Genomic DNA, 56669 nt, shown 5'->3' with positions numbered 1-56669 from the left:
CGGCACGTACTGGAGCACCAGGTAGTGCTGCAGGGCCTTGCGGTCCAACTCCTCGGCGACACCCAGCGTGCCGGACAGCTCCAGCAGGCTCTTCTTTTCACTGGAGAACGCGATCCCGCCCGAGCCTGCCGAGTAGAACAGCGGTTTGATGCCGAACGGGTCCCGCGCGCCGAAGACGAGCTTCTTCTCGGAGTCCCAGATCATGAAGGCGAACATGCCGCGCAGCTTCTTGACCGCGTCCGCGCCGAGGTAGTGGTACGCCGCGACGATCGCTTCGCCGTCGCCTTCGGTGTTGAACTTCGCGCCGAACTCGGCGGTGAGCGATTCCCGCAGCTCCAGGTAGTTGTAGATCTCGCCGTTGAAGTTCATCGTGTACCGCGTCGGCGATTCCGGCGGGCCCCAGGTCAGCGGCTGGTGCGAGTGGGCGAGGTCGATCAGCGCCAGCCGGTTGAAGCCGTAGACGACCTCGGCGTCGGCCCAGGTGTCCGTCTCGTCCGGACCGCGGTGGCGCTGGCAGTGCAGCGCGGCGGCGACCGCCTTGCGCGCGTTGGCCGCGTCCGCGTCGGTGGCGCAGATAAGTCCAAGAAGGCCGCACACGTGTACTCACACCTCTCGTTTGTGGCCGGGATCGAAGCCCCAAGTATGCCGCGACCGCCGTTCGGCCGTGCTCGGCGGGCCGCCAACGGCCAGGCGCGCCAACAACTCACCCCTTGGTCAGCGCGAACGGATAACTCGGCTAGGCTCCGCGTGTCACAAAGATCAGTCGAGGAGGCTCTGGGTGAAAGGGCGAGGCGCAGTGGTAAATCCAGAGCGCACCCCGGCGGGTAAGCCGGCTAAGTCCAGGTTCGGCCGTGCCGGTCGGATCGCCGTGCTGGCGGCCCTCGTGGCCGTCACCGCTACCGGCTGTTCCGGTGACGAGGTCCTGCGCTTCGGCTGGCCGGTGGGGGTCACCCCGCAGGCGCTCGAGATGCAGCACCTGTGGACGTACACGGTCATCGCCGCGCTCGCGGTCGGCGTCGTCGTCTGGGCCCTCATCTTCTGGGTCGCGGTTTTCCACCGCAAGAAGAAGGGCGTTCCCGGCGAGCCTGAGGAGCTGCCGCGTCAGTTCCAGTACAACGTGCCGCTGGAGATCTTCACCGTCGTCACGCCGCTGATCATGGTCTGTGTGCTGTTCTTCTTCACCGCCACGACCGAGAGCGACGTCCTCGACAAGAAGCCGAACCCTGACGTCACGGTCAACGTGGTGGCCTTCCAGTGGAACTGGGAGTTCGACTACCCGAGTGAGCCGAAGACGGCCAACGGTGACATCGTCCGCACGATCGGCAGCTCCGGTGAGATCCCGCTGCTGGTCCTCCCGACGAACCGGACGATCCAGTACAACCTGCGGTCCACCGACGTCATCCATTCCTTCTGGGTCCCGGAGTTCCACTTCAAGCGGGACGTCTTCCCGTTCCCGGAGAAGAACAACCAGGACATGTCGTTCCAGAACTCGATCGACCAGACCGGCTCCTTCGTCGGCCGGTGCGCCGAACTCTGCGGCACCTACCACTCGGTGATGAACTTCGAGGTCCGTGCGCTCACCCCGGACCTGTATGCCCAGTACATCAGGCTGCGCGGCCAGATCAACGCGAAGACCAACCAGCTCTACACCGCGTCCGAGGCGCTGACCACGATGAACTGTGGTGAACTGTGCACCTCGCACGCTGTCACCACGCAGCCGTTCAACACCGACCGCACCGCGCGGACCGCGTCCGGCTGAGCAGAACGGCTCCGCCCGTTCGAAGCAGCTTCAGTGCGCATGAGTCAGGAGTGAGGACAGGTCCATGAAGACCGAAGCGCGGATCTTCGAAATTGTCACCATCTTCGCCTTCCTTGCGGCGGCGATCTACGGGGTGTCCACCGGGTTGTGGAGTGGCTACGGCGTGGAGCCGGTCGGCCTGGTGGCGTTGATCCTGACCGGTGGGCTGGCCCTGCTGGCCGGTAGCTACCTGCGCTTCGTCGCCCGCCGGATCGAGGACCGCCCGGAGGACCGAGAAGACGCCGAGGTCAGCGATGGCTCCGGCGAGATCGGGTTCTTCAGCCCCGGCAGCTACTGGCCGATCGGCCTGGCCGCCTCGGCCGCCACAATCGGTCTGTCGCTTGCGTTCTTCCACATCTGGATGCTGGTCATCGCGGCGTTCATGTTGCTCATCACCATCGGTGGCCTGGTGTTCGAGTACCACACCGGCCCCAACCACGAATAGCTTTCACCCGCGCTGAAGGGGATGTCCTGCTTCCAGGACATCCCCTTCAACGCGTCCCACATCCGGCTCCGCCAGCACCGCAACTCGACGGCGACTTGCGAGCGACGCGTGGGCACTTTTGTACTTTTGTGCCCTCGTTGAAGTCTCAAGCAGAGCGCAAAAGTACAAAAGTGGTTCTTGTGTCGTATGTGTGGGTCCGCGACGCCTCGGTGGTGTCGGTGTGGCTGGTGAGGTTCTTGAGGTCAGTGGGTGTGGTCGGCTGTCAGTGAATGTGGGACTCGTCGGTGTGAACGTGGGACTCGCCGGGCTGGAGTGTGGGACTCGCCGATGTGCTGTGCGAGTCCCACGTTCAGGGAGGGTGAGTCCCACAGTCAGAGGGCGTGTCCCACACCCAGCTCCGGACACCGGCATTCGCCGTACACCGACCCGGCCCTTGCTGCGGTAAAACGCAGCCAGTCCACAGCAACCAGCACCCACACACGACCGAAGAGCCACAAAAGTGCCCTTTTGGGCGAGGACGGGTCAGGCGTCCTTGGCGGGCTTGAGGATCTGGATGTCCAGCGGGCCGGCGAGCAGGGGCGTCATGTCGGCGACCAGAGCCTGGAAGTGCGGGCTCTTGTTGTGCGTGGCGATCGCGTCGTTGTCCGCCCAGGTTTCGACCATCACCAGGTCGGTGGGGTCGTCCGGGTTGAGGTAGAGCTGGTAGGACTCGCAACCGGCCTCTTCGCGGCTGGGGATCGCGACCGCCTTCAGGGCCGTGACCAGCTGGTCGACGCCTTCCGGCTTTGCCTTGATCTTCGCGACGATGGTCAGTGCCATGGGGTTGTGCTCCGTTCGGGTCGGGTCATTTCGCGGCGGCGGAGAACTCCGCCCACCGGGTCAGCAGGTTCGCCGCGGCGCCGGAGTCGATGGCCTGGGTGGCCGACTGGATGCCGGCGGCCAGATCTTCGGTCAGCGAGCCCGTGAAGCCGTTGAACGCGGCCAGTGCGCCTGCCGCGTTGAGCACGACGGCGTCACGGACGGGTCCGATCTTTCCACCGACGAGCTGGCGTACGACTTCGGCGTTATAGCCGACTTCTCCGCCCCGCAGCTGTTCGGGCGTCGCGAGTGGAATGTCCAGTGTGGAGGGATCGAACGTCTCCCGCCGGATCTCGCCGCCCGAAATCACCCAGACCGACGACGTGGTCGTCGTGGTGAGCTCGTCGAGTCCGTCGTCACCGCGGACGAGCAGGACGCTCGCGTCGCGGCGCGAGAACACTTCCGCCAGTACCTCGGTCTTGTCCTGGTACGCGCAGCCGATCAGCGACGCCGGCGGCTGAGCCGGGTTGGTCAACGGGCCCAGCAGGTTGAACGTCGTCGGCACGCCAAGCTGGCTGCGCGTGGCGCCGGCGTGGCGCAGCGCGGGGTGGAAGAGCGGCGCGAAGCAGAAGCCGATCCCGACCTCCGCGACCGAGCGCTCGACGGTGTCAGGCGGCAGGTCCAGCGCGATGCCGAGGGCTTCGAGCACATCCGCGGCGCCCGTCTGCGAAGACGCCGACCGGCTGCCGTGTTTGACCACGGGAGCCCCGGCCGCGGCGACCACGATCGACGCCATGGTCGAGATGTTCACCGAATTGGAGTGGTCGCCGCCGGTGCCGACGACGTCCACCGCACGCCCGTCGACGCGCACCCGGCGCGCGTGCCGGAGCATCATCGCGGCCATGCCGGAAAGCTCCGACGCCGTCTCGCCCTTGGCTCGCAGGCCGATGGCGAACCCGCCGATCTGGGCTGGGGTAGCCACGCCGGACATGATCTGGTCCATCGCCCACGCCGTGTCCTCTTCGGACAGGTCGGTCCTGGCGATGAGCTGGTTGAGCAGCGCCGGCCAGCTGTTCGGCATCGCCGGCTCAGCCGTTGGTCGGTACCGCCGGGACGCGCCGGGCGCGAAGCACCCCGGCGACGGTCTCGGCGGCGGTGAGCGGGTCCAGCGGGTGGACCAGCACGGCGTCGGCCTGGGACCAGGTGGCGAGCCAGCGATCATCCTTGCGCCGGACGGCGACGACGATCGGCGGGCAGTCGGTGATCTCGTTTTTCAGCTGCCGGGTCAGCCCGATGCCGCCGGTCGGCTGCGCTTCCCCGTCGAGGATGGCGAGATCGACGGTGCCGGCGTCCATTTCGGAGAGCACGTCGGCGATCCCGGAGACCTCGACGAAGGTCACCTTGGCCAGGTCGGTGGCGGGTTTGCGGCCGATCGCGTTGACGATCGACTCCCGTACTCCCGGCTTGTGGCTGAACACCAGGATCCTCAGCGACTCGTCGCCCATCTTGTGCGCCTCCGGCTTGTCACGGGTGGATATGCCGATGCTATCGGCCATGGCCTTCATCACGTAGGGGCAGGGGTTGAAGCGCGTCCCAGCCGAGCGAGTCGCCGCCGAGACGCTGGGCCAGCCCGGCCATCCTGGCGCGTTCCTGGGCGCAGTGCAGCGCGTCCAGCCGCTGTACACGCAGCGCGTGCGTGACGACGCGTCCGTCCACTTCGCGCACTTCACGCAGTTCCCAGCCGTCCTGGGCCAAAATCGCGGCCGCGTCGGGAATCCGATCGGCGGGCAGCGCGAGGTGGTGGCGCAGCACGGCCGGGTTTTCCGCTACCCAAGCGGGTGATCTCGCGAGCACTGAAGAGTCCGCTTCAACGGCGTCGAACGCCTCCGCGACGATCTCCAATCCTTCGTCGTCGACGCCCAGAGCAGGCACTTTGGGCTTTCTCAGCAGGTCACGAACACGATCGGCCAAACTCACCGGTAGCCCTCCTTCTCGCTTGGTCCCAGTGTGATCAAGTCCGGGTGCGACGCGCCGTGGACCCGGACGGCGGCATCCTGCCGCGAGAGGACATAATGCGAGTCGTGACAACGGCAGCCCCCTCCCTCAGTCAGCGGGTGCACTCGCTGAACCGGCCGAACATGGTCAGTGTCGGCACGATCGTGTGGCTGTCCAGCGAGCTGATGTTCTTCGCTGGACTGTTCGCGATGTACTTCACTGTCAAGGCCCAGAACTCGACCGGCTCCTGGCCGCCGATTCTGGCGTCGACCGGTGATCCGATCCATCTGGACGTGCCTTACGCGCTCGTCAACACGATCATCCTGGTGGCCTCTTCGGTGACCTGTCAGTTGGGTGTCTTCGCCGCGGAAAAGGGCGACGTCTTCCTCCTGCGGCGTTGGTACCTGGTCACGTTGGTGATGGGCACTGTGTTCGTCCTCGGCCAGGCCAACGAGTACCGCAGCCTGATCGGTGAGGGTGTCACCATCCCGTCCGGCGCCTTCGGGACGGTCTTCTACCTGACCACCGGGTTCCACGGTTTGCACGTCATCGGCGGGCTGGTCGCCTTCATCTTCCTGCTGATCCGTACCCGGTTGAGCAAGTTCAGCCCGGCGCAGGCGACGTCGGCCATCGTCGTTTCGTACTACTGGCACTTCGTCGACGTTGTGTGGATCGGCCTGTTCTCGGTCATCTACCTCCTTCCTTGACTTTCCAGGCCGGCCACCACAAGCCAGCCGGCACCTTCCACATCGGCCCGAACTGACAGCAAGGGTTGCCGCAGAGATGACCACCAGCAAGAAATCCTCGGAGCGTCGCTTCCGCGCGCGGTCGAAGCTGCGCAGGCGGTTCGCCGGCGTGCTCGCACTCGGTGTGGCACTGGTCGGCGTGGGCGCGGCGTACGCCGTGTTCGCTCCGGTGCCGCAGACCGCGCAGGCGCAGGGTGACCCGGCGCTGCTGCGCAAGGGCGAGCAGATTTACGACAACACCTGCATCGCCTGCCACGGCGCGAACCTCGAAGGCGTCCAGGACCGCGGTCCCAGCCTCATCGGTGTGGGCGACGCTGCCGTGTACTTCCAGACCTCGAGCGGCCGGATGCCGGCCGCCCGCCAGGAGGCGCAGGCCGAGCGCAAACCGCCGAAGCTGACCCCGGACGAGATCGACGCCGTCGGCGCGTTCGTCCAGCAGCACGGCGGCGGCGCGCAGGTGCCCACCGAGACCGGTGCCGCGCTGCGCGGCACCGACTCCGCCCGTGGTGGCGAGCTGTTCCGGCTCAACTGCGCTTCGTGCCACAACTTCACCGGCCGTGGCGGGGCGCTGTCGGCCGGCAAGTTCGCGCCGAACCTGGACCCGGCCAGCGAAGAGCAGATCTACACGGCGATGCTCAGCGGCCCGCAGAACATGCCCAAGTTCTCCGACCGGCAGCTCAGCCCGGAAGAGAAGAAGGACATCATCGCGTACGTGAAGTCGGTTTCCGACGGGAACAACAACCCGGGTGGTAACGGACTCGGCGGTGTCGGCCCGGCTTCGGAGGGCCTGATCACCTTTATCGTCGGAATCGCCGCACTCATCGGCGTCACGCTGTGGATTGGATCGAAGGCATGAGCGGCGAGGAGCCGAATTCGCCCACTGAGGCGGAGTTGGCCGAAATGAATCGTGACCAGCTGGTCACGCTGGGTAATGCGCTCGACGGCGTCGAGCTGGTCGACTACCCGACGCCTTGGCCCGTGCCGGGCACCCGGGCGGAGAAGCGGGCCGAACGGCTCGTCGCGGTGTGGTTCCTTATTTCCGGGATCGCCGGGCTGGCCTTCGTCGTCGCGATGATCTGGTGGCCGTGGCAGTACCAGACGCCGGACTCGTCCAAGGCGTTCGCGTACAGCCTGTACACCCCGATCCTGGGTGTGACGCTGGGTATCGCGATCCTGGGCCTCGGCATCGGCGCGCTGCTGTACACGAAAAAGTTCATCCCGGCGGAGACCGCGATCCAGGAGCGCGGCGACAACGCCGGTGCGGGGTCGAAGGAAATCGACCGGCAGACCATCCTCGCGGAGCTGGCCGACGCCGGCACCCGGACGACGATCGGCCGCCGGTCGCTGATCAAGCGCAGCGCCGGCCTCGGGGCCGGGATGCTCGGGCTCGCCACCGCCGCGCTTCCGCTGGCGTCCTTCATCAAGGACCCGTGGAAGGACACCAACAACCAGGACTCGCTGTGGCACACCGGCTGGCAGCCGCAGTCCCCCGGTGAAGTGGTGTACATGCGCCGCAACACCGGCAAGCTCGAAGACGAGGACGGCAAGCTCCTGCCGGTCTCGCTGGTCAAGGTCGAGGACCTCGACGCGGGCGGTATGGAAACGGTCTTCCCGTACCGCAAGTCCGAAGCGGGCGACCACGAGAAGCTCGCCGCCGCACTCGTCCGGTCGGACAACCCGGTCATGCTCATCCGGCTTCGCCCGGCGGACGCGGCACGCGTCGTCAAGCGCGAGAACCAGACCGACTTCAACTTCGGCGACTACTACGCGTACACGAAGGTCTGCAGTCACGTCGGCTGCCCGACCTCGCTGTACGAGCAGCGGACCAACCGGATCCTGTGCCCGTGTCACCAGTCGCAGTTCGACGCGTTGCACTACGCGAAGCCGATTTTCGGTCCGGCGACCCGTCCATTGGCCCAATTACCCATTACTGTGGACGCGGACGGCTATCTGATAGCTCGGGGCGACTTCATCGAGGCTGTCGGCCCGGCCTTCTGGGAGCGTAAGTCATGAGTTCACTCACCACGCCCACCAAGGGCACGAACCCCGCGGAGAAGGCGGCCGGGGCGGCGGCCAACTGGGCTGACCAGCGGTACCACCTGGCCAAGGGCATGCGGCACCAGATCAACAAGGTGTTCCCGACCCACTGGTCCTTCCTGCTGGGTGAGATCGCGCTCTACAGCTTCATCATCCTGCTGCTGTCGGGTGTCTACCTGACGTTGTTCTTCGACCCGTCGATGACCGAGGTCGTCTACCACGGCAGCTTCACGAACCTCCAGGGCATCGAGATGTCCAAGGCGTTCGCGAGCACGCTGGACATCTCGTTCAACGTCCGCGGCGGCCTGTTCGTCCGGCAGCTGCACCACTGGGCCGCGCTGATCTTCGTCGCCGCGATGCTGGTGCACATGTTCCGGATCTTCTTCACCGGCGCCTTCCGGCGGCCGCGTGAGGCGAACTGGGTGATCGGCAGCCTCCTGCTGGTGCTGGGCATGTTCGAGGGCTTCTTCGGTTACTCGCTCCCGGACGACCTGCTCTCCGGTACCGGTATCCGGGCGACGCTGTCCGGCATCGTGCTGTCGGTGCCGGTCATCGGTACCTGGATCCACTGGGCGCTGTTCGGCGGCGAGTTCCCGGGCACCGAGATCATCCCGCGGCTCTACACGATCCACATCCTGCTGCTCCCTGGCATCATGCTGGGCCTGATCGGCGCGCACCTCGCGCTGGTCTGGTACCAGAAGCACACGCAGTTCCCGGGCGTGAAGCGCAAGGAAACCAACGTCGTCGGCGTGCGCATCATGCCGGTGTTCGCGGCCAAGGGCGGCGCGTTCTTCGCCATGGTCATCGGGGTCATCGCGCTGATGTCGGGGCTGTTCCAGATCAACCCGATCTGGAATATCGGCCCGTACAACCCGTCTCAGGTGTCCGCGGGTTCACAGCCCGACTGGTACATGGCCTGGGCCGACGGCATGCTGCGAATCTGGCCCGCGTGGGAGGTCTACCTCGGGAACTACACGATTCCCGCGGTGTTCTTCCCCGGCGCGGTCGGGATGCCCCTGCTGATCGGGCTGCTGGTGATGTACCCGTGGATCGAGCGGAAGTTGTCGAAGGACACCGCACACCACAACCTGCTGCAGCGTCCGCGCGACGTCCCGGTGCGGACCGCGCTCGGTGCCATGGCGCTCGGGTTCTTCCTGATCATCATGCTGTCGGGGTTCAACGACATCATCGCCGACCAGTTCGACATCTCGCTGAACGCGACCACCTGGGCAGGCCGGATCGGCGTGCTCGTGGTGCCGCCGCTGGCGTACTTCATCACCTACCGGCTCTGCATCGGCCTGCAGCGGGCCGACCGCGAGGTGCTGGAACACGGTATGGAGACGGGCATCATCAAGCGCCTTCCGCATGGTGAGTTCATCGAGGTCCACCAGCCGCTGGGTCCCGTCGACGGACACGGTCACCCGGTTCCGCTGGAGTACCAGGGCGCCACGGTGCCGAAGAAGATGAACAAGCTGGGCACGGCCGGTCACCCCGTCGCAGGTTCCATCCTGTCGCCCGACCCGGCCGAGGAGACAGTCGCACTCGAGCGGGCCCGCGGCAACGGCCACTCGAATGGCCATTCGAACGGCCACGCCTCCGAAGACGAAAGCGCCACCCCCAAGGAAATCACCACCGGACACTAAGTTCGACTGGACGTGAAGGGCCCCCTTCGCGGCGTAATTCGCCGTGAAGGGGGCCTTCACGTTTTCGGTTCTCCTGCTCTATCCGTGGGTCCGTGATGGTTGAGGGGCTGATTGGAGTGGCTGGTTCCGTTTTACTGCGGCAGGGACCGGGGCGGACGGGGCGCCCGTGGACCGGATCTGAGGGTCTGTCGTGTGGTGTGGCGTGGTCGGCCGTCGGTGAACGTGGGACTCGTCGACCTGAGTGTGGGACTCGCCGAGTCGGAGTGTGGGACTCGCCGACGCGGCTCGCGAGTCCCACGTTCACGGCGCCGAGTCCCACACTCGGCTACCGACAGCGCTTGTGACCGCACGCCGACACGACACGACCGGCCCTCAGATCAGCGAGGGAGCCCCTACTCGCCCCGGTCCTTGCCGCTGTAAACGCCACCAGCACACATCAATCAGCACCCTGGGGACCCACGGATACGACACGAGAGCCACGTTTTCCGAGACCGGTCGGCTAAGCGCCTTCGATGCCGAGTTCGAAGGCCGAGTCGGTGTCGGCGCGGGAGTACGAGCGGAAGGCGATGTGAGTGTCGGTGTTGAGCACCCCGGGCACCTTGCCGATCTTCGCCGGGATCAGGTCCGCCAGGTCCTCGTGGGCCGCGACATGGACCGACGCGATCAGGTCGACGTCGCCCGCGCACGAGTAGACCTCGGTGACCCCCTCGATGTCCGCGATCGCCTGAGCGGCTTCGGGGATGCGGTTCGCCTCCGCGTTGATGAGCACGATCGCGGTGATCAAGGAAACCTCCTGGGGTTCGGTGCGCCTGCGGGGATCGTAGCCGGGGCGGCACCGCGACGACGGGACGTGCCCGCGGCCGGGCTAGGCGGTGTACTCGAGGGAGGTGGCGGTGGTGGCGAGGTCCAGCCAGCCGCGCCAGCTGCCGGCGGCGAGCGCGGGTTCGGCCCACGGGATCGACGTGCGGACCAGTCGGACGCCGGGGCGGTTCAGCCAGCGCACGAGGAGGCCGACTTCCTCGGCAGGCGCGCCGAACAGGGGGCCGGGGCCGGGGACGACGGTTTCGGCGGACGCGACGAGCGCTTCGACGATCGGCATCGGCGGAACGCCCCGGCGCGCGACTCCGGCCGAAGCGAGCTTGCCGTACCTGAGCACGGCGAACTCCCAGCCGCCGGTGCCGTCTGGGCCGGCCGCCACCAGCTCGGGAATCATCGCGAGTGAGGACAGCCGGTGTGCCCGGCCGACGGCGCGGACGAGACCGGCCAGCTCGTCGCGGTGGCGGGCGGCCTGTTCGAAGTGCTGAGCCTCGGCGAGGCGCTCCAGCTGCCGCGCGGCAGCGTGCAGCGGCTCGCCGCCCTGGCCGGCGATGAGCTGCGAGACAGCCAGGACGCCCGGTAGGTAGTCCTCAGTGCTTTGGAGCCCTGCGCACGGCGCTCCACACCGGCCGAGCTCGGCGAGGGCGCAGGGCGAACCTGAGGGCCTCTTCGCCGAGATCCGCTGGGTGCAGGTGCGCAGCCCGGATGCGCCGGCGAGGGTGCCCGCGGCCTCCTGAGCGGCCGACTGGGACCGGAACGGGCCCAACGTGCCGTCCTTGGCGATCCGGATCACCGACAGCCTTGGGAACGCCTCTTCGGTGAGCGCGACCCACCACGCGTTCCGCGGGTTCTTCGAGCGGCGGTTGTACGCGGGTTTGTGCGCGTGCAGCAGCCGCAGTTCCCGGACCTCGGCTTCGAGCGAATGCGAGCATTCGACGGCGTCGACCCGCTCGGCCAGCGCGACCATCTCCCGGATCCGGCCGCGGCTTTCGGAGCCGGTGAAGTACTGGCGCACGCGGCGGCGCAGGTTCGACGACGTGCCGACGTAAAGGACCTCTTCGCTGGGGCCCCGGAACAGGTATACGCCCGGTGAGCTGGGCAGATCCGCGGCCAGGCCGCGTTTGCGCCGTTGTGCCGGGGTGACCTCGGGCAGGTAGTCGAGCAGCTCTTCGAGCGAGTGCACGCCGACCGACCCGACCCGCTCCAGCAGCGCGTGGAGGACGTCGACGGTGGCGCGGGCGTCGTCCAGCGCGCGGTGGTTCGGCGTGGTGCGCGCGCTGAACAGCGCGGCGAGCGCGGACAGCTTGTAGCTCGGCGTCTCGTGCCGGGGGATCACGCGGCGGGCCAGCTTGACCGTGCAGACCACGGCCAGCTTCGGCCACAGGTAGCCGTGTTCCTGGCAGGCCGCGCGCATGAACCCCGTGTCGAAGGCGGAGTTGTGCGCGACGAGCACCGTGCCCGCGATGAACTCGAGGAACGCCGGCAGCACGAACTCGATGCGCGGCGCGTCGTAGACCATCGCGCCGGTGATCCCGGTCAGTGCCACGATCTGCGGCGGGATGGACATTCCGGGGTTGACGAAGGTGGCGAACTCCCCGATCACCTGCCCGCCGCGGACCTTCACCGCGCCGATTTCGGTGATCCCGTCCGGCCCCGGCCGGGTACCGGTGGTCTCCAGGTCGAACACCACGAAGGTGGTGTCCCGCAGCGGGGTGCCGAGTTCGTCGAACGTCAGTTGCACTTCCTCGGATTCGCGCTCGGGCAGTCCTCGGGGATCCATGATCGGCACGATAGGGGCGGGCACCGACAATCTCCGGTCGGCGCGCCCCGGGAGTCCTCCACAGAGCCATCGAGCGCGTGACGGGGCCTTGGGGCCTACGCTGGACCAATGCACCCACAGTCCGTCGAGCCGGAACTCCCCGAGGAAGCCGTGTCCGGCCCCTCGGGAGCCGTGCCACGGGCTGAGCAGGCGCCTCAGGTTCCGCAGGCCGAACCGGTCGAATGGGCCGAGCTGCCCGAACCCGTCCGCGACCGGATCGCCGAGCTCGCCGCCGCCGCGCTCGGCAAGCTGCAGACCGTCGACGTACCGCGCCAGCTGCGGCCGGTGGCGAAGTTCGCCCCGGCCAAACGGGCCAAACTGGGTGGCACCGCGTTGATCGCCACGCTGGGTGAATCGTCCCGGTTCCGGACCGCGGTCCTGGAATGGCTGCGAGACCACCGGCCGGACGCACTGGACCCGAACGCCGTCGACTCGGTCGCCGGCGCCGCCGCGGCGGTACTGCTCGGCGAGTCCAGCGCGAGCTCTCGCGTGCGACTCGTGGCGAAAAACGCCGAAGAGGCCACCCTCCGCGCGGAACGTGATGCCGCGGTCACCCGCAACCAGCGTCTCGAAGCCGAGATCGAGCGGTTGCGGGTCGAGCTCGTCGAAGCCCGGTCGGTGGCTGAGAACGCTCGTGGCGAACGCGAAGCCGACTTGGAGAAGCTTCGTGGCCGGCTCCGTGAGCAGGGCGTGCTGCTGCGCCAGGCGAAGGACGCCGCGGAACAGGCTCGGGGTGACGCCGAGCGTGGTGGCCAAGAGCGTTCAGGCGAGGTCAAGACGTTGCGGGCCGATCTCGAGCGGGAACGCCGGCGCGCGGCGAGCGACCGGGCTCGTGCCGAGCGCGCGGTGGCCGAAGCGGACGTGGCCCGCCAGTCCGCCAGGGAAGCCCGTCAAGCCGACGAAGTGCGCTTGGCGCTGCTCGTGGGCACCATCGACGGCGCTGTCGAAGGGCTGCGGCGGGAGCTTTCGCTCGGTTCGAGCGGGTCCCGGCCGGCGGACACGATCCGCGGAGCCAGTGCCGGCCTCGGTACGGGGTTGCGCATCCAGGACCCCACGTCGCTCGACAGGCTGCTCGCGCTGCCGAACGTGCACCTCATCGTCGACGGTTACAACATCACCAAGACGGGCTACCCGGAGCTGGCGCTGGCCGATCAGCGCGACCGGCTGACCAACCAGATGTCCAGCCTCGCCGCCAGGACGGGCGCGGAGGTGACCGTCGTCTTCGACGGCGCCGGTGTGCTGTCCGTGCCCGCCTCCGTCCCCAGGGGGGTCCGCGTGCTGTTCTCCGACCGCGGGGTCCTCGCCGACGACGTGATCAGGTCGCTGGTCGCGGCCGAACCGCCGGGACGGCCGATGGTGGTGGCGACCTCGGACCGGGCGGTGGCCGACTCGGTCCGGATCGGCGGCGCGCACTCGGTGCCGGCGGCCGTGCTCGTCGCGCGCGTCGGTCGTATCTGACTCGTGAGTGTTCGGGCCGCCTACTGCGCCCTGCGGGACACCCGCACCCGGGCGAGACGGAACGCTCACGAGCCCTGGGCGGGCCGGAAATTGTCGGTGGGTGGTTCTACCTTGCGTTCATGGACATGCATCCGAACGGTGTGGACGTCTCCCTCGACGAGATCTTCGCCCGCAGTGACAACGTGGATTACACATTGGGCCAGGCCGAAGTCCCCGGTGGGCTGACGGTCGACTGCGATCGCTGCCAGGTGCGCGGTGACGCCTGCGCGGACTGCGTCGTCAGTGTGCTCCTCGGCGCGCCGCCCGAAATCGAGTGGGACGACGAGGAGTGCCGCGCGATCGACGCGCTCGCCGAAGCGGGCATGGTGCCGCGGCTCCGGCTGGTGTCTCCCGGGTCGGGAGGGCGGCGCTCGCGCGTTGCACAAAGTCCGGGTAAACGCAGCTTGGCCGGGTGATTTGCCCGAACCGGGTGGAGGCGCCGAAGGGTCGATCGAAACTGATGAACGGTCGGTAATCGATTTATTCCCCAACTGTGGCGCCGGTCACAGATGTTCGTCGTCGCTGGTCCAATGGTGTTTCAGCGCACTACGCAGAGTTTTCAGGTGGACCCCGCTGGACGCGGTGGCCGTCTTTTCGTAACCTTGCCGAGATCTCTCGGGTGGAACGCCGTCGCACCAAGTCGGCTACGAGAGGTTGTCGCCGAGGCAGCTTTGTCGGGGAGCTGTACCGGAATCACCGCGTACCGAACGTTGTTGAGGTAAAACTCGCGCTTGGTACGAGGCGAAAACCGCTGTTGTCCGGTGTGGGCGTTGTGTCCGCGCACGCCGGTGCCCGAGGAGGTCACCCCGCCTCTTCGGACTCTTCGCAGCGGGCCGGTTGGCGGCCGACGAGTAAAGGAGACACGCGCGACGTGCAGTCGCATCCAGTCAAGCGCGTGGTAGCCGGCGCACTGGCAGCCGCGGCCGTGATTACGGCCGTCAGCTTCGCCCAGGTCCCCGCAACCGCTGCCCCAGCCCCCGCCCTTCAAGCCCCCCCGACGAACTCTTCGGACGCCCTCGCGAAGTACCGCGACCTCTCCGCGCAGGCCGAGAAGATCAGCCAGGACTACCTCAAGGCCCAGGACGACCTCACGGCCAAGCAGGGTGTGCTCGACAAGGCCACCCAGGAAGTCACCGCCGCCCAGCAGGCCGGTGTCAAGGCCAGTGCCGATGTCACCCGCTACCGGGTCGACGTCGACAAGTTCGCCGGTGCCTCGTTCACCAGCGGCGTCCAGCTCAACAAGCTCTCCGCGTTGCTCGCCGGCAACTCGGCGCAGGACTTCCTCGACCGCTCGTCCGCGCTGGACGTGCTGGCCACGGAGAAGGACCAGGCGCTCAACAACCTCACCGGTGCCGTTCAGGCGGCGGCGGACGCGCAGAAGAAGGCGACCACCGCTCAGGGCGTCGCGCAGTCCGCCAAGGACGCGGCGGCGAAGCTGACCACCGATATCGCCGCGCAGAAGCAGTCCCTCGATGATCAGCTGGCCCAGATCACCGCCGCGAACGCCGCGCTGAGTGCGGCGGACCGGGCTTCCCGGAAGGACACCGGCGGCAACGCTCCCAACCTGCCGGCACCGACGGCGGCCGCGCAGACCGCGCTGAACGCGGCTTTGAGCAAGCTGGGCAGCGACTACGTCTGGGGCGCGACCGGCCCGAGCACGTTCGACTGCTCCGGTCTGATGCTCTGGGCGTACGCGAAGGCGGGGATCACTCTGCCGCGTACCTCCAGTGAGCAGTCCACCTTCGGCGCAGCGGTTCCCAAGGACCAGCTCCAACCCGGTGACCTGGTGTTCTACTACTCACCCGTTTCGCATGTCGGGATGTACCTCGGCAACAACAAGATGGTGCACGCCCCGGACACGGGCGACGTCGTCAAGATCTCGTCGCTGCAACCTCAGTACGCCGGGGCTCGTCGTCCCACCGCGTAGCTGACGCTCGTTTCACCCCAGCCGGGGCGGTGCCGTGAAAGCGGTACCGCTCCGGCTGTGTTTTGCCGACCAGTAGCCTGCTGGGTGTGCTGCGGACCCTTCTCGTGACCAACGACTTCCCGCCCCGGCCGGGCGGGATCCAGAACTACCTGAACTCGCTCGCGACCAGGCTCCCGGCCGATGACCTCGTCGTCTACGCGCCGTCGTGGGAGGGCAGCTCCGGTTCACACGGCGAGTTCGACGCGGCCGCCCCGTTCGAGGTGGTGCGGCACCCGACTTCGCTGATGGTGCCGACACCGGACGTGTTGCGGCGCGCGAAGCAGATCATGCGCGCACGGGAGTGCGAGGCCGTCTGGTTTGGCGCGGCGGCCCCGCTCGCCCTGCTGGGCCACTCGCTGCGGGCCTCCGGCGCCCGGCGGGTCATCGCGTCCACCCACGGCCACGAAGTCGGCTGGTCGATGCTCCCTGGCGCGCGGCAGGCGCTGCGGCGGATCGGCGAGACCACCGACGTGCTCACCTATGTCAGCAAGTACACGCGGACCCGGTTCGCGGCCGCGTTCGGGCCGATGGCCGGCCTGGAGCTGCTGCCGTCCGGCGTGGACACCGAGCTGTTCAAGCCCGATGCCGGCGCCCGCGAGGAAATCCGGCGGCGGCACGACCTCGGCGACCGGCCGACGGTCGTCTGCGTCTCTCGCCTGGTGCCGCGCAAGGGCCAGGACATGCTCATCCGGACCTTGCCGGAGCTGCGCAAACGCGTGCCCGACGTGGTGCTGCTCCTGGTCGGCGGTGGGCCGTACCGCAAGCACCTGACGCAGCTGGTGGCCGACCTCGGGGTCGGCGAGAACGTGGTCATCACGGGCTCGGTCCCGTGGCAGGAGCTTCCGGCGCACTACGTCGCAGGCGACGTCTTCGCCATGCCTGCCAGGACGAGAGGCAAGGGCCTCGACGTCGAAGCGCTCGGGATCGTCTACCTGGAGGCTTCGGCGTCCGGGCTGCCGGTTGTCGGCGGGAACTCCGGCGGTGCGCCGGAAGCGGTGCTCGACGAGGTCACCGGGCACGTCGTCGACGGCCGTGACGTCGACCAGCTGCGCGAAACGCTCGCTTCGCTCCTGGCCGACCCCGTCCGCGCCCGCCGGATGGGCGAGGCCGGTCGCGAATGGGTCAGCCGGAACTGGCGGTGGGACGTCATGGCCGAGCGCCTCAGCGGCCTGCTGGACGGCGATCCGATTGCCGCGGTGCGCTAGGCCGTGTCCGGCTCGAGCATGGCCGGGTGGTTCGGGTCGTCCATGCGGACGACGACGTCGGCGATCGACGCGGGCGAAACCTCGTTTTCGTACCGTTCGTAGGCGGGCAGTGCCCATTGGGCGTCGGCGGGCACACGACGTCGCACAGCACCTGGTGACAACCACAGGTGCACCGCCAGGTCGATCGCCAATCCCGTGCCGAGCAGCAGTTCGCCGTCCAGTACCAGGACACCGCCCTCGGCCAGCCTGACGCGGTCCAGGCGGGTCGCGCGGTCGGTTTCGGCGTCCCACAGGGCCGGGAGCACGGCTCCCGTGCCGTCGTCGGCAAGCGGGTCGAGCACCTCCCGGCGCAGCGCGCCGACGTCGAGCCAGTCGGTGTAGCGCGAGTCCGGATCCTGCTTTCCGTGCTCGAAACGCAGCGAGGCCGGCTTGAGGAAGTCCTTCGCCGAGACCCGCACCACGTCGCGTCCGTTCACCCGCAGCGGCTCGACCAGCGCGTCCGCGAGTTGTGTGGTGTTGGTCGCAGTGTCCGTGCCGTCGATCGCGACGACGATCCATCGACGGTCGGTGAGGGCGAGGACGCGGTCGGTCAGTTCTTCGACCAGAACGGCCGCGGAAATCGGTCGGTAGCGCACTCCGGAGATCCTGCACCCACACCGGTACCCGAAAGTGTCGGCGTCCGGTGGGAGGATGGGGGGATGGGTAACCAAGTGGGGAAGACCGCCGATTCCGGTTGGGAGATAGGCGTTTCCAAGATCGTGCCGTATCCGGGCGCCGACCTGTGGGAGTTCCTGGTGAGCCGGGAGGGGGTCGAGATCTGGCTCGGCTCCGGCGCCGAGCTACCTCGTGCTCGGGGCGTCTCCTACGAAACGGCGAGCGGCACCACCGGCCAGGTGCGCAGCTTCCGCGAGTTCGATCGGGTGCGGCTCACCTGGCGGCCGAAGGACTGGGACCACGACTCGACCCTGCAGGTCACCGTCAGTGCCGCGGGCACGGGCGCGAAGTCGACCTTGCGGTTCCACCAGGAATGGCTGTCCGACAGTGAAGAGCGCGAACTGCAGCGCGTGTACTGGCAGGACGTGACGGACCGCCTGGTCACCGCCCTCGCCGAGCGCGTGCCGGCCGTCTAGTCTCTCCTGTCCATGAGTCCCGACGAGCTGCTCGCCCTCGACGCCGAACACGTCTGGCATCCGTACGGGCCCATGCCCGGCCGGGTCGAGTCGCTGCTGGTCACCGAGGCGAGCGGGGTGCGGCTCAAGCTGGCGGACGGGCGTGAGCTGGTCGACGGGATGTCCTCGTGGTGGGCGGCGATCCACGGGTACCGCCATCCCGTGCTCGACGCCGCGTTGACCGCGCAGGCCGCCAAGATGAGCCATGTCATGTTCGGTGGGCTCACCCACGAACCGGCCATCACGCTGGCCCGCACGCTGGTCGACCTCACTCCGGAAGGCTTGGCGCACGTGTTCCTCGCCGATTCGGGTTCGGTGTCGGTCGAGGTCGCGATCAAGATGTGCCTGCAGTACTGGCAGTCCGTCGGGCGCGGTGCCAAGCGGCGGTTGATGACCTGGCGTGGCGGGTACCACGGCGACACGTTCCACCCGATGAGCGTGTGCGACCCCGATGGCGGCATGCATTCGCTCTGGCGCGGCACGTTGCCCGAGCAGCTGTTCGTGCCCGAGCCGCCGGCCGGCTTTGATACCGAACCCGACCAGGCCTACCTCGACGTGCTGGCGGCCGCGATCGAGAACCACGCCGACGAGCTGGCCGCGGTCATCGTCGAGCCGGTCGTCCAGGGCGCGGGCGGGATGCGGTTCCACCACCCCGGGTACCTGCGCGCGCTGCGGGAGCTGACCGAGGTACACGGTGTCCTGCTCATCTTCGACGAGATCGCCACCGGGTTCGGGCGCACCGGCCGGCTGTTCGCGGCCGAGCACGCCGGGGTCACTCCGGACGTGCTGTGCCTCGGCAAGGCGCTCACCGGCGGCTACCTCACGATGGCCGCCGCGCTCTGCACCGCCGAGGTCGCGGCCGGTATCTCGCGGGGCGAGGTCCCGGTGCTCGCGCACGGCCCGACGTTCATGGGCAACCCGCTGTCCGCCGCGGTGGCCAACGCGTCGCTCGGGCTGCTGGCCAACGGCGGCTGGGCCGCCGATGTCGCCCGGATCGAGCGCGGTCTGCTGGCCGCGCTGGAACCGGCTCGAGACCTCGGCTCGGTCGTCGACGTCCGGGTGCTCGGCGCGATCGGGGTGATCCAGCTCGACCACCCCGTGGACATGGCGACCGCGACGAGGGTGGTGACCGAGCACGGCGTCTGGCTGCGGCCGTTCCGCGACCTGATCTACACGATGCCGCCGTACATCAGCACCGACGAAGACGTCTCCGTGATCGCCGAGGCGATGCTCGCGGCGGCCGCGAAGGCCTGATCGGCGCGAATTCGCCACAACGGATGCACCGCTCGGGTTCGAGAAGTGGCGCGACTCGGGTGCGGCCGACTTCGTCCCGGCCAGCGGTTCACCCACACGTGTGACTTTTCACCTAACTTCCGCTCATAGCGGACAATCCCGACTTTCTCCGGGAGCCTGGTGATCATGAAGCTCTCGACGACACTTCGGCACGACATCCCGGCTTCGCTCGTGGTGTTCCTGGTCGCCGTCCCGCTTTCCCTCGGTATCGCGCTCGCTTCCGGAGCGCCGATCGTCGCGGGGTTGATCGCCGCGATCGTCGGCGGCGTGGTCGCCGGCGCGCTCGGCGGGTCGGTGATGCAGGTCAGCGGGCCGGCAGCCGGCCTCACCGTGGTGCTGGCCGAAACCATCACCACCTTCGGCTGGGCGGTGACCTGCGCGATCACGGTGGTGGCCGGCGCGCTGCAGGTCGTCCTCGGCCTGAGCCGCGTCGCGCGGCTGGCGCTGGCCATTTCCCCGGCGATCGTCCACGGCATGCTCGCCGGGATCGGCATCACGATCGTGCTGGGCCAGCTCCACGTCGTACTTGGCGGTTCCGCGCAAAGCTCGGCCGTCAACAACCTGCTCGCGCTGCCGGGCCAGGTCATCGGCCACCACCCGGCGGCCACCGCGATCGGGCTGCTCACCCTGGCCGTCCTCCTGGTGTGGCCCAGGCTCCCGGCGGCCGTCCGCAAGGTGCCGGGGCCGCTGGTCGCGATCGTCCTGGCCACCACCGTGGCGTCGGTGTTCGGCATGGCCTTGCCGCGGGTGGTACTGCCCGGCAACCTGCTCGACGTCGCGCTGGTCCCGAGGCTGCCGTCCGGTGGTTGGTTCGCGTTCGCCGTCGCGGCCGTGACGATCGCGCTGATCGCCAGCGTGGAAAGCCTGCTGTCGGCGGTTGCCGTCGACAAGCTGCACACCGGCCCGCGTTCGGACCTCAACCGCGAGCTCATCGGCCAGGGCGCGGCGAACATGGTGTCCGGTGCGCTCGGCGGCCTGCCGGTCACCGGGGTCATCGTGCGAAGCTCCACCAACGTCGCCGCGGGCGCGAAAACGCGGGCGTCGGCGATTCTGCACGGCGTGTGGATCCTGGTCGCCGCGGTCCTGCTGGCCGGTCTGATCGAGGACATCCCGCTCGCCGCGCTGGCCGGGCTGCTGGTGTACGTCGGGGCGAAACTGGTCAACCTGCACGACATCCGCCAGGTGTTCAAGCACGGTGATCTCGTCGTGTACATCGTCACCGTGCTCGGCGTCGTCACGCTCGACTTGCTGACCGGTGTGCTCATCGGCGTCGGGCTCTCGCTCGCGATGATGCTGCGCCGGATGATCTGGTCCGGCATCCACGTCGAGCACGACGGCGACAAGTGGCGGGTCGTCATCGAGGGCGCGCTCACGTTCCTGTCCGTGCCTCGCCTGTCGAAGGTGCTCGCGACCGTCCCGCGGGGCGCCGAGGTGAGTCTGCAGCTCGTTGTCGACTACCTCGACTACGCGGCGTTCGAAAGCCTGTCGACCTGGCAGCAGGCGCACGAAGACGCCGGGGGCACGGTCGAGGTCGAGGAGATCGGGCATCCGTGGTTCGCCAGGGGGAAGTCGGCGGCGCCGACGGTGAGCCGCGACGCCACGAACCGCGCCGTGCCGCACTGGCTCGCGCCGTGGTCGGACTGGCAGGCCAAGGACGCGATCCCCGTGCCCCGCCGGTCGACCGCGTTGCGCCGAGGTGCGGCGGAGTTCCAGCGCCGCACGGCTCCGCTGGTGCGGCGCAAGATGTCGACGCTCGCGAAGGGGCAGGAGCCGCACACACTGTTCATCACCTGCGGCGACGCCCGGATCGTGCCCGACCTGATCACCGCGAGCGGTCCGGGAGACCTCTTCGCGGTCCGCAACATCGGGAACCTCGTGCCCGCCGAACGTACCGACGACTCGGTGGGCTCGGCGATCGAGTTCGCGGTGGGCGTGCTCAAGGTTCGCGAAGTGGTGGTCTGCGGACATTCCGGGTGCGGCGCGATGAAGGCGCTGCTGGAAGGCCCGCCGCCGGGCATGCCCGCGCTCGAGGGCTGGCTCCGCCACGCACGGCCGAGCCTCGCCCGCAGGGAGGCGTCCGAGGAGATCGTCCTGGACGGCGGGCTGCCCGCCGCGCAGGCGGACAAGCTGGCGCTGCACAACGTGCTCCAGCAGCTCGACCACCTCCGGCAGTATCCGATCGTGGCCGAAGCGGAGGCACGCGGAGAGCTGCAGCTGGCCGGGATGTACTTCGACGTCGGCGCCGCGCAGGTCTATCTCTACGACCCGCCGGTCTCGTCCTTCGTCCGGGCCGGTGCCGAGTCGCCGCAACTTGCCGTCGAGTTGCGGTAGCGAGTTGACGGGCGGCCCACGGGGAGGCGAACAGCTGGCTACCGTCCGGCAGGGGGTAGTGGCGCGCTGCTAGATTTTCCCGACGTGAGCATTTTGGTGATTACCGGAACCGGGACGGGCGTCGGCAAGACGGTCACCGTGGCGGCCATCGCCGCACTTGCCCTCGACCAAGGCCAGCGGGTCGCCGTGCTGAAGCCCGCGCAGACCGGGGTCGAGGACGGGGAGCCGGGCGACCTGGACGACGTCGTCCGGTTGGCCGGCCGCGTCACCACCGTCGAGCTGCGGCGCTACCCGGACCCGCTGTCCCCCGAGGCGGCCGCCCGCCGCAGCGGGATCCCGCCGGTGACCCCGTCGGACATCGCCAAGGCCGCCACCGAGCTGGACGCAGACCACGACCTCGTGCTCGTCGAAGGCGCGGGAGGGCTGCTGGTGCGCTTCGATGCCGCCGGCAGCACCCTGGCAGACGTCGCATGGTCGCTCGGCGCGGTGCTGGTCGTCGTCGCGGAAGCGGGCCTCGGCACCCTCAACGCGACGGCGCTGACGGCCGAGGTCGCCACCAGGCGCGGGCTGAACGTCGCCGGGGTCGTCATCGGGTCCTGGCCGGCCGAGCCGGACCTCGCCATGGTGTCCAATCTCGAAGACCTGCCGGTCGCGGCGGGCGGGCTGCTGCTCGGGGCACTTCCCGCGGGTGCCGGCGGTGTCCCGAGGGAGGAGTTCCTCGCCCACGCCCGCGGTGGCCTGTCCCCGTGGTTCGGCGGCGAATTCGACCCTGAATGCTTCGCGGGCAGCGCATCTGCCCAGAAGTGACCTGCGTCGCTGTTCAGCCCGCTGGACGTAGTGCAGCATGTGTTAGCGACCGTTAATCAAATCCACCACGAACAGGAGTCACCGTGACCTCAGCGCCCGAGAAGACCGTCCCGGTCACCGAAGGAGCGGACGTCCTCGCCGTGGCTCGCGAGCAGGTCCTCGAAGGCGGGGTCGGGCTCGGCGAGGCCCAGGTGCTCGAGGTGCTGCGGCTCGGCGAGGACCGGTTGACCGAGTTGCTGGCGCTGGCCCACGAGGTGCGGTTGCGCTGGTGTGGGCCCGAGGTCGAGGTCGAGGGCATCATCAGCCTGAAGACCGGTGGCTGCCCCGAGGATTGCCACTTCTGCTCGCAGTCCGGCCGGTTCCCGACGCCGGTGCGCTCGGCCTGGCTCGACATCCCCGGCCTGGTCAAGGCCGCCCGCCAGACACTCGTCGCGGGCGCGTCGGAGTTCTGCATCGTGGCCGCCGTGCGCGGGCCGGACGAGCGGCTGCTCAACCAGGTCCGCGAGGGCATCAAGGCGATCCGCGAGGACGGCAACGACATCCAGATCGCCTGCTCGCTGGGCATGCTGACGCAGTCGCAGGTCGACGAGCTCGTCGAGATGGGCGTCCACCGCTACAACCACAACCTCGAGACCGCCAAGTCGCATTTCCCGGCCGTGGTCACCACGCACACCTGGGACGAGCGCTGGGACACGCTGCGGATGGTCGCCGAAGCCGGCATGGAGGTCTGCTGCGGCGGCATCATCGGCATGGGCGAGACGCCCGAGCAGCGCGCGGAGTTCGCCGTGCAGCTCGCCGAGCTGAACCCGCACGAGGTTCCGATGAACTTCCTGATCCCGCAGCCCGGCACGCCGTACGAAGCGTACGAAGTGATCGAGGGCAAGGACGCGCTGAAGGTCGTCGCGGCGTACCGGCTCGCGATGCCCCGCACGATGTTGCGGTTCGCCGGCGGCCGCGAGCTCACGCTCGGCGATCTCGGTGCGGAGCAGGGCATGCTGGGCGGGATCAACGCGATCATCGTCGGCAACTACCTGACCAACCTCGGCCGCCCGGCGAGCAAGGACATCAAGATGCTCGGCGAGCTCAAGATGCCCATCAAGGCGCTCAGTGACACCATCTGACGGCGAGTTCTGCGTCCACTGTGGACAGACGACGAGTGGTGAGCACGCTGCCTGCGACAACGCACGGACGGCGTTGGAGCCGCCCCGGTTCTGCGCCCACTGCGCCCGCCGGATGGTCGTCCAGGTGACGCCGACCGGATGGTCGGCGCGGTGCAGCCGGCACGGTGAGCTGTCCGGCGGAGAATCCTGACGCGCCACGGGCGACACGGTTCGTGACAGCGGGCCGAGACCGGTTACTCTCGGTGGATCACTGACGGAAGGGAGGCCGGACGTGTCCGAATCGTCCGCCGGCGCACACCGGTCTCCGGTTGATGACGACCGCTGGGAACCGTTCCCGGAGTTCGTCATGCCCCGGGTCGAACCCCGGGTCGTGGTGAAGGCGGATCTGCTGCCCGCGGTCACGATCCTGTCGACCGCAGGTCTGCTGGGGATCCCGCTGGGCTGGCTGTGGTCGCTGATGGCCCCGGCCGAGCACGTCCGCATCATCACCGCCGTCGGCGACCGTGCCCCGTTGGAGCTCGAGAGCTGGCACCGGTTCGACGACCTGGGTATCTACACGGTGATGTCGATCGGTGTCGGGCTGCTCATCGGCGCGGTCGTATGGCTCCTGCGCGAGCGCCGCGGTCCGGTCGCGCTCATCGCGGCGGCTGCGGGTTCGACGCTGGCCTCCTGGCTCGGGATGCAGATCGGCTCGGCGTTTGCCACCGCGCACTACAAGCTGGACTCATCGCCCGCGCTCGGTGCCGTGATCGCGCAGGCCCCAGTGCTCGAATCCTCGTGGGTGCTCGTCGCCGCGCCGATGGCGACCGCGCTGGTCTACCTACTGCTGGCGTCGTGGAACAGCCACGACGACCTCGGCCGCCGGCTGGGCTGACGCAGTCCGGTAATTCCGCCACGCCCGGCCGGCTGGATCTCTAAGCTCGGATCGGACATAGGGGGCGGCACAGTGCCGAACGACATCGAGGTTTCCCAGTCGAGCAGCCGGGTGCGGTTCCCCGGCATCAGCCCGAGGGCGTACGAACATCCCGTGGACAGGGGTGCCCTGGCGACCTTGCGCGCGGTACCCGGGTTCGCGCAGGTGCTCAAGGCGGTGTCCGGGTTCTACAACGAACGCGGCGAGCGGTTGATGGCGCTGGCGTCGTCGATCCGGGTCGGCCCGACGCAGTACCCGGAACTCGACAAGCTGCGCAACGACTGCGCCGAAGTGCTCGACCTGGACGTCGTGCCGGCGCTGTTCGTCGAGCAGAGCCCGGCCATCTACGCGAGGGCCATCGGCATGGACGAGCCGTTCATCGTCCTGAGCTCCGGCGCGGTCGAGCGGATGGACACCGAATCGCTCCGGTTCGTGATCGGGCACGAGATGGGACACGTGTTGTCCGGGCACGCGGTCTACCGGACCATGCTGATCCGGCTGATCAACATTTCCGGCGCGCTTTCGTGGACGCCGATGAGCGCGCTGGGCATCCGCGCGGTCATCGCCGCGCTGAAGGAGTGGTTCCGCAAAGCCGAGCTTTCGTGTGACCGCGCGGGCCTGCTGTGCAGCCAGGAGCCGGCGGTGGCGCTGCGGGCGCACATCCTGACGGCCGGCGGGATCGACCCGTCGAAGATCGACATCCCGGCATTTCTGCAGCAGGCGGCCGAGTACGAGTCGGTCGACGACATTCGCGACAGCTTCCTCAAACTGCGCGGTGTCGAGGGCATGTCACACCCGTTCGCCGTGGTCAGGGCCGCGCAGCTGCAGAAGTGGGCCGCGTCGGAGGAGTACCGCGCCCTGCTCGCCGGCGACTATCCCCGCCGCGACGACGACACCCCGACAAGCACGTGGTCGGACGACGTCAAGTCGGCCGCGAAGTCGTACAAGGACTCCTTCGCAGCGTCTGCGGACCCGCTCGCGAAGGTGTTCAGCGACGTCGGCGAGGCTGTCTCCGGAGCCGCAGGGAAGGTCTGGAACAAGTTCACTCCCTCCAACGGCTCCGCAGGCTCCGCCGACTGACGGGGTTCGTGTTTGCAAACTGACTCGGGGGGCGTTTAGAGGCACCTGTGGGTGACCCGCGCTGCCGGGTCAGGCGTCGGCGGCGTCGGCGGCGGGGCGGAGTTCGACGCAGCAGTGGCCGGGGCTGGGGGCCAGGACGGCGCTGACCGTGGTCGCCTCCAAGCCGGTCAGGAAGCCCGCGAGGAAAGCCTGGTTGATCCCGCAGACGAGGTGCGGCGCCTTCGCCGTCAGCGGTCGGAACGGGCAGTTGCGCAGGCGGACCCGCGTCGTCGTCTCGCGGCTCGGTTCGAAGCCGTGTTCGGCGAGCATCGACACCGCCATCGTCAACGCGCGTTCGGTGCCGAGCCGGCCTGGGCGGTCGCGGTCGCGGTGGGCCGCGCCGACCTGTTCGCCCTGCTCGCCGGCGATGCGGACGGCAGCCTGGCCGGCGCTTTCGCCTTCGCCCTCCGACAGGACGGCGTCGAGCAGGATGCCGGCGAGCGCGTCGTGACGGCGCGCCGGGATGACGACCCGGATGTCCTCGGCGCCGGGTTCGTACACCTTCGGCGCGCGACCGACTTTGCGGATGCCGTCGACGGGTTCGCTGTGCGTCCGCAGCAGGCCGACCTCGACGAGCTTGTCGAGGTGGAACGCGGCCAGCTTGCGGGAGATCCCGGCCGAAGCCGCGGCCTCCTCCCGGGTGACCGGGCGCCGGGCCTGCCTGATGAACTCGTACAGGCCGCCGCGAAGTTCGTCATCGAGCACGGCGATCGCCCTGATCGCCGGATTCCTCGTCATATTCCCCACAGTAACGCCAATCTTGCTTTCCGTAAATCCCAAAAGATGGTATGCATGGCAATAAGGCTAATACTTCTTGGCGAAACTGAGTTAATGTCACGAGGTGGGAGCCGTAGCTGACCAGGTCCGACGAAAAGGGGTTGCCATGCTTTCCCCCGCTGCGCTCCACGTAGTCCACGAACCGGACGGCGGTGTCGATCTCGACGCGGCCGAGCGGGCCGCCGGGGACTTCTTGCGCGCCCTCGGCATCCCGCTGGACTCGGAAAGCCTGCTCGGCACCCCGGGCCGAATGGCCCGCGCCTACGCCGAACTGTTCACGCCGAGGCCGTTCGATCTCACCACGTTCCCCAACGACGAGGGCTACGACGAACTCGTCCTGGTCCGCGACATCCCGGTGCGGTCGGTGTGCGAGCACCATCTGCTGCCGTTCGTCGGGGTGGCGCACGTCGGCTATCTGCCTGGCGAGCGCATTCTGGGCCTGTCGAAGCTCGCCCGGATCGTCGAGCACTTCGCCAGCCGGCCGCAGGTGCAGGAACGGCTGACCAAACAGGTCGCGGACTGGTTGTCGGACCAGTTGCAGCCCCGGGGTGTCGGCGTGGTGATCGAGGCCGAGCACAGCTGCATGACCTTGCGCGGGGTTCAGGCCCACGGCTCCAGCACCGTCACTTCGACGCTACTGGGCACCCTTCGCGAGGACGCCCGATCACGCCAGGAGTTCTTCGCACTGGCCAGGATCAACGCTTAATTCAGGCTTGATTTCTCAGTCAGTTCCAGGGAATCGAGCAGCGGGGCCGGCACGGCTCGCAAGGCGGCGAGGAACCCGGCTTCCCTGGTCAGCAGCTGTCCGGTGATCCGCAGGCGGCGCAGCGGGTGGGTTTCTTCGAGCAGGCGCTGGCGGTCTTCCAGTGGGAGCAGGCAGTCCACGGCGAGGAGGTAGGCGAGCTCGTCAACGGTCGTTTCGGCTGGCGGGACATGCCAGTCCTCGCGTTCCCAGGCGGCTTCGCAGTAGCGCCGGTGTGCGGCGCGCGCGACCTCCGCCAGCCGCTCGGCCGCTTCGGCCCCGCCGTCGGTCACGGGCTCGTCGGGGATCCACTCGACCGAACCGACCAGGTAGGGCGCCGAGGTGCGGTCGATGTCGAGCAGCCGGAACCGTCTTCCGCCGACCGTGACGACGTCGAACCGGCCATCCGGCAACCGTTTCGCCTCCCGGAGCAGCGCCGCGCAGCCGAAGCTCTGTACGTGCTCAAGGGTCTCGACTTCGCGGACCAGCGAAGTCTTCAGCGCGATGACGCCGAACTCGCGGTCCGGCACCGCGCCGGTGACCAGGTCGATCGTGAGCTGCCGGTACCGCGGTTCGAAGATGTGCAACGGGAGCTGCGCCCCGGGCAGCAGCACGCTCTGCAACGGGAACAGCGGCAGCGTTGTCGTCACGCTGCTGTTTCCCGCTGGTTCGCCCACAACTTCACCGTACGGGGAACACCTTCGCGGCGCAGGATGATTCCGCAGCAATACAGCCGTTTGCGAGGCTTTTCAGTGTCGTTTCGGCGGCGGCCGGAAGACCGCGAACGGGTCGGTGATGTGCACTCCTTCGCCGACGAAAGAGAACAGCGCGGCCGGCCGGCCGCCGGCGCGACCGGATGGTGAGGTGCGGCCGGTCGGCACGAGCTGACCGCGTCGCGACAGCACACGCTGCAGGTTCGTCGCGTCGACGCGGTACCCGAGCGCCGCCGAATACAGCGAACGCAACGCGGACACGCTGAACTCGCTCGGTGCCAGCGCGAAGCCGACGTTGGTGTAGCAAAGTTTCGAGCGCAGCCTGTCGCGGGCGCGCAGCACGATCGCCTCGTGGTCGAACGCGGTGCGGGGGAGCGCGGCCAGGTCGTGCCACTCGGTGTCTTCCGGGATCTCGGGGTCGACATCGGAGGGAACGAGCCCGAGGAACGCCGTCGCGACCACCCGTGGCCCGGGCACGCGGTCGGGCGCGCTGAACACCGCGAGCTGCTCGACGTGCTTGAGCTGCCGGACGTCGACCTTCTCGGCGAGCTGCCGCCGGATGGAGGTCTCGACGTCCTCGTCGGGCCGCAGCCGGCCGCCGGGCAGTGACCAGCGCCCGAGGTGTGGATCGAGCGCTCGGCGCCACAGCAGCACCTTGAGTGTGTCCGAACGCACTTGCAATACCGCCGCTAAAACCTCGTGGGCCAAGGGGGCGTGGGTGTTAATATGACTTCGCACGGTTTTCGATTATAAGGCGAAAACCGGTAAGCAGTCTAGGAGGGGCCCCATGGCCGGCACCACCACGTTCGCGCCCGAGATTCCCCGGGCGGACAACCTCGTCCCGTACGGCGGAGTCGAGGCAGACGCAGCTTGGGCGGAGGAGGTGCGCTCGCTCGCCCGCCGGCACGACGCGGTGCTGCTCGCGCACAACTACCAGCTTCCGGCGATCCAGGACATCGCCGACCACACCGGCGACTCCCTCGCGCTCAGCCGGATCGCGGCGGCCAGCGAGGCGTCCACGATCATCTTCTGCGGCGTCCACTTCATGGCGGAGACCGCGAAGATCCTCGCCCCGGAAAAGCGGGTGCTGATCCCGGACGCCCGCGCCGGCTGCTCATTGGCGGACTCGATCACCGCCGAGCAGCTGCGCGAATGGAAGGCTGAACACCCCGGCGCGGTCGTCGTCTCCTACGTCAACACCACCGCGGAGGTCAAGGCCGAGACCGACATCTGCTGCACCTCGTCCAACGCGGTCGACGTGGTCGCGTCCATCCCCGCTGACCAGGAGGTTCTCTTCTGCCCGGACCAGTTCCTCGGCGCGCACGTCAAGCGCATCACCGGCCGCGAGAACATGCACATCTGGGCCGGCGAGTGCCATGTGCACGCCGGGATCAACGGGGACGAGCTGGCCGCGAAGGCCGCCGAGTACCCCGACGCGGACCTGTTCATCCACCCGGAATGCGGCTGCGCGACCTCCGCGCTCTACCTCGCGGGTGAGGGCGCTGTCGCGGCGGACCGGGTGAAGATCCTGTCCACCGGCGACATGGTGCACGCGGCGAGGGACACCAAGGCGACGTCGGTACTGGTGGCCACCGAGATCGGCATGATCCACCAGCTGCGCAAGGCCGCGCCGGAGATCGACTTCCGCGCGGTGAACGACCGGGCGTCCTGCCGGTACATGAAGATGATCACCCCGGCGGCGCTGCTGCGCTCGCTGCGTGAGCTCACCGACGAGGTGCATGTCGACCTCGAAACCGCGGCGCGCGCCAAGGCGTCGGTCCAGCGGATGATCGAGATCGGCAAGCCTGGCGGCGGGGAATGAGCGACCCGGTTAACGTCTATGGGACGAAAACACCCGTTTGGGACGCGCGCGCCGATCTGGTTGTGATCGGCAGCGGGGTCGCCGGGCTGACTGCCGCACTGCATGCCCAGGAACTCGGTCTGCAGGTACTGGTCGTCACCAAGGCCGCCGTCGAGGACGGCAACACGCGCTGGGCGCAGGGTGGCGTCGCGGTGGTGATGGACGGCGAGCACGACGACGACGATTCCGTGGCCAAGCACGCCGAGGACACCTTGACCGCCGGCGCGGGGCTCTGCGACGAGGATGCGGTGCGCCTGATCATCGGGGGCGGCCCCGCGGCGGTCGCCCGCCTGCGCGACCGCGGCGCCCGGTTCGACGCGGCCGACGCCGATTCCGCGGAACTGGCCAGGACCAGGGAAGGCGGGCACAGCGCGTTCCGGGTGATCCACGCCGGCGGTGACGCCACCGGTGCCGAGGTCGAGCGCACCCTGGTCGCCAGGACAGCGGACCGCCGCGTCCCGGTGCTCGAACGGCACATCGCCGTCGACGCGCTCCGTACTCCGCTGGGCGAGGTCGTCGGGGTGACCGTGCTCGACTCGTCCGGGGTCCTCGGTGTCGTGCGCGCGCCTGCTGTGCTGCTGGCCAGTGGCGGCGTCGGGCAGCTGTACCAAGCGACGTCGAATCCGGAGATCGCCACCGGCGACGGGCTCGCGCTCGCGCTGCGGGCCGGTGCGCTGGCCGCCGACGTCGAGTTCGTGCAGTTCCATCCGACCGTGTTGTTCACCCCGGGTGCGCGCGGCCGGTGTCCGCTGGTCACCGAGGCCATCCGCGGCGAAGGCGCGACGCTGATCGACGCGACGGGTGCTCCGGTGATGCGAGGTGTCCACCCGCTCGGGGATCTCGCCCCGCGCGACGTCGTGTCCGCCGCCATCACGCGTCGGATGACGCTGGCTCCCGGCGGGGTCGACGACCATGTTTTCCTTGACGCCACCGGCATTCCCGGTTTCGCGAAGCGGTTCCCCACGGTCCACGCGGCGTGTGTCGCGGTGGGCGTCGATCCGGCGGGCGAGCCGATCCCGGTCACCCCCGCGGCGCACTTCGCCTGCGGTGGCGTGGTGACCTCGGTGGACGGACGGTCCAGCGTGCGCGGGCTCTACGCGGCCGGCGAGGTCGCCAAGACGGGATTGCACGGTGCGAACCGCTTGGCGTCCAACAGTTTGCTCGAGGGACTGGTGGTCGGACAGCGGGTCGCCGAGGCGGTGGCGGCGGATCTCGCCGCCGGGTTGCTCGCGAACCCGAAGTTCGGCGTGCTGCCGTCGGTCATGACGGCACCGGTCGCCGAGCGCGACTCGCTGCAGCGCGTGATGAGTCGCTACGGTGCCATCGGACGGGACACCGACGGCCTCGCGGTAATCAGCTCCGTACTCGACTTGTCGACATTGGACACTCCCTTGTGGACGCACGAGGCGGTCGAGGACGCGGCATTGACCTTGGTCGCGCAGGCACTCGTCACCGCCGCCGCCCGGCGCACCGAGTCCAGAGGCTGCCACGTGCGTAGCGATTTCCCGGACCGTGACGACGCGGCCTGGTCCCACAGCCAGCTCATCCGGCTGAGCCCGTCCGGGCACCCGGTGCTGACCGATCCCATTCTGGTGGAGGATGTGGCATGACGTTCGAACTGTCCGAAAAGGTGCGTGACGGGTTGGTGGATGCCGGGCTCGACGTCGACGACGTGCTCAGAGTGGTCACCACCGCGCTCGGTGAGGATCTGAAGTACGGCCCCGACGCGACCACGGAGGCGACGGTTCCCGCCGACGCCAAGGCGTTGGCCGAGATCACGCCGCGCGTGACCGGTACGGTCGCCGGGCTGCCCGTCGCGCTCGCGGTCTTCGACGCGGTGCTGGGCCGGCGGTACGAGGTGCTGGCGCGGCGCGAGGACGGCAGCCGGCTGGTCGCCGGGGAGCCGGCGCTCGTGCTGCGGGGGAGTGTGCGCGGGCTGCTGACCGCGGAGCGGACGGCGCTCAACCTGGTGTGTCACCTTTCGGGCGTCGCGACCGCGACCGCGGCTTGGGTGTCCGAAGTCGACGGCACCGGCTGCGCGATCCGTGACACCCGCAAGACGTTGCCCGGCCTGCGTTCGCTGGAGAAGTACGCGGTGCGCTGCGGCGGCGGGGTCAACCACCGGCTCGGCTTGGGCGACGCGGTGTTGATCAAGGACAACCACGTCGTCGCCGCGGGTTCGGTAACCCAGGCCATGCAGGCGGTTCGGGACCACGCCCCGACGTTGGCCTGCGAGGTTGAAGTGGACGATCTCAGCCAGCTGGACGAGGCCCTCGCCGCGGGCGCGGACGAGGTGCTGCTGGATAACTTCACCCCCGAGCAGTGCGCGCTCGCGGTGGCGCGTCGCGACGAGCTATCGCCCAAGACGAGGTTGGAGGCTTCGGGCGGGCTTCGGCTGGAGAACGCGCGTGCATACGCCGAAACCGGGGTGGATTTCCTGGCCGTGGGCGCGTTGACTCACTCCGTCCAAGCCCTCGACCTGGGCCTCGACCTGCGCTAATGCCGACGCCGCGGCGTCCATGAGAGCGGCCCTCACATACCAGTCGAATTACCGGTGTGGCACCGGGGGGTTGCGGGATATCCTCTCCCGACGACGTTCTCCGGGAGGGTGCTCCTTGGCTGGTCAGGCGAAGCGTGCGCTGGTGCTGTGCGCCGCGGTACTGGCGGTGGGCGGGGTTACCCCGGTCGCGTCCGCGGCACCGGTGGCGGGACAGTGTGCCAATCCGACCGGCCGCTACGGCGGTGCCGTGCCCTGGGGACAGCGGCTGATCGGCCCGCAGTCGATCTGGCCGTTGACGACCGGCGCCGGGCAGCTCGTGGCCGTGGTCGGCACCGGGGTGGACGGGGCGAACGCGCAGTTCTCGCCCGGCCAGGTGCTCCCGGTGCGGGACGTGTCCGGTTCGGGCGCCGGTCAGGCCGACTGCGACGGTCGCGGGACGATCGCCGCCGGAATCATTGCCGCTCAGCAGGATTCCTCGACGACGTTCGCCGGAATGGCGCCAGGAGTCCGTATTCTCCCGGTCCGCTACGTCCGTTCGTCCGGACAGTCCGAATCGAACAGCGATTCCGGCGCGCTGGCCGCCGGGATCACCACCGCCGCGCAGGCGGGGGCGGGCGTCATCCTGGTCGCGGTGCCGGCCACTTCGGACAGTCCGGCGCTGGAATCCGCGGTGGCGGACGCGATTCGGGGCGGCGCGGTCGTCGTGTCGGCCGCGGCGGCGAGTCAGCAGGGAGCGCAGAGCTATCCGACGTCGGCCCAGGGTGTCCTCGGCGTCGGCTCGACGAACCAGGCCGGCGCGGCCGTGCAGACGGAATCCGGTGACGTGGCGATTTCCGCGCCGGGAGCGGATCTGGTGAGCACCTCGGCCGGGGCCGCGGGCGCGGTGGCGCAACGGTTCCCGGTGACCGACCCGGGACTGGCCGCGGCTTACGTCGCCGGCGCGGCCGCACTGGTGCGCGCGTACCACCCGGAATTGAGGCCGGCGCAGGTCGTCGGCCGGTTGACGTTGACCGCGAGCCGCCCGCCGTCCGGCGCGCACGATCCCCAGCTGGGTTGGGGAACGCTCGATGCCTACGCGGCCGTGTCCGCGGTACTTCCGTCGGACGCCGCGCCCGGCGGGATCGTCACGGCCGGGCTCGTCGGTGCGGTGGCGCCGGCGGCCGACGCCGGCCAGGGCGTGGCGGACACGTCGAGCGGGGTCGTGGTGCTGATCGGCGTCGCACTCGCGGCCGCCGCGGGTGTGGTGATCGCGGCCGTTCGCCGGGGCCGTCGCCGAGGCTGGCGCCCCGCCCGCTTCTCCCCCCACTAACCCAGGGGCACTTTTGTACCTTTGTGCCCTCCTTGAACGCTCAACGAGGGCACTTTTGGACAAAAGTGCCCTCGCCCCCCTCGCAACTCGACGGCGAGTTGCGGTAGTTGACGTGCGCAAGGACCGCAACTCGACGGCGAGTTGCGGTTACGGGCGTCGCTGGGGGGCGGTGATGCAGGGGGTGGAGCCGACGATGGTGACGCCGTCGCCCAGCCGGGCGACGTGGACGTTGATGTTCGCGCCGGCCCGGCTGAACTGCGTGATCACCTCACCGCCGGTACTGCGGTCGGTCGGGCGCCAGCCGGCGCGTTCGAGCATCGGGATGACGGCGGCGGCCAGCCTGCGCTCGGCGCCGGGCGACGACTCGATGCGCACGCCGTACTGCCGGCAGAGCAGGTGCCCCGGCCGCGCCGGGGCGCAGTCGAGTTCGCCGTTCACGGTCTGATCGGCACCGCCGCCGAAGGTCTCGGCGATCTCGTCGATCACCGCGCACAAGGCGATGGCGAGCGTTTCCAGCACCGTGTTTTCGCTGGTCATCGGCTCCTCAACAGGGCGTTCGCGGTGGCACCGGCCGCTTCGACGGCAGCTTCGCCCAGCGTGTGCGGCACGACGCTGCCCGCCGGGGTGGTCGGGCCACCGGTCATGACCCCGTAGATGTTGTTCCAGGAGTCCGAACCGGGCTTGAGGACGTCGTCGTGCGCGCTGAGGCCCCACAACAGATTGCCGTCGGCGCCGCGTCCGGTTTCGAGGTCCGTGACCCCGGGGAAGGTGTCCGGATCGGCGCCGTGGCCGAGGCCCGACCAGCTGTCGATGTGCTGCGAGATAGGCCCGGTCACCCCGCCGGAGAGCAGGTCCGGGACCGACTGCGTGGTGCCTTGCGCGGCGATGATCGGGTCCAGCGGCGCTGTCATCGAGAAGCGATGGACGCCGGCTTGCGACGGCGGCAGATCGCCGGGGCCCCATACACCGTTGCCCATGCCGGCCGGTTCCACGAGCACGGTCTGGTCGATCTTCAAGCCCTGCTGTTCGGCCAGTTCCATCGTCGGGGCGCCGTAACTGTGTCCGATCCCGGTCACCATGACGCCGCTGCCGGCGTGCGTGGCGATCTGGTTCTGCAGGTCGTCGCCGAACGACTTCAGATTCGGCGCCATCGCGTGGGTGTAGCTCGCCTGGGTGCCCTGTTCGGCGACGTTCTGCGGGAACGTGCCGTCCGCCCAGACGACCATCGCGGTACGTCCGGTCGGATCGGCGGCCACCAGGCTCTTCCCGAGGTCCGCATAGGTCTGGTAATTGTCGAGCGAAGTGTGCACGCCCGGCACGAACAGGCCGACATCGCGGGTGCCCGGCTGGATGGTCCCGATGAGCTCGGCGATCCGTCCGGTGCCTGCCGGGTCGAACTTCAGGATCTGCCGGTTGTTGGCCAGAATGTCTTCGTAGAGCGAGATCCGCTGCTGGGACTTCGCGATCGCGGCCGCGTCACCGCCGGTTGCCTGCAGTTTGGCGAGGTTTCCCCGTTCTGCGGTCAGTGCGTCGGACACCTTGATGCGGTTGTCCGCGATCGCGCCCGCCCAGGCACCGGCCGTCGCCGCTGTCCCACCGGCGGTCTTGCCGACCGAGGGCAGCGGGTCTTCCGGGATGAGCGCGCGGTACATCGCCGCGATCTGGGTGTCGGTCCGGCGGTAGCCCGCGGCGCACGCGGTGAGCCCGGCCTGCACGGCGCGCACGCGGTTGACCTGTTCATCGAGCTTCCCGGCGAGCTCGGTCGTGGTCTTCTTCCACTGCGCGAAAGCGCTTTCGGAGTTCGACACCCGGCCGAACGCCTCGGCGGTGAACGAATCCGTGCTCAGCGACGACTTCGTTGTGGTGAGCGCACCCGCCCGGCCATCGAGATCCTCCGCGGCGCTGTCCAACGCGGCGGGTGCGACCCGATATCCATCCGCTGTCACCGGGTCCGCTCCCTCTGCATCGGTACCAAAAGGACAGTCTTCAAAGGACTTAGTACAGCTCCGGGTCCGCACCGATCACCGAAGGCGCGATCGGCGCGGACTGGCCCCAGACATCCTCGGTTTCCACCAGCCACGGCGGAATCCGGCGTCCACCGCCCATATCTCCGGCCCCGCCGCCCATCGGCATCATGGGCATCATCGGCATCATGCTCTTCGACGCGGCCGCTCCGGCCGCTCCCGCTGCGCTGCCGGCGAGTCCACTCAACGTGTTACCGCCGTCGGGAACCCCGGCTAATCCGGTGTGCGCCAAGGGAACCGCTCCCGGTGCGCCACCGCCACCGACCGACGGCGAACCGATCGGTCCGACACCCCCGCCTCCGACACCCCCGCCTCCGGCGCCACCGCCGGTTCCGTCGAGTTTCGAGCTGTCACCGAGTTTCGCGCCCGGCTTCGGGTTCTTCTCGCCATCGGGGTTCTTGCCCGAAGCCCATGGCGGAACCTTGGGCATGATCGAGCCGAACCGGCCGAACGCGGCCGCGGAGGCAGCGGCTAGACCGGCGGTGAACATGCCGCCGAACAGTGAGTTGCTCGGCGGTGCGGTCACGGGCGTTCCGCCAGGCGCCAAGGGGCTTGCACCCGGAGCGAGGGGTGTCAGCACGGTCGTACTCGGGGGCGCGTTGGTGCCGATCGTCGGCAGGCCACTCCCGATCGCGCCGCTGCCGCCGGTCGTACCACCGCCGGTGACCGTTGGCGGGGTCGCGGGTGCGTTGGGGGAAGCTGGAATCGAGTCCTCGGCCGCGGTGTAGTCACCGGCGAGGGTGGTCATCACGACGATCGCCTTGCCCTTGGCCGCGCTGGCGGCTCCGGCCGCCTGCTGCTGGGCTTCGACGGACGTGATCGCGTCCTGACGTAGTTTCGCCGCGTTCATCAGCGCTGCCTGCGAGGTGTCCGCCGGCAGTGCGGGCGGGTTCACCGCAAGCTCGATCTGCGCGGGTGAGACGTCGGGGACGTCGACCGGCGGCGGCATTTCCGCCTTCGCCTTCACCAGCGCGTCGGCGGCGTCGTCGAGCATGTTCTGCATGTCCGAGGCCGTCTGCCCGACCTTCTTGATCCCGTTGATCAGGTCGGTGACCATCGTCTTGTACTTGTCCGCGGCACCGCCGGTCCAGTTGCCGTCGAAGTCCGACAGCTCGGACGAGAGGTTCCCCGCCTGCTCGTTGAGCCCGATCCCCGCGGACTTCCACTGCTCCGCCGCGGTTCGCGCGGTCGAGGGATCCCCGGCCTGGAGCATCGCGTAGAGCTGCTGGTGGGAGTACGCCGCGAAATTCGTCCGTGCGCCGCTCATCCGTTCGTCCCTCCCGGACTTGCCTGGCCACCGGTCAGCAGGGAGCCGACGCCGGTCAGCAGGCCGTCGACCGCGCCGGTAACTCCGCCGATGACCCCGGATCCGCCGTCGTAGCCCGAAGTGTTGAGGTCCCCGGCCACGGTTTGGTCCGCCTGCTCGTAACCGTCGGCGACCGTGGTCGTGACGTCCTGCGCGAACGTGATCGCGCCCTTGACCTGATCGAGCAGGCCGCGCATTTCCGCCACCGCGGCGCGGTGGGCGTCGGCCAATGAACCGGCTTCGCCGAATTCCCCGAACAGGAGAGGGTGATCGCCGAGGGTCAGGAGGGAGTCGTCGGGTTTCGACATCGCGTGGATCTGGTTCTCCAGTTCGCGGACGAAATGGTTCAGTGACTCCAGATGAACGTAGTACGACTGGTCTGGCATCGATCCCGACCCTCTCGCGGTGTCCATTGTGGCGGTTCGGGGACAAGCCGGTTGGCCGGTGTGAGCGGGGGGCGTCTCACACCGGCCAAACGACGTCAAGGGACAACCAGTGGAAACTCAGCCTTGGAACAGGCCCTGGTTGCGGTTTTCCAGTGAGTGCTGCAGGTCGTGGGCCTCGGTGACCTTGCCGCCGAACTGGGCGATGATGGCGATGATGTCGGCTGTCGCCTGCCGGAGCCGCGTTTCCGAGGATTCGGCGGCCTGGCCGGCTGCACTGCCCGAGGCGTACCAACTGGCCTTCAACGGGTTTAGGTTGCTCTGCAACTGTTCCAGCTGTGAAGTCAGCGCTTTGGCCTTGGCGGCCAGTGATGCCGCGCTGTGTTGCAGCGCGGCGAAGTTGATTTCGACTACGTCAGCCATGACTGTGGAGTCCTCTCCGACTCAGGGGTTGAGGCGACCGACGACGCCGGTGTCCATGGCGTTGTTGGAGACGGCGCGCAGCGACTGCGACACCTGCTGGTCTCCGCTGCCGTAGTTGTGGAAGCTGGTGTTCACCAGGCTCGACATCGTGTCGAGCTCCCGCACGGCGGCGGACATCTTCTCCTGGAGCCGGCGCTGCAGGTCCCAGAACGCGGTCGCCTGGTCACCCTGGTAGCTGCGGAGTGTTTCGGTCAGCTCGGTCTCCAGGCTGGCCATCGTCGTCTTCGCGCTCGACGCGGTCTCCTCGAATCCTTGGACCGCACGCGTCATCGCGGCCGCGTCTGCTTGGAATCCCGGACTTGACATGGACGGGCCACCTCCTCTCGCTGAAAATCCCGTCGAGCGCCAGAGTTCCTCCGGCGGCTCCTTGTGTGATTGACAACCTAGAAAAGGCGGGGTCGGGTTCAAACGGCACAACTGCCGGTCGCACTGGCGGCACTATTACCCACAGCGGTGAGCTGTTTGTCCGCTCTGTACCCTCAGTGACAATCGAGGGGGATCAATGACCGAAAGTACCGAAGAATCGACTGCGCCCGTTGACGTTCCGTCGTCATCCGGACGCGGTAAGTGGATAGCTGCCGGCATTGTCGTCGCGCTGCTCGTGGCCGGGGGCGCGACTTGGTATTTCACCGCGAGCGACGACAAGCCTGCCGCCGAGAAGACGTTGAGTCCGGACGGGTACGGCAAGCTGACGCCCGGGCTGACGAAGGCGCAGGCGCTCGCCGGAGCCGACCTCGCGCCGGCGCCGGTGGCCGTGCTCGACGGGTGCACCGACTTCTCGTTCACCGGCGGACCCGCGCCCGATCCCGCCCGGTTGGCGGCTGAAGCCGCCGCGCAGGACAAGTCCGCGAAGTTGACCAAGATCGCGGACGACCTGGAGGCCGAGGCGAGCAAGCCCGTCCCGCTGAACGCGGGGGCCAAGGAGTACGCCGATTCGGCGGAGCTCAGTGCGAAGGCCGCGCAGGCCGCTGCAGACGCCGCAACGGGAGCGGTCGACTTGGCCGGGCAACGTGAAGCACGTGACAAGGCGTTCGGAGTTTCGGGTGGAGCGTCGTTCGCCAAGGACGCACTCCGGGAAATCGGCGTGCCCAGCGGCGTCAAGACGGCCGCCGGTATCGCGACCGGCTCGACGGTCGCCCAGCTTGTCGCCGCGTATGGCGCAAGCAAGCCCGACCGGACCGGGCGGTATCACTACGCCGTTCCAGGAAAGGCCGGATGGGTCTATGAGTTCGCAGTGGACGGCGCTGTGGTGTCGGGCATCAGCTTGGTCAACACCGCGGTGAAGTGCGGCTGAGCGTCCACCTGGCATGACTCGGGGGACCTTTCGGCCAGTTCGACCGGCCGAAAGGTCCCCCGAGTCGATTGTGGACGTCAGTTGGGGTTGTTCGCGTGGGTCAGGGTCTGCCAGGCGACGAACAGGGCGTTCGTCCCTTCGGGCCGGTCGTTCTGGGTGAGCGTCTGGGTGTTGGTCATGACGTTGCCGAGCCGGGTGCTCATGGCGTTGAAACCGACTTCGGTGATCGGGCCGAGGCCCTTCTTGACGCTCCCGCCGCACAGCCACGACGGCACCGCCGCGCCGAGCTCGTACTGCGACTGGAAGCCGAGCGCGAACCGGAGCCGCGTGCCGATGTCACCGGGGTAGAGGTCGGTGCCCTGGATCCGCGAGGTCTCGGCCACGTCGGCGATCGACGCGATGCCGTAGCCGGTGTGCACGAAGTCGCGGCACGTCTCCTGGGTGAGACCGTTGACGAAGGTGCTCTGGCCCTGCCAGTAGCTGACGATCTGCGCCTTGGTGTTGAGCCCGCTGCCCGGTGCCGCCTTCGGGTACGAGCCGTCGGTGGTCAAGTAGACGTACGCGGGGACGCGGCCCAAGTACTTCGTCATGGCCTTGTCGTAGTCGGTCTTGTCGTCGAGGAACACGGAGATGCCGACGGCTGCCTCCATCATGACGAGTTCCCAGTTGCCGTTGCTGTTGCTGCCGTTGATGATCTCCGGCAGGTAGACGTTGCGCAGCATGTTCGAGAAGTTCGTGATCGACGACGCGGACCAGCCGGTGTAGGTGTAGCGGATGATTTCCGCGGCGCGCGGCCACGACGACCCGGCCCAGCCGGTCTGCAGCGGCGCGTTGCTGTTGGTGTGGCTCTTGAGTTTGCCCGACCAGGCGTCCATCAGCGCGATGGCCTTCTGCGCGTACCGCGCGTCCTGGGTGATGTACCAGGCCAGTGCGTCGGTGTAGGCGGCGATCGCGTCCTCGCGCTCATTCGTGCAGCCGATGTTGGGATTGGAGTACGGACCGCATTCCACGGTCGCGTACGGCGTCGGGGTGCGGTTCAGCGACGCGTATGAGCTGCCCATCATCTGGTTGTAGGCATTGGTCCATGGCTGGGCGCCGGCCTTGACCTGCGTCCGGATGAAATCCAATTGCGCACGGCTGACCAGCACGCCCGGATGGGCGAAGACCGCGGGGGCCGACGGCATGGCCGGGGCAGCGACCGCGGCCGGGGCCGAGGGCGCGAAGGCGACGGCGAGAAGGGACATCGTTGCTATGACGGTTAAGGCTTTCAACCTGCTTCTGGCTGCGGCAAACATGGTTCTCCTTGGGGACTAGGAGAGGGTAGTGACGTGAGTCACTGCCGGGAGAACTCTAAGTTTTGTGGTCTAGACCAGGTTTCGTCAATACGTGAAACCGGCCCAGTTCCTATTCGTCGCAAAAAAGATCCACCGGTATTCAGCGGGCTGAACAAAGCGGGCTATTTCATTCAGCCGGCTGAACGATTCACCTTCGACGGCGTTGTTCGACCTGGTTCAGGTCCGCGCTCGACTTCTCGACCAATGCGCGCATTGCCGCCTCGGCGGCGGCGGGTTTCCTGGCGGTGATCGCGTCGAACACTTCCCGGTGACTGGGTACCGGATCATCCGACGGATTGGCATTGTGGACGAGTTTGTCGCGCTCGGCGAGTCCGATCGCGATGACCCGCTCGATCCGCGCGAGGAAGTCGTTGTGCGTCGAGGTCAGCAGGAGGCGGTGGAAGTCGAGATCGGCGGCGACCATTGCCTGCGGGTCCGAGCCGGCGGCGGCCATCCGCTCGAGCGCGTCGCCGAGCGCGTCGACATCCTCGGCTGTCGCGCGTTCGGCGGCCAGCTTCGCGGCCGCGGGTTCGACCACGGCACGGACTTCGGTCAACTGGTCGAACAGGCCGGGATCGTGCGTCCCGGCGATCTGCCAGCGCATGACGTCGGCATCGAGCACGTTCCACGACGTCCGTGGCTGGACGAAGGTGCCCCGCTTCTGCCGCGCGTCGATCATGCCCTTTGCCGTCAGCACCTTCAGCGCCTCGCGCAGGGCGGTGAGGCTCACGTCGAGCTCTTCACGCAGCGCCGGGAGGTCCAACACCGAGCCCTCGGAGAACTCGTTGGACAGGATGCGGCTGGCCAGTGTCTCGACGGTCTGGCCGTGCAAGCCGCGTGGTCGGTGAGAGGTCACTGCGTCCGTTCTCCCAGGCTCGTCGTCCGCCGGGGAGTCGTGTCCCGGTGGCCGATCACGATAGTACGGGCCCGGGTCCCGCTTTGGCTAATAAATTACGAATACATCTTGACAGCGCGGCTTCCCAGTTGCCAACCTGTGGCATCGATCCCGCCTGTCTCGGCCTCCTGCGCCGCCGCGGGCGGTCCAGCAGTTAGGGGTTCCAAGCGATGGACAGTGTTGACCTCGCAATATCCGGGTTGAACCGGCGCCGGTTCCTGGTCGGCCTCGGCGCCGTGGGATCGGCCGCACTGCTCGGCGGCTGCGCCACGTCGGCCTCTTCCGGGCCGGCCAAACAGACCGCCGGGGCGGTGACGATCCAGTCGAACCTGTCGGCGACCCAGGCCAAAGCCGCGATCGAAGCCCTGGCCAAGGGCTTCAGCGCGAAGGGCGGTGCGACAGCGACGGTGAATACCGTGGCGTCGGAGACCTTCCGCACGCAGCTGCCGAGCTACCTCGTCTCGGCCGTGCCGCCGGACACGTACACGTGGTATCCAGGGTCGATCCTGCAGGGGTACGCCCGCAAGGGCCTGCTGCTCGACGTAGGCGACGTGTGGCAGACCATGACGAACTACAGCGACGCGTTCCGCCAGCTCAGCGGCGACGGCGCCGGGCACCTCGTCTTCGTGCCGGCCACTTACTACTGGTGGGGCATGTTCTACCGCAAGTCGAACTTCACCAAGTGGGGCGTGACGCCGCCGTCGAACTGGGCCGAGTTCGTCACGCTGTGCCAGACGCTGAAGAGCAAGGGCGTCTCGCCGATCGGCATGGGCGCGGGCGGCGACACGCCGTGGACCGCGTCGGGCTGGTTCGACTACCTCAACATCCGCATCAACGGTGCCCAGTTCCACCGCGACCTGCTCGCCGGGCGCGGGCGCTTCGACGATCCGAAGGTGGTCAAGGTCTTCGAGCGGTGGAAGGAAGTCCTGCCGTATTTCGACCCGAGCGGGACGGCCGTGGCGTTCCAGGACGCGACGACGTCGCTGCTGCAGGGCCGCACCGGGATGATGCTGATCGGCACGTTCTTCGCCGACGCGGCGCCCAAGGACGCGCTGGAGGACATCGACTTCTTCCAGTTCCCGATCATCGATCCGTCGGTGCCCGTCGCCGAAGAGGCGCCGACGGACGGCTTCTTCGCCAGCTCGAAGACCGGGCACCTGCAGGCCACAAAGGACTGGCTGAAGTACGTCGCGACCGCCGAGGCGCAGGAGCTCTACATCAAGAACTCCTCGGGCACCGTGCTGCCGACGCATCCCGACGCGAAGGACACCGGGACCCCGCTGGTGATCAAGGGCCGCAAGATGTTGGCCGACGCGAAGGATCTCACGCAGTTCTTCAACCGCGACTCCAGTGACGCGCTTCAGCCCACCGCTGACGCGGCCCTGATCCGGTTCATCCAGCACCCGGAGCAGCTGACGTCGATCCTGGCGGATTGGCAGACGGCGGCCCAAAAGGTGTGGTCTTCCTGACATGGCAGTGATCTCCGCCCCGACGTCCGCCCCCGCGACCGCGAGGGCGCGGCGGCGGCGCTCCCGCCGGGTGCCGCCGGTGCTGCTCGCGTTCGTCCTCATCCCGCTGGTGGTGGAAGGGTTCTGGGTCTTCTGGCCGGCCATCCAGGGCGTCTATCTTTCGCTGACCAACTGGGACGGCGTGTCCGCGCCGGTCTCGGTGGGGCTGGCCAACTACCGCGAGATGTTCAGCGACCCGATCTTCGGGACGGCCGCGCTCAACACGCTGATCTGGATCGTGCTCTTCGGTGGCCTGTCGGCCATCGGCGGGCTCGGGATGGCCCTGCTCCTGCAACGGGAACGCACGGGCGTCGGGTTCTACCGAGGCGCCTTGTTCACCCCGGTTGTGTTCTCTCTGGTGGCGACTTCGCTTATCTGGCAGGGGCTTTACCAGCCGGACGGTCTGATCAACAAGGCGTTGGTGTGGCTGGGTCTGGGCAGTTGGCAGCATGCCTGGCTCGCCGACTCCCACACGGCGCTGTACGCGGCGCTGATTCCGGCGCTGTGGCGGCAGATCGGGTACGTGATGGTGCTGTACCTGGCCGGGCTCAAGGGCATCGACCCGGTGCTGTATGAGGCGGCCAAACTGGACGGTGCGAAAGCCGTGCAGCAGTTCAGGTTCGTCACCTGGCCGCAGCTTCGCAGCGTCAACTCCGTGGTCCTGTCGGTGATTGTGATCGACTCACTGCGGTCGTTCGACGTCGTGTGGTCGCTCACCAAGGGCGGTCCGTACCACTCGTCCGAACTGCTCAGCACGTACATGTACTCGACGGCGTTCCAGTCGTTGCGGCTCGGATACGCCTCGGCGCTCGCCGTGGTCATCTTCCTGCTCGCGTTCGGCGTGATCGTGACCTACTTGGTCCGCGTGTTCCGGGAGGACGGCCAGTGAGCACCAAGAACGCGCGTGCGCGCACCTTCGGCTTCCACACGTTGGCCGGCACGTTGTCCGTGCTGTGGCTGGCCCCGATCGCGCTGGTGCTGGTGACCAGCATCCGGACGTTCGACGACATCGCGTCGAACGGGCTCGGCAGCGCTCCCCATTCGTTCTCGCTCAGCTCGTTCGGGCAGGCGTGGGGTGAGGGCGGTGAACAGGGCGCGATGATCAACAGCCTGCTGGTCACCATCCCGACCGTGCTGGTGGCGCTCGCACTGAGCGCCGCGGCGGCGTTCGCGCTGAGCAGGTTCGCGATTCCGGGGCGGCGCAGCATCATTCTGCTGATGCTGGCCGGAAACCTGTTGCCACCGCAGATCCTGCTCGTACCCGTTTCGAAGCTCACCGAGCTGCTGGGGATCTACGACACGCTGCCGGCGTTGATCATCGTGCAGGTCGGGTTCGGGCTCGGGTTCTACACCTTTGTGCTGCAGGGGTTCATGCGGACGATCCCGGATGAGATCCAGCAGGCGGCGGTGATCGACGGCGCCGGTCCGGTTCGGATCTTCTTCTCGATCATCCTGCCGCTGGCACGTCCGGCGCTCGCCGCGTTGTCCGCGCTGGCGTTCACCTGGACGTTCAACGATCTACTGTGGTCGATCACGGTGCTGCGCACCGAGACGGTCATGCCGGTGACTCCGGCGCTGCTGAGTCTGCAGGGGCAGTACGTGTCCACTTGGAACGTCATCGCCGCCGGATCCGTCATCGCGGCGATCCCGACGGTGGCAGTCTTCCTGAGGTTCCAGAAGCACTTCATTTCCGGACTGGCGATCGGAGCGGTCAAGTGACGACTCGAGTGTGGACGGTCCGGCTCGAGTCCACTTCGTACACCATCGCGCTCGAACCGGGCGGACGCTGGCTGGACCTCGTCGCCTGGGGGCCGCACGGCATCGAGGACGGGCCGTCACCGCTGGCGAACTCGGGCGGCGTCCCCGGCCTCACCGACGCTGACGCGGCACCCGTCGAGTACTCGCCTCGCGGGCTCAGGCCGTTCAGCGGCGCTGACCTGATTATCGGCCCCGTCGGCGGGCCTCACGAGTCGTGGTGGGCCTTCGAAGGGCAGGACGAAGGCGAAGGCCTGCGGCTTGCTTTCCGCGACGAGGTCACGGGTCTGCGTGCGGTGCTGTGTTACGCGGCGGTGCCGGGAACGGACGTCCTGCGCAGGTGGGTCGAGATCACCAACGGTGGTCCGGACGTGCTCGAGATCGAACGCTTGGGCTCCGCGGGTTTCTGCGTGCCGACCGGCACGAGCGGGGCGCGGCTGACGTATCTCACCGGACAGTGGTGCCAGGAGTTCCAACGCCGTGAACTCGTGTTGCCTGCCGGGCGGTTGTCGCTCGACAGCAGGTTCGGCATTCCGGGGCTCACCTACGTGCCTTGGCTCGCGGTACAGGACGCCGGAGTCCCGGACGGTCCGGCTTGGGGTGTTTCGCTGGCGTGGTCGGGTTCGTGGCAGATCGACGCCGACATCGAGCCCAGCGGGATCACCCGGATCCGCGCGGGGCGGCTGCCGTTCCCCGGGCCGTTGCGGTTGGAGCCGGGCGGCCGGATGTCCACTCCAGAGGTTGTCCTGGCGTCCAGTGTGGATGGAATCGGCGGGCTGGCGAAGGCCTGGCACGACTACGACCGGGTGCTGGCAGGCGACCGCCGAGGACCGCGCAAGGTGCTGTACAACTCTTGGGAGGCAACGTCGTGGGCCGTCAACGGCGACCGTCAGCTCGAGCTGGCCCGCCTCGCGGCCGAGGTCGGTGCCGAGCTGTTCGTCGTCGACGACGGTTGGTTCACGGGGCGCGATGACGACACCGGCGGTCTTGGAGACTGGGAGCCGGCCCCGGAGAAGTTCGCCGGCGGCTTCGGCGCGTTCGTCGACCAGGTTCGTTCGCTCGGGCTCGACTTCGGGCTGTGGATCGAGCCGGAATCCGTCAGCCCGAAGTCCAGACTGTTCGCCGAGCACCCGGACTGGGTGTACCACCTCGAAGGGCGTCCGTCGACGCTCATCCGCAACCAGCTGCTGCTCGACGTCGGGCGGGAGGACGTCTTCGAGTTCCTGCGCGACATGTTGTCGCGGATGCTCAAGGACTATCCGATCAGCTACCTCAAATGGGATATCAACCGGCCGGCCACCGAACGCGGGCGACCCGGATGGCCCGCTGCCGACCTCGACGCCGAGCACGTCCGCAACTACCACCGGCTCCTGGACCACGTTCGGACGGAGTTCCCGCACGTCACCTTGGAAGCGTGCGGGGGCGGTGGCGCCAGGACGGACCTGGCCACGGTCGCGCGTGCGGACGTCCTGTGGCCCAGCGACAACACGGCTCCGCTCGACAGGCTCACGATCCAGGAGGGCTTTCTCCTCGCGCACGCGCCGCATCTGCTGAGCTCATGGGTCACCGACGCGCCCGGAATGTTCGATCCGCGTCCGCGTTCGCTGAAGTTCCGGTTCGTGACGGCGATGGCCGGCGTGCTCGGCATCGGTGCCGACTTGTCGACATGGTCCGCGGAAAGACGTCTCGAAGCGGCGGAGTATGTCGCGCTGTACAAGGAGATCCGCGACGTCATCCAGCACGGCGAGGTCGACCAGTTGGCCGGTCCGCGCGAGCCGACGTGTGCCGTGCAGTACGCGTGGAAGGACACCGTGGTGGTCCTGGCCTGGAGCACCGGCGTCCTCGACGGCACACCGCACGTAGCCGGTCGCCCGACCCGCGTCCACCTCCGCGGGTTGGACGCCGCCGCGTCCTATGTGGACCGATCCGGTGCCCGCTACAGCGGCGCGCACCTCACCCACGCCGGTCTGCCCTTGGCGTGGTCGGCTGAGCACGATGCCGACGTTGTGATTTTGGGGCGCTAAACGGGACGCGGCAACAAAAACACCGGCGTACCTGTCGGGTAACGCGTCACGGCCGCCCCAGGCGCCAGGGAGAAGGCGAGGAGTTCGTTGTCGTTTTGGGAGGTGGTGTAGCAGTGTCCATCGAGGACGGTGAAATGCCGCGGCCAGCCGTTGGCGGGGTAGTCCGTCACCGCTCGCGGCAGCGGGCCGTCGAACTCGAACGCTGTGACGCAGTCGGCGCCACGGTTCGACACGTACATGGTTTCTCCGACGATCTCCAGGTGTGCCACCAGGTTCCGCGGTCCCGGCGCGGCGATCGCGGACGTGACGTCCTCGACGGTGAACGCGCCCGGTGGCTCCTCACGCACGGTCAGGACGGTCGACGAGAGTTCCCCGACCACGTACGCGTAGCCGGTGCCAGGCCTGCGCACCAGCTGCCGCGGTCCTGTGCCGGGCGGGAGCGCCGACACCGCCAGCGGGGTCAGCCGCCCGTCCTCGGACAGCGTGTAGCTGCGGATCTCGTCCGTGCCGAGGTCGACCGCGCTGACGATCGAACCGTCTTCGCTGACGACGGCCATGTGGACGTGGGCGGCTTCCTGCCGGTCCGCGTCCGGCCCGGAACCCTCGTGCGCCACCAGATCGGTGCGTTCGCCGAGCAGGCCGTCGGGCGCCAGCGAGAACACGGCGAGGTTGCCGCCGGTGTAGTTGGCGCACAGCAGGTGACGGCCGTCCGGGGTGACCGCGAGGTGGCACGGATCGGCGCCGCCGGTCGCGAGGCTGTTGAGCGCGGTCAGTTCGGCTGTCTCGCTCACCGAGACGGCGGTGACCGTGCCTTCGGGGAGTTCGTTGACGGCGTAGAGCACCGGAAGCCGCGGGTGCCAGGTCAGCCACGACGGCGACACCAGGGCGAGCCTGCCGGACTCGGTGAGTTCGCCCGTGCCGGTGTCACGCCAGAATGTCGTGATGCCGGCGCCTTTGCCGCCCGTTTCGGACGTGTAGGAGCCGACGCAGATCAGTTGCCGGGGTTCACTCACAGGAAGCCACACTGCCTTTTCGCTCGACGACATGCCGTCCCAGCATATGACCTCCGGCTTGAACTCGTAAATTACGATTTATTATTGACAGTCGATTCCCTCACACGGCAAACTGCCACGGCGGGCCGTGCGGCCGGGGGACGCGCAATTCGCCAGACGCAGAATCTCCAACGATGAAGGTGAGCCGTCATGCGCAAGCGTCCGATCAAGTCCCACCGGAGAGTCTGGTCGTCGCTCTCCGCCGTGATCCTGGCCGTGCTCGGCCTGGTCACCGCGGCGAGCACGGCCCAGGCCGCCGGGGCTCAACCCGCTGAAGATCAGGGTGCGCCCGCCTACTACAACAGCGGGCTCGCGCCGACGCCGTACATGGGCTGGAACACCTACTACGGCACTGGCGTCCCGACCGAGGCCAACGTGAAGTCCGTCGCGGACTACCTCGTATCGAGCGGGCTTCGCGACGCCGGCTACAAGTACGTCTGGATCGACGGCGGCTGGACCGACGCGCAGGCGCGCGGCAGCGACGGTGAACTGGTCGCCGACCCGGCCAAGTTCCCGTCCGGACTGTCCTCTTTGGTCTCCTACCTGCACAGCAAGCACCTGCTCGCGGGCATCTACACCGACGCGGGTGCCTGGGACGGAAAGAACTGCGGGGTCGGCAGCGGCGGGCACTACGACGCCGACGCCAAGCAGTTCGCCGACTGGAAGTTCGACGCGGTCAAGATCGACTTCCTGTGCGGGATCGCGCAGAACCTCAAGCCCGCGGACGTGTTCGCGCAGTTCAGCCAGTCCGTCGCGAAGGCGGGCCGACCGATGCTGCTGAACCTCTGCGACCCCGTAACCGCCGGCTGGGGCGGCGGGCACACGCCCGACCAGTACGCCGGAAACTCCTACACCTTCGGCCCGACCACGGCCGACTCGTGGCGGACGGACACCGACATAGCCTTCGGGACGCCGTATGAGGGCATCTGGACCGACATGCTGCGGAACATGGACGACAACGCCGCCCATCCCGAGTCGAATGGTCCAGGCCACTACAACGACCCGGACTACCTGATCCCGATGCGCAAGGCCGCGACCGGCAACTACGAGCTCAACGAGGAAGAGTCGACCACCCAGCTGGACATGTGGGCCGAGATGGCGTCCCCGCTGATCATCGGTTCCGACCCGCGCACCCTGTCGCAGTCGATGATCGACACGCTCAAGAACCCGGAGATCGTCGCCGTCGACCAGGACCCGCTGGCGATCCAGGGCGTCCGCGTCGCGAACACGGACACCACCGATGTCTACAGCAAGGTCCTGTCCGGTTCAGGCCAGCGGGCCGTCGTCCTGCTCAACCGAGGTGACGCTCCTGCGCCGATCACGGTGAAGTTCGCCGACGCAGGTCTGCAGGGCACGGTGTCGGTGCGCGACCTGCGGGCCAGGGCGGACAAGGGCACCGCGACCGACTCCTACACCGCGACCGTGCCCGCGCACGGGACGGCGTTCCTGCGCTTGCGCGGCGCCGACCTGGTGCCCGGTGCCGACCTCGGCGGCAGTGCGTCGGCCAGTCCGGCGGTCGTGCGCGTCGATGACACGCATGCCACCGCGTTCGTCCGCGGCCGCAACGGCGAGCTGACCCAGCAGACGTTGAACGGCGCCGACTGGTCCGGCTACTGGACGTCGCTCGGCGGACCCGTCGGCGGCCGGATCCTCGGCCAGCCCGCCGCGTTCGGCAGTGCGGACGGCCGGATCGACGTCTTCGTGCGAGGCCTCGACAACAACGCCTGGCAACGTACTTTCCGCTGGGGTCACTGGGGTCCGTGGGTCAACCTCGGTGGACACCTGACGGACGCGCCTTCGGTCGCGTACACCACGGCCGGCGCTTGGACGTTGTTCGGCCGCGGTCCGGACGGCTTGGTCTGGAGCAGGGGTCAGTCCGGCGGCTGGTCGAGCCTCGGTTCGCCGGACGGCAAGGCGATCTACGGCAGGCCCGGGTCGGCAGTGGACACCGGGGGCGTCACCTACGTCGCCGTGCGTGGCGCGGATGACGGCGTCAGCGTCCGGTCGAAGGACGCGTCCGGCACGTGGTCGGCGTGGTCGGGCATCGGCGGGACGATCAGCGGAAGCCCGACACTGCTGGCGACCGAGGGCCGCGTGTACCTGTTCGCCCGCGCCAGTGACTACACCCTGTGGGAGAACAATCACGTCGACGGCGGCTGGGGTGGCTGGTTCAAGCGCGGCGAGTACGCGAGCAACTCCCTGGTCGGCGCTGTCGGAGCTTCGGCAGGCGCTGACGGTTCGGCGTGGACGGCGGTGCGCGGGCCGGACAACCGCGTGCACGTCGCGAAGCTGTAAGACTGAAGTGCAAAGGACATAAACGGAGGTGGGACAGATGCCGCGGTGCGTTGTGGTGTCCGGTGCCGCTGCGGGCATCGGTGCCGCGGCGGCCCGGCGGCTCGCCGATGACGGGTTCACCGTCGTCGCGCTGGACCTCTCGGAGTCGGTCGAGGCCGTCGCCGAGGGGATCCGCGACGGCGGTGGCCAGGCGTCCGCGGTGATCGGCGATGTGACCAGCGAGTCGACCTGGGACGCGGTGCTCGAGGCGTCCGGCAGCGGGGTCGACGCGCTGGTCAGCAACGCCTACGCCAAGACGGTGAAGCCGTTGCACGAACAGGACCGAGGTGAGTGGACCCGCCAGCTGGAGGTGAACCTCACCGGGACGTACCTCGGCGTGCGGGCGTGTCTGCCCTCGTTGACCGAGCGCAAGGGCGCGGTGGTGCTGGTGTCTTCGGTGCACGCGCTGTTCGGCCTGCCCGGACATCCGGCGTATGCGGCCAGCAAGGGCGGACTCATTTCGCTCGGACGTCAGCTGGCCGTCGAGTACGCGCCGGCTGTCCGGGTCAACACCGTGCTGCCCGGTCCGATCCTCACTCAGGCCTGGGATGGCATCAGTGAGGCCGATCGTCAGCGCAGCAGCGACTCGACGCCGGCCGGGCGGCTCGGTGATCCGGACGAGGTGGCGTCGGTGATCGCGTTCCTGCTCTCGCCCGGCGCTTCGTTCGTCACCGGCACCGAGTTGCTCGTCGACGGCGGTTGGTCCGCCGCGAAGGATTCCGCATGAGGAGGCCCGCGTGAAGATCACCGGAGTCGAAACGTTCCTGGTCGCGCCACGCTGGCTGTTTCTGAAGGTCAGCACGGACGAGGGCATCAGCGGCTGGGGCGAACCGGTTGTCGAAGGGCGGGCCGAGACGGTCCGCGCGGCCGTGCACGAACTCGCCGACCTCGTCATCGGCGGGGACCCGCTGCGCATCGAGGACCACTGGCAGATGCTGCGGCGCGCCGGTTTCTACCGCGGCGGACCGGTGCTTTCCAGCGCGCTGGCCGGGTATGACCACGCGCTCTGGGACATCGCGGGCAAGGTGCGGGGCGCGCCGGTGCACGAACTGCTCGGCGGGCCCGTCCGCGATCGCGTCCGGGTGTATTCGTGGGTGGGCGGCGATCGGCCGGGCAACATCCGCGAAGCCGTCCAGGCGCAGGTCGACGCCGGGTTCACCGCGGTGAAGATGAACGTATCCGGGCCGATGAACGCGATCGCCACGCCCGGCGAGGCCAATGCCGCGCTGGCCAGGGCGCGCGAGGCGCGGGTCGCACTCGGGCCGGACCGCGATCTCGCAATCGACTTCCACGGCCGCGTGTCGCCGGCGATGGCCCGCCGGCTGGTACGGATGCTGGAGGAAGTCCAGCCGATGTTCGTCGAGGAGCCGATCCTGCCCGAGACGCAGGGCGGTGCGCTGGCGTCGGTGGTGTCGGCCAGTACCGTGCCGATCGCGGTGGGGGAACGGCTGTATTCGCGCTGGGACTTCAAACCGGCGCTCGACGCGGGTGTCGCCGTGGTCCAGCCGGATCCCTCGCACGCCGGCGGGATTTCGGAACTGCGGCGTATCGCGTCGATGGCCGAGGTCTACGGCGCGAGCATGGCGCCGCACTGTCCGCTCGGGCCGATCGCGCTGGCTGCGAGTATGCAGGTGGCGTTCGCGACGCCGAACTTCCTGATCCAGGAACAAAGCCTGAAGATGCACTACAACGGCGGCGCCGAGCTGCTGAGCTACCTCGTCGATCCGACGCCGTTCGAGTTCGTGGACGGTTACGCGCGGCGTCCGGTGGGTCCTGGGCTCGGCATCGAGATCGACGAGGCCGCCGTGCGGCGGGCCGCGGAGCTCGGGCACGCCTGGCGGAACCCCGTGTGGCGCCACGACGACGGCGGCTTGGCGGAATGGTGACTGTCGAATGGTGACTGTCGAGCGCGAGGACGTCGGGCCGTGGGAAGTCGTGTGGCTGGACAACGGCGTGCTGCGGCTTGGCCTGGTCCCGGCGCTCGGCGGCCGGTTGCTGTCACTGCGGTTCGGTGGCTTGGAGCTGTTGTGGCGTAACGCTTCGCTGGTGGACGAGCGGCTTCGGCCGGTCGATGGCCACATGCCCGCGTCGGCGGCAGGCAGCATGGGGGACTGGGTCAACTACGGCGGCGACAAGACATGGCCCGCGCCCCAGGGCTGGGACCACAGTGGACAGTGGGCCGGCCCGCCGGACCCCGTGCTGGACTCCGGGGTATATGCGGTCGACGTCTCCGGTGGGTCGGTCACCATGACCAGCGGTGCCGATCCGCGGACCGGGCTCCGGCTGACCCGGCGGGTCGATCTGCAGCCGGACAGCGGTTCGTACCGGCTCGACCTGACCGCGACGAACACTCTCGACAGGCCCGTGCGCTGGGCGTTGTGGAATGTCACGCAGTTCCCGGGCGACGGCGAGGTCTCGGTGTCGCTCGCCGGGCGGAAAGCGCCTGAAGTCGTCGAACTGGTCGCGGGCACGGGGAATCCGACGTTCGCCTATTTCGGCGATCATGTGGTGATTCCCGCCCAGGACGTTGTCGGCAAGCTGGGTTTTCCCGATGCGTCGGGTTCGCTGACGTACAGCGGCAACGGTGTCACCGTCACCCAACGATTCACCGTCGACGAAACCGCCGAATACCCCGATTCCGATTCCCGGGCCGAGGTCTGGCTGGAACATCCGTTGTCGGAACCGTTGGCGCACCTCGGAAACTTGGACCCGCCCGGCCGGATCGTCGAATGCGAGATCCTCGGCCCGCTCACGACGTTGTCCCCTGGCGCTTCCACCCATCTCGCGATCGAGCACGACGTGGGCGGTTTTGTCCAAGAGCGACCGCTATAGACCGCAACTCGCCGTCGAGTTGCGGTACTTAGCGTCTGCAACGATCGCAACTCGCCGTCGAGTTGCGATGGCCATCCCCGCTGACCATCGCAACTCGACGGTTTTAGACGCCGGCGGTGGCGGTGATCCAGGACCGGTTGGTCGACACGCTGGCGTAGTTCTGCGTGCCCTGGGTGTCCGTGCCCGAGTTGTTGCCGGTCGAGCAGACGCCGACCTGCGCGCCGTTGGCCACCTCGGGGCCGCCTGAGTCGCCGTGCCACGACGAACCGTTGATGCCCCTGCTGGCGATGGCCTCGCCGTTGAACGCGTCCGTGCTGGTGCCGGTCACCTTCACGTTCGCCGTCTTGAGGGTGCTCGAGGGCGGGGACTGGCCCTGTGTGCGGCCCCAGCCGTAGATCTGGTTGGTGTCACCGGTGGCCGGCGCGGCCGACGCGAGCTTCATGTACGTGGTGTCGATCGACGTGCTCAGGTGCAGCAGTGCCATGTCGCCGTCGGGGGAAGCGACCTGCTTGTCGACGGCCGCTTCGGTGCCCTCGCCGAGGGTCACACTGCCGACCTTGACGTGCATGCCGGGGGCGTTCAGGCAATGCTGGGCGGTGAGTACCCAGTCGGCCGCGATAATCGTGCCGGAGCATTCGAAGCCGCCGAAGTCGGTCTGGTCGTCCCAGAAGATCTGCGCGCCCCAAGGAGCCGAACTCACCGTGCCGCCACCGATGATGTTCGGACTCGCGTTCGCCAGACCCGCGGTCGTCATCGTCACCGCCGCCGCAGCACCCACCGCAACGAATACAGCCCTCGACAGTCGCATTTGGTCACCCTTCGCCAGAAGTAAGAGAATTTCCAGCTTCACTTGAAGCAATGACGTGAATGTATTTCCTGACGAGTCCGGACGATACCGACATAAGTCGGTAGTCGTCCCGAGGAAAGTCGTAGGCCGTTCGGGTGATCAACACGGACCCCTCGGGAGCCCCCAGTGGCGTTCAACGCACTCAAGGTGGCCTTGAAACGTCCCCCGATACAAATGATTTGTACTAAACGCCCCCGAGTCGTTCGCGCGCGGGCCGAAACGCCACAAGGGTGGCCCCGAGCGAGCCACTCACCCGACCGCACGTCCGGGCGCTATCCCTCCGCGGGCTTCGTCCAGGCGACCTGGATCAGGCCGGTGCCGTGGCGGCGGCTGACCAGCGTGCCGCGGCCGGCGGGCTGAGCGCTGGGTTTGACGTCGCCCAGCAACACGCCCTCGTCTTTCGACCCGGACATCATCAGCCCCGGCGACCCGAGCTCGCGGATGCGCTGCAGCACGGGCTCGAACAGCGCGCGCCCGGCACCGCCGCTGCCGCGCGCGATGACGACGTGCAGGCCGATGTCCCTGGCCTGCGGGAGAAACTCGAGCAGCGGCAGCAGCGGGTTCTTGCCGACCGAGGCGACGAGCTCGTAGTCGTCGACCACCACGAACAGTTCCGGGCCGCGCCACCACGACCGGTTCCGCAACTGGTCCGGCGTGACGTCGGCGCCGGGCAACCGGTTCCGCAACGCCGTTTCGCAGTCCGCAACGAGGCTGGTCAGCACGGTTTCCGAACCCGCGTACCCGAGCAGGTGCGCATCCGACACCGTGCCGAGCAGTCCACGCCGGTAGTCCGCGACGAGGATCAGCGCCTCCTTCGGCGAGTACGCAGCCGTGATCCCTTGCGTGATCACCCGCAGCAACGAGCTCTTGCCTGCTTCGACGTCGCCGAAGGCGAGGAAGTGCGGGTCCTCGGCGAAATCGAGGTGGACCGGGCCGAGGTTCGACTCGGCGACCCCGAGCGTGATGCGCTTCCCCGCCGCGTTCGGCAGCGAGTCGAGCGGGATCTCGGCCGGCAGCAGTCGGACCACGGGGGCTGATTCCCGTTGCCAGTGCTCGGAAACCCGCTGCATCAGGTCCAGCCCGCCGGCCGCGACGGTCTCCGGCCGCTGGTCGCCATCGATCCGCGGCAGCGCCCCGAGGAAGTGCAGCTTGTCGGGCGTCAGCCCGCGCCCCGGCGCCTCGGCCGGCACGTTCTGCGCGGTCTTCCGGTCGATCAGCGAGTCGGCCGGGTCGCCGAGCCGGAGTTCGAGCCGCGTGCCGAGCGCGTCCCGCAGCTGGGACCGCACGCCCATCCACTGGTTCGCCGAAATGACCACGTGGATGCCGAACCCGAGCCCGCGCGAGGCGAGCCCGGTGATCTGCTCCTCGAGCTGTTCGTACTCCTGCCGGATGGTCGTCCAGTTGTCGACGAACAGGAACGCGTCACCGAACTCTCGTCTTTCGGTGCTCTCGGTGAACTCCGCGCGTCGCTGGCGGAACGTCGCCATCGACTCGATTCCGTTGGCAGCGAAGAACTCCTCGCGCTGTTCGAGCAACGTCGTGAGCTCGGCGACGACCCGTCGGCATCGCTGCGCGTCGCGGCGCGTGGCGTAGCCGGAGGTGTGCGGGAGCCCGGAGATCGGCGCCAGCGCGCCACCGCCCATGTCGAGGACGAACAACTGGACCTCCCGCGGCGTGTGGGTCAGCGCCAGCATCCCGGCGATCGAGCGCAGCAGCATGCTCTTGCCGCTCTGCGGCGCGCCGACGACCAGTGCGTGCCCGCCCGCGCCGGAGAAGTCGGCCCACAGCATGTCCCGCCGCTGCTCGAACGGCTTATCCACCAACGCGACCGGCACCGTCAGCTTGCCGTTGCCGCCCCAGCCGAGCGGGCACAGGCCGCGTTCCGGATCGACGCCCAGCGGTGGCAGCAACTGGTCGAGCGTCGGTGGTTCCTTCAACGGCGGCAGCCAGATCTGGTGCGCCTCGGGGCCTTTGCCGATCAGCCGCGACACCATCGCCGAGATGATCGTCTCGCCGGTACTCTCCACTTCCTCGGCAACCGGGTCCTCGGTCTGCATCGGCGCTTCCACCGGAAGCAACGTGAACGGCAGCACGCCCGCGGCCGGCGCTCCTGGACGCGCGACGGCACTGCGCGGCGGCAGTTCCCCGGACACGTAAGCCGCTTTGAGCCGGATGAGCGTGTCCGTATCGGACTTCAGGTAGGCCGACCCCGGCACCGGCGGCAGCTGGTAGGCGTCGGCGACCCCGAGCACCGCCCGGCTTTCCGATGCCGAGAACGTCCGCAGCCCGATCCGATACGACAGGTGCGAGTCCAACCCGCGCAGCCGTCCTTCCTCCAGCCGCTGCGACGCCAGCAGCAGGTGGATGCCGAGGCTTCGCCCGAGCCTGCCGATCGTGACGAACAGGTCGATGAACTCCGGCCGTGACGACAGCAGCTCGCTGAACTCGTCGATGATCACCAGCAGTGACGGCAGCGGACGCAGGTCCGCGCCGCCGTCACGCGCGCGTTCGTAGTCGCGGACCGACGCGTAGTTCCCGGAGGAGTGCAGGAGTTCCTGCCGCCGCAGGACTTCGCCGTTGATCGCGTCGGCCATGCGGTCGACCAGCGCGAGGTCGTCGGACAGGTTCGTGATCACCGCGCACGTATGCGGCAGTTCCGTCATCCCCGCGAACGTCGCGCCGCCTTTGAAGTCGATCAACGCGAGGTTCAGCTTCTCCGACGAATGCGTGACCGCCAACCCCGTCACGAGCGTGCGCAGCAGTTCGCTCTTGCCCGACCCGGTCGCGCCGATGACCAGCCCGTGCGGGCCCATCCCGCCCTCGGCCGACTCCTTGAGGTCGATCTCGACCGGCCTGCCCTCGGGGTTGATACCGAGCGGGATCCGCAGCCGGTCGCGGGGAGCGCGCGGCGCCCACGTCACGGCCGTGTCGGTGTCGCGGGGGTCGCCGATGCCGAGCAGCCCGGCGAGCCCGAAGGTCGCGGACATCGGGGATTCGCCGACCACGGTCGCGCCCTGGTACAGCGGGGTCAGCATGCGGGCGAGCGCTTCGGACGCGCCGCGGTCGAACGTGTCGGGGACGCCGAGGAAGCCCAGCCGCTGCTCGGCGCCCTCACCGATCACCATCCCGAGCTGTCCGGGAGCGGCATGCAGGCACAGTGTTTGTCCGGTGGACGACG

General features: G+C 68.5%; 54 protein-coding genes (2 of these 54 cut by a window edge). 32 read left to right on the top strand and 22 right to left on the bottom strand.

Annotated elements, in window-relative coordinates:
* Positions 1 to 597 carry the beginning of an asparagine synthase (glutamine-hydrolyzing) gene (asnB, locus tag JWQ81_RS23030; RefSeq protein WP_297544562.1) on the bottom strand. It extends 1338 nt beyond the left edge of the window, so only the first 597 of its 1935 coding nucleotides appear in the window; its start codon is at positions 595 to 597; its stop codon lies off the left edge, out of view.
* 199 nt (positions 598 to 796) lie between these two features.
* Here asnB and JWQ81_RS23025 point away from each other — a divergent pair, with 199 nt between their 5' ends.
* Entirely contained in the window at positions 797 to 1759 is a 963-nt protein-coding gene (locus JWQ81_RS23025) for a cytochrome c oxidase subunit II (RefSeq protein WP_297544561.1), read from the top strand.
* A 64-nt stretch (positions 1760 to 1823) separates the two neighbouring features.
* Positions 1824 to 2243, top strand: a complete 420-nt coding sequence (locus JWQ81_RS23020) for a cytochrome c oxidase subunit 4 (RefSeq protein WP_297544560.1) — start codon at positions 1824 to 1826, stop codon at positions 2241 to 2243.
* 522 nt (positions 2244 to 2765) lie between these two features.
* Here JWQ81_RS23020 and JWQ81_RS23015 read toward each other — a convergent pair.
* The 4 genes from JWQ81_RS23015 to JWQ81_RS23000 are packed head-to-tail and all read right to left on the bottom strand — an operon-like array spanning position 2766 to position 5018.
* Positions 2766 to 3062 (bottom strand): putative quinol monooxygenase, encoded by a 297-nt coding sequence (locus JWQ81_RS23015; protein WP_297544559.1) that lies wholly within the window; start codon positions 3060 to 3062, stop codon positions 2766 to 2768.
* A gap of 25 nt (positions 3063 to 3087) precedes the next feature.
* Positions 3088 to 4122 carry an anthranilate phosphoribosyltransferase gene (gene trpD, locus JWQ81_RS23010; protein ID WP_297544558.1) on the bottom strand — a complete coding sequence of 345 codons (1035 nt, stop codon included), beginning with the start codon at positions 4120 to 4122 and terminating at the stop codon, positions 3088 to 3090.
* Between the two features lie 7 nt (positions 4123 to 4129).
* Positions 4130 to 4546: a hypothetical protein gene (locus JWQ81_RS23005; protein WP_297544583.1), complete on the bottom strand. Its 417-nt coding sequence runs from the start codon at positions 4544 to 4546 to the stop codon at positions 4130 to 4132.
* Positions 4547 to 4586: 40 nt separating this feature from the next.
* Positions 4587 to 5018, bottom strand: coding sequence for a hypothetical protein (locus tag JWQ81_RS23000; protein ID WP_297544557.1), 432 nt, complete (start codon positions 5016 to 5018; stop codon positions 4587 to 4589).
* 95 nt (positions 5019 to 5113) lie between these two features.
* Here JWQ81_RS23000 and JWQ81_RS22995 point away from each other — a divergent pair, with 95 nt between their 5' ends.
* The 4 genes from JWQ81_RS22995 (at position 5114) to JWQ81_RS22980 (ending at position 9462) form a co-directional block, all read left to right on the top strand.
* Entirely contained in the window at positions 5114 to 5743 is a 630-nt protein-coding gene (locus JWQ81_RS22995) for a heme-copper oxidase subunit III (RefSeq protein ID WP_297544582.1), read from the top strand.
* Between the two features lie 76 nt (positions 5744 to 5819).
* Positions 5820 to 6638, top strand: a complete 819-nt coding sequence (locus JWQ81_RS22990; RefSeq protein WP_297544556.1) for a c-type cytochrome — start codon at positions 5820 to 5822, stop codon at positions 6636 to 6638.
* Positions 6635 to 7795 (top strand): ubiquinol-cytochrome c reductase iron-sulfur subunit, encoded by a 1161-nt coding sequence (locus JWQ81_RS22985; RefSeq protein ID WP_297544555.1) that lies wholly within the window; start codon positions 6635 to 6637, stop codon positions 7793 to 7795. Before JWQ81_RS22990 ends, JWQ81_RS22985 begins: the two co-directional genes overlap by 4 nt.
* Complete coding sequence (locus JWQ81_RS22980) at positions 7792 to 9462, top strand: cytochrome bc complex cytochrome b subunit (protein ID WP_297544554.1); 1671 nt, start codon at positions 7792 to 7794, stop codon at positions 9460 to 9462. The genes JWQ81_RS22985 and JWQ81_RS22980 overlap by 4 nt, the downstream gene beginning before the upstream one ends.
* A gap of 499 nt (positions 9463 to 9961) precedes the next feature.
* On the opposite strand, the gene JWQ81_RS22975 is transcribed toward JWQ81_RS22980, so the two are convergent.
* Positions 9962 to 10246, bottom strand: coding sequence for an Lrp/AsnC ligand binding domain-containing protein (locus JWQ81_RS22975; protein WP_297544553.1), 285 nt, complete (start codon positions 10244 to 10246; stop codon positions 9962 to 9964).
* A gap of 81 nt (positions 10247 to 10327) precedes the next feature.
* Positions 10328 to 12058: a DEDD exonuclease domain-containing protein gene (locus JWQ81_RS22970; RefSeq protein WP_297544552.1), complete on the bottom strand. Its 1731-nt coding sequence runs from the start codon at positions 12056 to 12058 to the stop codon at positions 10328 to 10330.
* A gap of 108 nt (positions 12059 to 12166) precedes the next feature.
* Here JWQ81_RS22970 and JWQ81_RS22965 point away from each other — a divergent pair, with 108 nt between their 5' ends.
* The 4 genes from JWQ81_RS22965 to JWQ81_RS22950 all read left to right on the top strand — a co-directional run bounded on the left by JWQ81_RS22965 (position 12167) and on the right by JWQ81_RS22950 (position 16765).
* Positions 12167 to 13555, top strand: a complete 1389-nt coding sequence (locus JWQ81_RS22965) for an NYN domain-containing protein (protein WP_297544551.1) — start codon at positions 12167 to 12169, stop codon at positions 13553 to 13555.
* 125 nt (positions 13556 to 13680) lie between these two features.
* On the top strand, positions 13681 to 14010 hold the full coding sequence (locus JWQ81_RS22960) for a hypothetical protein (protein ID WP_297544581.1): 330 nt from the start codon (positions 13681 to 13683) through the stop codon (positions 14008 to 14010).
* Positions 14011 to 14465: 455 nt separating this feature from the next.
* Positions 14466 to 15521: a C40 family peptidase gene (locus tag JWQ81_RS22955; RefSeq protein WP_297544550.1), complete on the top strand. Its 1056-nt coding sequence runs from the start codon at positions 14466 to 14468 to the stop codon at positions 15519 to 15521.
* A gap of 86 nt (positions 15522 to 15607) precedes the next feature.
* Positions 15608 to 16765 carry a glycosyltransferase family 4 protein gene (locus tag JWQ81_RS22950; RefSeq protein ID WP_297544549.1) on the top strand — a complete coding sequence of 386 codons (1158 nt, stop codon included), beginning with the start codon at positions 15608 to 15610 and terminating at the stop codon, positions 16763 to 16765.
* Here JWQ81_RS22950 and JWQ81_RS22945 read toward each other — a convergent pair.
* The gene (locus tag JWQ81_RS22945; RefSeq protein WP_297544548.1) at positions 16762 to 17400 is read right to left on the bottom strand and encodes a uridine kinase; all 639 of its coding nucleotides are present in this window, start codon (positions 17398 to 17400) and stop codon (positions 16762 to 16764) included. The two genes, JWQ81_RS22950 and JWQ81_RS22945, sit on opposite strands and share 4 nt — an antisense overlap.
* Positions 17401 to 17463: 63 nt before the next feature.
* Between JWQ81_RS22945 and JWQ81_RS22940 the strand changes: the two genes are divergently transcribed.
* The 8 genes from JWQ81_RS22940 to JWQ81_RS22905 all read left to right on the top strand — a co-directional run bounded on the left by JWQ81_RS22940 (position 17464) and on the right by JWQ81_RS22905 (position 25479).
* Entirely contained in the window at positions 17464 to 17895 is a 432-nt protein-coding gene (locus JWQ81_RS22940; RefSeq protein ID WP_297544547.1) for an SRPBCC domain-containing protein, read from the top strand.
* A gap of 12 nt (positions 17896 to 17907) precedes the next feature.
* Positions 17908 to 19188 carry an adenosylmethionine--8-amino-7-oxononanoate transaminase gene (locus tag JWQ81_RS22935; RefSeq protein WP_297544546.1) on the top strand — a complete coding sequence of 427 codons (1281 nt, stop codon included), beginning with the start codon at positions 17908 to 17910 and terminating at the stop codon, positions 19186 to 19188.
* Positions 19189 to 19353: 165 nt separating this feature from the next.
* Positions 19354 to 21558, top strand: a complete 2205-nt coding sequence (locus JWQ81_RS22930) for a bifunctional SulP family inorganic anion transporter/carbonic anhydrase (protein ID WP_297544545.1) — start codon at positions 19354 to 19356, stop codon at positions 21556 to 21558.
* A gap of 84 nt (positions 21559 to 21642) precedes the next feature.
* Entirely contained in the window at positions 21643 to 22365 is a 723-nt protein-coding gene (gene bioD / locus JWQ81_RS22925) for a dethiobiotin synthase (RefSeq protein WP_297544544.1), read from the top strand.
* Positions 22366 to 22448: 83 nt separating this feature from the next.
* Positions 22449 to 23486, top strand: a complete 1038-nt coding sequence (gene bioB, locus JWQ81_RS22920) for a biotin synthase BioB (RefSeq protein ID WP_297544543.1) — start codon at positions 22449 to 22451, stop codon at positions 23484 to 23486.
* On the top strand, positions 23473 to 23676 hold the full coding sequence (locus JWQ81_RS22915; RefSeq protein WP_297544542.1) for a hypothetical protein: 204 nt from the start codon (positions 23473 to 23475) through the stop codon (positions 23674 to 23676). Before bioB ends, JWQ81_RS22915 begins: the two co-directional genes overlap by 14 nt.
* A 156-nt stretch (positions 23677 to 23832) precedes the next feature.
* A complete protein-coding gene (locus JWQ81_RS22910) occupies positions 23833 to 24360 on the top strand; it encodes a DUF2567 domain-containing protein (protein WP_297544580.1) in 528 nt (175 codons plus the stop codon).
* Between the two features lie 72 nt (positions 24361 to 24432).
* On the top strand, positions 24433 to 25479 hold the full coding sequence (locus tag JWQ81_RS22905) for a M48 family metallopeptidase (RefSeq protein ID WP_297544541.1): 1047 nt from the start codon (positions 24433 to 24435) through the stop codon (positions 25477 to 25479).
* Positions 25480 to 25548: 69 nt separating this feature from the next.
* Here JWQ81_RS22905 and JWQ81_RS22900 read toward each other — a convergent pair whose 3' ends face one another.
* Positions 25549 to 26256: a transcriptional regulator gene (locus tag JWQ81_RS22900; protein ID WP_297544540.1), complete on the bottom strand. Its 708-nt coding sequence runs from the start codon at positions 26254 to 26256 to the stop codon at positions 25549 to 25551.
* A 145-nt stretch (positions 26257 to 26401) separates the two neighbouring features.
* Here JWQ81_RS22900 and folE point away from each other — a divergent pair, with 145 nt between their 5' ends.
* Positions 26402 to 27001, top strand: a complete 600-nt coding sequence (gene folE / locus JWQ81_RS22895; protein WP_297544539.1) for a GTP cyclohydrolase I FolE — start codon at positions 26402 to 26404, stop codon at positions 26999 to 27001.
* Here the strand turns inward: folE and JWQ81_RS22890 are convergent.
* The gene (locus tag JWQ81_RS22890; protein WP_297544538.1) at positions 26998 to 27714 is read right to left on the bottom strand and encodes an LON peptidase substrate-binding domain-containing protein; all 717 of its coding nucleotides are present in this window, start codon (positions 27712 to 27714) and stop codon (positions 26998 to 27000) included. The two genes, folE and JWQ81_RS22890, sit on opposite strands and share 4 nt — an antisense overlap.
* A gap of 72 nt (positions 27715 to 27786) precedes the next feature.
* A complete protein-coding gene (locus JWQ81_RS22885; protein ID WP_297544579.1) occupies positions 27787 to 28431 on the bottom strand; it encodes an NUDIX domain-containing protein in 645 nt (214 codons plus the stop codon).
* A gap of 106 nt (positions 28432 to 28537) precedes the next feature.
* Between JWQ81_RS22885 and nadA the strand changes: the two genes are divergently transcribed.
* The 4 genes from nadA (at position 28538) to JWQ81_RS22865 (ending at position 33420) form a co-directional block, all read left to right on the top strand.
* On the top strand, positions 28538 to 29572 hold the full coding sequence (nadA, locus tag JWQ81_RS22880) for a quinolinate synthase NadA (protein WP_297544537.1): 1035 nt from the start codon (positions 28538 to 28540) through the stop codon (positions 29570 to 29572).
* Complete coding sequence (locus JWQ81_RS22875; protein WP_297544536.1) at positions 29569 to 31221, top strand: L-aspartate oxidase; 1653 nt, start codon at positions 29569 to 29571, stop codon at positions 31219 to 31221. The genes nadA and JWQ81_RS22875 overlap by 4 nt, the downstream gene beginning before the upstream one ends.
* A complete protein-coding gene (gene nadC, locus JWQ81_RS22870) occupies positions 31218 to 32111 on the top strand; it encodes a carboxylating nicotinate-nucleotide diphosphorylase (RefSeq protein ID WP_297544535.1) in 894 nt (297 codons plus the stop codon). Before JWQ81_RS22875 ends, nadC begins: the two co-directional genes overlap by 4 nt.
* A gap of 115 nt (positions 32112 to 32226) precedes the next feature.
* Entirely contained in the window at positions 32227 to 33420 is a 1194-nt protein-coding gene (locus JWQ81_RS22865; RefSeq protein WP_297544534.1) for a S8 family serine peptidase, read from the top strand.
* Positions 33421 to 33567: 147 nt separating this feature from the next.
* Here JWQ81_RS22865 and JWQ81_RS22860 read toward each other — a convergent pair whose 3' ends face one another.
* The 6 genes from JWQ81_RS22860 to JWQ81_RS22835 all read right to left on the bottom strand — a co-directional run bounded on the left by JWQ81_RS22860 (position 33568) and on the right by JWQ81_RS22835 (position 37922).
* Entirely contained in the window at positions 33568 to 33957 is a 390-nt protein-coding gene (locus JWQ81_RS22860) for a hypothetical protein (RefSeq protein WP_297544533.1), read from the bottom strand.
* Positions 33954 to 35366, bottom strand: coding sequence for an alpha/beta hydrolase (locus JWQ81_RS22855; protein WP_297544532.1), 1413 nt, complete (start codon positions 35364 to 35366; stop codon positions 33954 to 33956). Before JWQ81_RS22855 ends, JWQ81_RS22860 begins: the two co-directional genes overlap by 4 nt.
* 49 nt (positions 35367 to 35415) lie before the next feature.
* The gene (locus tag JWQ81_RS22850; RefSeq protein ID WP_297544531.1) at positions 35416 to 36711 is read right to left on the bottom strand and encodes a WXG100 family type VII secretion target; all 1296 of its coding nucleotides are present in this window, start codon (positions 36709 to 36711) and stop codon (positions 35416 to 35418) included.
* A complete protein-coding gene (locus JWQ81_RS22845) occupies positions 36708 to 37136 on the bottom strand; it encodes a hypothetical protein (protein WP_297544530.1) in 429 nt (142 codons plus the stop codon). The genes JWQ81_RS22850 and JWQ81_RS22845 overlap by 4 nt, the downstream gene beginning before the upstream one ends.
* Before the next feature lie 117 nt (positions 37137 to 37253).
* Positions 37254 to 37556: a WXG100 family type VII secretion target gene (locus JWQ81_RS22840; protein ID WP_297544529.1), complete on the bottom strand. Its 303-nt coding sequence runs from the start codon at positions 37554 to 37556 to the stop codon at positions 37254 to 37256.
* 21 nt (positions 37557 to 37577) lie between these two features.
* Positions 37578 to 37922 carry a WXG100 family type VII secretion target gene (locus tag JWQ81_RS22835; protein ID WP_297544528.1) on the bottom strand — a complete coding sequence of 115 codons (345 nt, stop codon included), beginning with the start codon at positions 37920 to 37922 and terminating at the stop codon, positions 37578 to 37580.
* 196 nt (positions 37923 to 38118) lie between these two features.
* On the opposite strand from JWQ81_RS22835, the gene JWQ81_RS22830 reads away from it, so the two are divergent.
* Positions 38119 to 38910, top strand: coding sequence for a hypothetical protein (locus JWQ81_RS22830; RefSeq protein WP_297544527.1), 792 nt, complete (start codon positions 38119 to 38121; stop codon positions 38908 to 38910).
* Positions 38911 to 38987: 77 nt separating this feature from the next.
* Here JWQ81_RS22830 and JWQ81_RS22825 read toward each other — a convergent pair whose 3' ends face one another.
* Both JWQ81_RS22825 and JWQ81_RS22820 read right to left on the bottom strand, forming a co-directional pair.
* A complete protein-coding gene (locus tag JWQ81_RS22825; RefSeq protein WP_297544526.1) occupies positions 38988 to 40154 on the bottom strand; it encodes an alginate lyase family protein in 1167 nt (388 codons plus the stop codon).
* Between the two features lie 238 nt (positions 40155 to 40392).
* Positions 40393 to 41100: an FCD domain-containing protein gene (locus tag JWQ81_RS22820; protein WP_297544525.1), complete on the bottom strand. Its 708-nt coding sequence runs from the start codon at positions 41098 to 41100 to the stop codon at positions 40393 to 40395.
* 209 nt (positions 41101 to 41309) lie between these two features.
* On the opposite strand from JWQ81_RS22820, the gene JWQ81_RS22815 reads away from it, so the two are divergent.
* From JWQ81_RS22815 to JWQ81_RS22800, 4 genes are read left to right on the top strand one after another with little or no spacing between them, the layout of a single operon-like run.
* The gene (locus JWQ81_RS22815; RefSeq protein WP_297544524.1) at positions 41310 to 42608 is read left to right on the top strand and encodes an ABC transporter substrate-binding protein; all 1299 of its coding nucleotides are present in this window, start codon (positions 41310 to 41312) and stop codon (positions 42606 to 42608) included.
* A 1-nt stretch (position 42609) separates the two neighbouring features.
* Complete coding sequence (locus tag JWQ81_RS22810; protein WP_297544523.1) at positions 42610 to 43536, top strand: carbohydrate ABC transporter permease; 927 nt, start codon at positions 42610 to 42612, stop codon at positions 43534 to 43536.
* Positions 43533 to 44366 (top strand): carbohydrate ABC transporter permease, encoded by an 834-nt coding sequence (locus tag JWQ81_RS22805; RefSeq protein ID WP_297544522.1) that lies wholly within the window; start codon positions 43533 to 43535, stop codon positions 44364 to 44366. The genes JWQ81_RS22810 and JWQ81_RS22805 overlap by 4 nt, the downstream gene beginning before the upstream one ends.
* Positions 44363 to 46426: an alpha-galactosidase gene (locus JWQ81_RS22800; protein ID WP_297544521.1), complete on the top strand. Its 2064-nt coding sequence runs from the start codon at positions 44363 to 44365 to the stop codon at positions 46424 to 46426. Before JWQ81_RS22805 ends, JWQ81_RS22800 begins: the two co-directional genes overlap by 4 nt.
* Here JWQ81_RS22800 and JWQ81_RS22795 read toward each other — a convergent pair.
* Positions 46423 to 47439: a lactonase family protein gene (locus tag JWQ81_RS22795; RefSeq protein ID WP_297544520.1), complete on the bottom strand. Its 1017-nt coding sequence runs from the start codon at positions 47437 to 47439 to the stop codon at positions 46423 to 46425. The two genes, JWQ81_RS22800 and JWQ81_RS22795, sit on opposite strands and share 4 nt — an antisense overlap.
* A gap of 189 nt (positions 47440 to 47628) precedes the next feature.
* Here JWQ81_RS22795 and JWQ81_RS22790 point away from each other — a divergent pair, with 189 nt between their 5' ends.
* From JWQ81_RS22790 to JWQ81_RS22775, 4 genes are read left to right on the top strand one after another with little or no spacing between them, the layout of a single operon-like run.
* The gene (locus JWQ81_RS22790) at positions 47629 to 49773 is read left to right on the top strand and encodes a hypothetical protein (protein ID WP_297544519.1); all 2145 of its coding nucleotides are present in this window, start codon (positions 47629 to 47631) and stop codon (positions 49771 to 49773) included.
* Between the two features lie 37 nt (positions 49774 to 49810).
* A complete protein-coding gene (locus JWQ81_RS22785) occupies positions 49811 to 50539 on the top strand; it encodes an SDR family NAD(P)-dependent oxidoreductase (protein ID WP_297544518.1) in 729 nt (242 codons plus the stop codon).
* 10 nt (positions 50540 to 50549) lie between these two features.
* Positions 50550 to 51698, top strand: a complete 1149-nt coding sequence (gene dgoD / locus JWQ81_RS22780) for a galactonate dehydratase (RefSeq protein WP_297544517.1) — start codon at positions 50550 to 50552, stop codon at positions 51696 to 51698.
* 7 nt (positions 51699 to 51705) lie between these two features.
* Complete coding sequence (locus JWQ81_RS22775; protein ID WP_297544516.1) at positions 51706 to 52644, top strand: DUF4380 domain-containing protein; 939 nt, start codon at positions 51706 to 51708, stop codon at positions 52642 to 52644.
* Between the two features lie 103 nt (positions 52645 to 52747).
* Here JWQ81_RS22775 and JWQ81_RS22770 read toward each other — a convergent pair whose 3' ends face one another.
* Both JWQ81_RS22770 and eccCa read right to left on the bottom strand, forming a co-directional pair.
* On the bottom strand, positions 52748 to 53452 hold the full coding sequence (locus JWQ81_RS22770) for a trypsin-like serine protease (RefSeq protein ID WP_297544515.1): 705 nt from the start codon (positions 53450 to 53452) through the stop codon (positions 52748 to 52750).
* A gap of 311 nt (positions 53453 to 53763) precedes the next feature.
* Positions 53764 to 56669 carry the 3' portion of a type VII secretion protein EccCa gene (gene eccCa / locus JWQ81_RS22765; RefSeq protein WP_297544578.1) on the bottom strand. 1030 nt of this gene lie beyond the right edge of the window, so only the last 2906 of its 3936 coding nucleotides appear in the window; its start codon lies off the right edge, out of view — the gene reads right to left on this strand; the stop codon is at positions 53764 to 53766.

It is taken from the genome of Amycolatopsis sp., assembly GCF_025464955.1.
GTDB lineage: Bacteria > Actinomycetota > Actinomycetes > Mycobacteriales > Pseudonocardiaceae > Amycolatopsis.
This window is presented reverse-complemented; position numbering and strand designations above follow the sequence as displayed.

Excerpts from the sequence above, each read along its gene's own strand:
- JWQ81_RS23020 (WP_297544560.1), top strand. The coding sequence starts at position 1,824 with ATGAAGACCGAAGCGCGGATCTTCGAAATTGTCACCATCTTCGCCTTC.
- JWQ81_RS23015 (WP_297544559.1), bottom strand. The coding sequence starts at position 3,062 with ATGGCACTGACCATCGTCGCGAAGATCAAGGCAAAGCCGGAAGGCGTC.
- trpD (WP_297544558.1), bottom strand. The coding sequence starts at position 4,122 with ATGCCGAACAGCTGGCCGGCGCTGCTCAACCAGCTCATCGCCAGGACC.
- JWQ81_RS23005 (WP_297544583.1), bottom strand. The coding sequence starts at position 4,546 with ATGGGCGACGAGTCGCTGAGGATCCTGGTGTTCAGCCACAAGCCGGGA.
- JWQ81_RS22995 (WP_297544582.1), top strand. The coding sequence starts at position 5,114 with ATGCGAGTCGTGACAACGGCAGCCCCCTCCCTCAGTCAGCGGGTGCAC.
- JWQ81_RS22990 (WP_297544556.1), top strand. The coding sequence starts at position 5,820 with ATGACCACCAGCAAGAAATCCTCGGAGCGTCGCTTCCGCGCGCGGTCG.
- JWQ81_RS22985 (WP_297544555.1), top strand. The coding sequence starts at position 6,635 with ATGAGCGGCGAGGAGCCGAATTCGCCCACTGAGGCGGAGTTGGCCGAA.
- JWQ81_RS22980 (WP_297544554.1), top strand. The coding sequence starts at position 7,792 with ATGAGTTCACTCACCACGCCCACCAAGGGCACGAACCCCGCGGAGAAG.
- JWQ81_RS22970 (WP_297544552.1), bottom strand. The coding sequence starts at position 12,058 with ATGGATCCCCGAGGACTGCCCGAGCGCGAATCCGAGGAAGTGCAACTG.
- JWQ81_RS22965 (WP_297544551.1), top strand. The coding sequence starts at position 12,167 with ATGCACCCACAGTCCGTCGAGCCGGAACTCCCCGAGGAAGCCGTGTCC.
- JWQ81_RS22960 (WP_297544581.1), top strand. The coding sequence starts at position 13,681 with ATGCATCCGAACGGTGTGGACGTCTCCCTCGACGAGATCTTCGCCCGC.
- JWQ81_RS22940 (WP_297544547.1), top strand. The coding sequence starts at position 17,464 with ATGGGTAACCAAGTGGGGAAGACCGCCGATTCCGGTTGGGAGATAGGC.
- JWQ81_RS22935 (WP_297544546.1), top strand. The coding sequence starts at position 17,908 with ATGAGTCCCGACGAGCTGCTCGCCCTCGACGCCGAACACGTCTGGCAT.
- JWQ81_RS22930 (WP_297544545.1), top strand. The coding sequence starts at position 19,354 with ATGAAGCTCTCGACGACACTTCGGCACGACATCCCGGCTTCGCTCGTG.
- JWQ81_RS22910 (WP_297544580.1), top strand. The coding sequence starts at position 23,833 with ATGCCCCGGGTCGAACCCCGGGTCGTGGTGAAGGCGGATCTGCTGCCC.
- JWQ81_RS22900 (WP_297544540.1), bottom strand. The coding sequence starts at position 26,256 with ATGACGAGGAATCCGGCGATCAGGGCGATCGCCGTGCTCGATGACGAA.
- folE (WP_297544539.1), top strand. The coding sequence starts at position 26,402 with ATGCTTTCCCCCGCTGCGCTCCACGTAGTCCACGAACCGGACGGCGGT.
- nadA (WP_297544537.1), top strand. The coding sequence starts at position 28,538 with ATGGCCGGCACCACCACGTTCGCGCCCGAGATTCCCCGGGCGGACAAC.
- JWQ81_RS22875 (WP_297544536.1), top strand. The coding sequence starts at position 29,569 with ATGAGCGACCCGGTTAACGTCTATGGGACGAAAACACCCGTTTGGGAC.
- nadC (WP_297544535.1), top strand. The coding sequence starts at position 31,218 with ATGACGTTCGAACTGTCCGAAAAGGTGCGTGACGGGTTGGTGGATGCC.
- JWQ81_RS22860 (WP_297544533.1), bottom strand. The coding sequence starts at position 33,957 with ATGACCAGCGAAAACACGGTGCTGGAAACGCTCGCCATCGCCTTGTGC.
- JWQ81_RS22850 (WP_297544531.1), bottom strand. The coding sequence starts at position 36,711 with ATGAGCGGCGCACGGACGAATTTCGCGGCGTACTCCCACCAGCAGCTC.
- JWQ81_RS22845 (WP_297544530.1), bottom strand. The coding sequence starts at position 37,136 with ATGCCAGACCAGTCGTACTACGTTCATCTGGAGTCACTGAACCATTTC.
- JWQ81_RS22840 (WP_297544529.1), bottom strand. The coding sequence starts at position 37,556 with ATGGCTGACGTAGTCGAAATCAACTTCGCCGCGCTGCAACACAGCGCG.
- JWQ81_RS22835 (WP_297544528.1), bottom strand. The coding sequence starts at position 37,922 with ATGTCAAGTCCGGGATTCCAAGCAGACGCGGCCGCGATGACGCGTGCG.
- JWQ81_RS22830 (WP_297544527.1), top strand. The coding sequence starts at position 38,119 with ATGACCGAAAGTACCGAAGAATCGACTGCGCCCGTTGACGTTCCGTCG.
- JWQ81_RS22825 (WP_297544526.1), bottom strand. The coding sequence starts at position 40,154 with ATGTCCCTTCTCGCCGTCGCCTTCGCGCCCTCGGCCCCGGCCGCGGTC.
- JWQ81_RS22815 (WP_297544524.1), top strand. The coding sequence starts at position 41,310 with ATGGACAGTGTTGACCTCGCAATATCCGGGTTGAACCGGCGCCGGTTC.
- JWQ81_RS22810 (WP_297544523.1), top strand. The coding sequence starts at position 42,610 with ATGGCAGTGATCTCCGCCCCGACGTCCGCCCCCGCGACCGCGAGGGCG.
- JWQ81_RS22790 (WP_297544519.1), top strand. The coding sequence starts at position 47,629 with ATGCGCAAGCGTCCGATCAAGTCCCACCGGAGAGTCTGGTCGTCGCTC.
- JWQ81_RS22785 (WP_297544518.1), top strand. The coding sequence starts at position 49,811 with ATGCCGCGGTGCGTTGTGGTGTCCGGTGCCGCTGCGGGCATCGGTGCC.
- JWQ81_RS22775 (WP_297544516.1), top strand. The coding sequence starts at position 51,706 with ATGGTGACTGTCGAGCGCGAGGACGTCGGGCCGTGGGAAGTCGTGTGG.
- JWQ81_RS22770 (WP_297544515.1), bottom strand. The coding sequence starts at position 53,452 with ATGCGACTGTCGAGGGCTGTATTCGTTGCGGTGGGTGCTGCGGCGGCG.